The sequence below is a fragment of the Paenibacillus sp. EB106-06-01-XG199 genome, from assembly GCF_058791575.1.
Genome location: NZ_JBYTDQ010000019.1, coordinates 1 through 54,773, shown reverse-complemented (window position 1 = coordinate 54,773; position 54,773 = coordinate 1). Strand labels below are relative to the sequence as shown.

General features: G+C 48.3%; 71 protein-coding genes and 1 other annotated feature (1 of these 72 running past the window's edge). Of the genes, 68 read left to right on the top strand and 3 right to left on the bottom strand.

Annotated features, from left to right (window positions below; translation table 11 throughout):
* From mcsA to pssA, 6 genes are all read left to right on the top strand, one after another.
* Nucleotides 1–446 carry the 3' portion of a protein-arginine kinase activator protein McsA gene (gene mcsA, locus AC3WT9_RS33335; RefSeq protein WP_076112967.1) on the top strand. It extends 79 nt beyond the left edge of the window, so 446 of the gene's 525 nt are visible here — the last part of the coding sequence; its start codon lies off the left edge, out of view; its stop codon occupies nt 444–446.
* 28 nt (nt 447–474) lie between these two features.
* Nucleotides 475–1,539, top strand: coding sequence for a protein-arginine kinase McsB (gene mcsB / locus AC3WT9_RS33330; RefSeq protein ID WP_038597147.1), 1,065 nt, complete (start codon nt 475–477; stop codon nt 1,537–1,539).
* Nucleotides 1,540–1,575: 36 nt separating this feature from the next.
* The gene (gene clpC, locus AC3WT9_RS33325) at nt 1,576–4,044 is read left to right on the top strand and encodes an ATP-dependent protease ATP-binding subunit ClpC (protein WP_038597145.1); all 2,469 of its coding nucleotides are present in this window, start codon (nt 1,576–1,578) and stop codon (nt 4,042–4,044) included.
* A 227-nt stretch (nt 4,045–4,271) separates the two neighbouring features.
* Entirely contained in the window at nt 4,272–5,639 is a 1,368-nt protein-coding gene (gene radA / locus AC3WT9_RS33320; protein WP_038597143.1) for a DNA repair protein RadA, read from the top strand.
* A 13-nt stretch (nt 5,640–5,652) separates the two neighbouring features.
* Nucleotides 5,653–6,729 carry a DNA integrity scanning diadenylate cyclase DisA gene (gene disA, locus AC3WT9_RS33315; protein WP_341096634.1) on the top strand — a complete coding sequence of 359 codons (1,077 nt, stop codon included), beginning with the start codon at nt 5,653–5,655 and terminating at the stop codon, nt 6,727–6,729.
* A 63-nt stretch (nt 6,730–6,792) separates the two neighbouring features.
* The gene (pssA, locus tag AC3WT9_RS33310; RefSeq protein ID WP_038597137.1) at nt 6,793–7,530 is read left to right on the top strand and encodes a CDP-diacylglycerol--serine O-phosphatidyltransferase; all 738 of its coding nucleotides are present in this window, start codon (nt 6,793–6,795) and stop codon (nt 7,528–7,530) included.
* Between the two features lie 137 nt (nt 7,531–7,667).
* Here the strand turns inward: pssA and AC3WT9_RS33305 are convergent, their stop codons facing one another.
* Nucleotides 7,668–8,063, bottom strand: coding sequence for a nucleoside triphosphate pyrophosphohydrolase family protein (locus AC3WT9_RS33305; protein WP_038597135.1), 396 nt, complete (start codon nt 8,061–8,063; stop codon nt 7,668–7,670).
* Nucleotides 8,064–8,275: 212 nt separating this feature from the next.
* On the opposite strand from AC3WT9_RS33305, the gene AC3WT9_RS33300 reads away from it, so the two are divergent.
* The 25 genes from AC3WT9_RS33300 (at nt 8,276) to tuf (ending at nt 34,572) form a co-directional block, all read left to right on the top strand.
* Entirely contained in the window at nt 8,276–9,364 is a 1,089-nt protein-coding gene (locus AC3WT9_RS33300; RefSeq protein ID WP_341096633.1) for a PIN/TRAM domain-containing protein, read from the top strand.
* A 93-nt stretch (nt 9,365–9,457) separates the two neighbouring features.
* Nucleotides 9,458–10,150 (top strand): 2-C-methyl-D-erythritol 4-phosphate cytidylyltransferase, encoded by a 693-nt coding sequence (ispD, locus tag AC3WT9_RS33295; RefSeq protein ID WP_341379938.1) that lies wholly within the window; start codon nt 9,458–9,460, stop codon nt 10,148–10,150.
* A gap of 2 nt (nt 10,151–10,152) precedes the next feature.
* The gene (gene ispF / locus AC3WT9_RS33290; protein ID WP_341379937.1) at nt 10,153–10,641 is read left to right on the top strand and encodes a 2-C-methyl-D-erythritol 2,4-cyclodiphosphate synthase; all 489 of its coding nucleotides are present in this window, start codon (nt 10,153–10,155) and stop codon (nt 10,639–10,641) included.
* 50 nt (nt 10,642–10,691) lie between these two features.
* Nucleotides 10,692–12,155: a glutamate--tRNA ligase gene (gene gltX, locus AC3WT9_RS33285; protein ID WP_341096628.1), complete on the top strand. Its 1,464-nt coding sequence runs from the start codon at nt 10,692–10,694 to the stop codon at nt 12,153–12,155.
* A 533-nt stretch (nt 12,156–12,688) separates the two neighbouring features.
* Nucleotides 12,689–13,381 (top strand): serine O-acetyltransferase, encoded by a 693-nt coding sequence (cysE, locus tag AC3WT9_RS33280; protein ID WP_341096625.1) that lies wholly within the window; start codon nt 12,689–12,691, stop codon nt 13,379–13,381.
* A gap of 52 nt (nt 13,382–13,433) precedes the next feature.
* Nucleotides 13,434–14,840 carry a cysteine--tRNA ligase gene (gene cysS / locus AC3WT9_RS33275; RefSeq protein WP_341379936.1) on the top strand — a complete coding sequence of 469 codons (1,407 nt, stop codon included), beginning with the start codon at nt 13,434–13,436 and terminating at the stop codon, nt 14,838–14,840.
* On the top strand, nt 14,837–15,274 hold the full coding sequence (locus AC3WT9_RS33270; RefSeq protein ID WP_341096623.1) for a Mini-ribonuclease 3: 438 nt from the start codon (nt 14,837–14,839) through the stop codon (nt 15,272–15,274). Before cysS ends, AC3WT9_RS33270 begins: the two co-directional genes overlap by 4 nt.
* A gap of 33 nt (nt 15,275–15,307) precedes the next feature.
* Nucleotides 15,308–16,072 (top strand): 23S rRNA (guanosine(2251)-2'-O)-methyltransferase RlmB, encoded by a 765-nt coding sequence (gene rlmB / locus AC3WT9_RS33265; RefSeq protein WP_038597120.1) that lies wholly within the window; start codon nt 15,308–15,310, stop codon nt 16,070–16,072.
* A gap of 2 nt (nt 16,073–16,074) precedes the next feature.
* The gene (locus tag AC3WT9_RS33260; RefSeq protein ID WP_341096621.1) at nt 16,075–16,596 is read left to right on the top strand and encodes an NYN domain-containing protein; all 522 of its coding nucleotides are present in this window, start codon (nt 16,075–16,077) and stop codon (nt 16,594–16,596) included.
* A 161-nt stretch (nt 16,597–16,757) separates the two neighbouring features.
* Nucleotides 16,758–17,402: an RNA polymerase sporulation sigma factor SigH gene (gene sigH / locus AC3WT9_RS33255; protein WP_020427086.1), complete on the top strand. Its 645-nt coding sequence runs from the start codon at nt 16,758–16,760 to the stop codon at nt 17,400–17,402.
* Between the two features lie 424 nt (nt 17,403–17,826).
* Complete coding sequence (gene rpmG, locus AC3WT9_RS33250) at nt 17,827–17,976, top strand: 50S ribosomal protein L33 (protein ID WP_074086515.1); 150 nt, start codon at nt 17,827–17,829, stop codon at nt 17,974–17,976.
* A gap of 20 nt (nt 17,977–17,996) precedes the next feature.
* Nucleotides 17,997–18,188, top strand: a complete 192-nt coding sequence (secE, locus tag AC3WT9_RS33245) for a preprotein translocase subunit SecE (RefSeq protein WP_038597114.1) — start codon at nt 17,997–17,999, stop codon at nt 18,186–18,188.
* Nucleotides 18,189–18,208: 20 nt separating this feature from the next.
* Nucleotides 18,209–18,742, top strand: coding sequence for a transcription termination/antitermination protein NusG (nusG, locus tag AC3WT9_RS33240; protein WP_020427084.1), 534 nt, complete (start codon nt 18,209–18,211; stop codon nt 18,740–18,742).
* A 74-nt stretch (nt 18,743–18,816) separates the two neighbouring features.
* Nucleotides 18,817–19,242 (top strand): 50S ribosomal protein L11, encoded by a 426-nt coding sequence (gene rplK / locus AC3WT9_RS33235; protein ID WP_020427083.1) that lies wholly within the window; start codon nt 18,817–18,819, stop codon nt 19,240–19,242.
* Nucleotides 19,243–19,323: 81 nt separating this feature from the next.
* Nucleotides 19,324–20,016, top strand: coding sequence for a 50S ribosomal protein L1 (gene rplA, locus AC3WT9_RS33230; RefSeq protein ID WP_038597112.1), 693 nt, complete (start codon nt 19,324–19,326; stop codon nt 20,014–20,016).
* Nucleotides 20,017–20,083: 67 nt separating this feature from the next.
* Nucleotides 20,084–20,238, top strand: a sequence feature (ribosomal protein L10 leader region).
* A 64-nt stretch (nt 20,239–20,302) separates the two neighbouring features.
* On the top strand, nt 20,303–20,806 hold the full coding sequence (gene rplJ, locus AC3WT9_RS33225) for a 50S ribosomal protein L10 (RefSeq protein ID WP_038597109.1): 504 nt from the start codon (nt 20,303–20,305) through the stop codon (nt 20,804–20,806).
* A gap of 65 nt (nt 20,807–20,871) precedes the next feature.
* Nucleotides 20,872–21,231, top strand: a complete 360-nt coding sequence (gene rplL / locus AC3WT9_RS33220) for a 50S ribosomal protein L7/L12 (RefSeq protein ID WP_038597106.1) — start codon at nt 20,872–20,874, stop codon at nt 21,229–21,231.
* A gap of 121 nt (nt 21,232–21,352) precedes the next feature.
* Nucleotides 21,353–21,955, top strand: coding sequence for a class I SAM-dependent methyltransferase (locus AC3WT9_RS33215; RefSeq protein WP_341379935.1), 603 nt, complete (start codon nt 21,353–21,355; stop codon nt 21,953–21,955).
* A 418-nt stretch (nt 21,956–22,373) separates the two neighbouring features.
* Nucleotides 22,374–25,919: a DNA-directed RNA polymerase subunit beta gene (rpoB, locus tag AC3WT9_RS33210; protein WP_076112958.1), complete on the top strand. Its 3,546-nt coding sequence runs from the start codon at nt 22,374–22,376 to the stop codon at nt 25,917–25,919.
* Nucleotides 25,920–26,031: 112 nt separating this feature from the next.
* The gene (rpoC, locus tag AC3WT9_RS33205; RefSeq protein WP_038597098.1) at nt 26,032–29,643 is read left to right on the top strand and encodes a DNA-directed RNA polymerase subunit beta'; all 3,612 of its coding nucleotides are present in this window, start codon (nt 26,032–26,034) and stop codon (nt 29,641–29,643) included.
* Nucleotides 29,644–29,825: 182 nt separating this feature from the next.
* Entirely contained in the window at nt 29,826–30,077 is a 252-nt protein-coding gene (locus tag AC3WT9_RS33200) for a ribosomal L7Ae/L30e/S12e/Gadd45 family protein (RefSeq protein ID WP_340896375.1), read from the top strand.
* 133 nt (nt 30,078–30,210) lie between these two features.
* Nucleotides 30,211–30,630, top strand: a complete 420-nt coding sequence (gene rpsL, locus AC3WT9_RS33195; RefSeq protein ID WP_038597092.1) for a 30S ribosomal protein S12 — start codon at nt 30,211–30,213, stop codon at nt 30,628–30,630.
* Between the two features lie 44 nt (nt 30,631–30,674).
* The gene (rpsG, locus tag AC3WT9_RS33190; protein ID WP_036652908.1) at nt 30,675–31,145 is read left to right on the top strand and encodes a 30S ribosomal protein S7; all 471 of its coding nucleotides are present in this window, start codon (nt 30,675–30,677) and stop codon (nt 31,143–31,145) included.
* A 48-nt stretch (nt 31,146–31,193) separates the two neighbouring features.
* Complete coding sequence (gene fusA / locus AC3WT9_RS33185; protein WP_340896377.1) at nt 31,194–33,272, top strand: elongation factor G; 2,079 nt, start codon at nt 31,194–31,196, stop codon at nt 33,270–33,272.
* 109 nt (nt 33,273–33,381) lie between these two features.
* On the top strand, nt 33,382–34,572 hold the full coding sequence (gene tuf, locus AC3WT9_RS33180) for an elongation factor Tu (protein WP_038597087.1): 1,191 nt from the start codon (nt 33,382–33,384) through the stop codon (nt 34,570–34,572).
* A 136-nt stretch (nt 34,573–34,708) separates the two neighbouring features.
* On the opposite strand, the gene AC3WT9_RS33175 is transcribed toward tuf, so the two are convergent.
* On the bottom strand, nt 34,709–35,056 hold the full coding sequence (locus tag AC3WT9_RS33175) for a cupin domain-containing protein (protein WP_341379934.1): 348 nt from the start codon (nt 35,054–35,056) through the stop codon (nt 34,709–34,711).
* A gap of 28 nt (nt 35,057–35,084) precedes the next feature.
* Nucleotides 35,085–35,534 (bottom strand): V4R domain-containing protein, encoded by a 450-nt coding sequence (locus AC3WT9_RS33170; RefSeq protein WP_341096612.1) that lies wholly within the window; start codon nt 35,532–35,534, stop codon nt 35,085–35,087.
* Between the two features lie 165 nt (nt 35,535–35,699).
* On the opposite strand from AC3WT9_RS33170, the gene AC3WT9_RS33165 reads away from it, so the two are divergent.
* The 37 genes from AC3WT9_RS33165 to rpsI all read left to right on the top strand — a co-directional run bounded on the left by AC3WT9_RS33165 (nt 35,700) and on the right by rpsI (nt 54,644).
* The gene (locus AC3WT9_RS33165) at nt 35,700–36,413 is read left to right on the top strand and encodes a Crp/Fnr family transcriptional regulator (protein ID WP_341096610.1); all 714 of its coding nucleotides are present in this window, start codon (nt 35,700–35,702) and stop codon (nt 36,411–36,413) included.
* A gap of 65 nt (nt 36,414–36,478) precedes the next feature.
* Nucleotides 36,479–36,703, top strand: coding sequence for a hypothetical protein (locus AC3WT9_RS33160; protein WP_341096608.1), 225 nt, complete (start codon nt 36,479–36,481; stop codon nt 36,701–36,703).
* The gene (locus AC3WT9_RS33155; protein WP_341379932.1) at nt 36,700–37,032 is read left to right on the top strand and encodes a methyl-accepting chemotaxis protein; all 333 of its coding nucleotides are present in this window, start codon (nt 36,700–36,702) and stop codon (nt 37,030–37,032) included. Before AC3WT9_RS33160 ends, AC3WT9_RS33155 begins: the two co-directional genes overlap by 4 nt.
* 355 nt (nt 37,033–37,387) lie before the next feature.
* A complete protein-coding gene (rpsJ, locus tag AC3WT9_RS33150) occupies nt 37,388–37,696 on the top strand; it encodes a 30S ribosomal protein S10 (protein ID WP_017692074.1) in 309 nt (102 codons plus the stop codon).
* Nucleotides 37,697–37,740: 44 nt separating this feature from the next.
* Nucleotides 37,741–38,364 carry a 50S ribosomal protein L3 gene (gene rplC / locus AC3WT9_RS33145; RefSeq protein ID WP_076112955.1) on the top strand — a complete coding sequence of 208 codons (624 nt, stop codon included), beginning with the start codon at nt 37,741–37,743 and terminating at the stop codon, nt 38,362–38,364.
* Between the two features lie 25 nt (nt 38,365–38,389).
* Nucleotides 38,390–39,013 (top strand): 50S ribosomal protein L4, encoded by a 624-nt coding sequence (gene rplD, locus AC3WT9_RS33140; protein WP_038597074.1) that lies wholly within the window; start codon nt 38,390–38,392, stop codon nt 39,011–39,013.
* Nucleotides 39,013–39,306: a 50S ribosomal protein L23 gene (gene rplW, locus AC3WT9_RS33135; protein WP_019908225.1), complete on the top strand. Its 294-nt coding sequence runs from the start codon at nt 39,013–39,015 to the stop codon at nt 39,304–39,306. The genes rplD and rplW overlap by 1 nt, the downstream gene beginning before the upstream one ends.
* A gap of 27 nt (nt 39,307–39,333) precedes the next feature.
* Nucleotides 39,334–40,164, top strand: a complete 831-nt coding sequence (rplB, locus tag AC3WT9_RS33130; RefSeq protein ID WP_038597071.1) for a 50S ribosomal protein L2 — start codon at nt 39,334–39,336, stop codon at nt 40,162–40,164.
* A gap of 76 nt (nt 40,165–40,240) precedes the next feature.
* Complete coding sequence (rpsS, locus tag AC3WT9_RS33125) at nt 40,241–40,519, top strand: 30S ribosomal protein S19 (protein WP_019908227.1); 279 nt, start codon at nt 40,241–40,243, stop codon at nt 40,517–40,519.
* A 31-nt stretch (nt 40,520–40,550) separates the two neighbouring features.
* The gene (gene rplV, locus AC3WT9_RS33120; protein WP_019908228.1) at nt 40,551–40,883 is read left to right on the top strand and encodes a 50S ribosomal protein L22; all 333 of its coding nucleotides are present in this window, start codon (nt 40,551–40,553) and stop codon (nt 40,881–40,883) included.
* A gap of 13 nt (nt 40,884–40,896) precedes the next feature.
* Nucleotides 40,897–41,562 (top strand): 30S ribosomal protein S3, encoded by a 666-nt coding sequence (gene rpsC / locus AC3WT9_RS33115; protein ID WP_038597067.1) that lies wholly within the window; start codon nt 40,897–40,899, stop codon nt 41,560–41,562.
* 2 nt (nt 41,563–41,564) lie between these two features.
* Entirely contained in the window at nt 41,565–41,999 is a 435-nt protein-coding gene (rplP, locus tag AC3WT9_RS33110; protein WP_036652954.1) for a 50S ribosomal protein L16, read from the top strand.
* Nucleotides 41,989–42,186 carry a 50S ribosomal protein L29 gene (gene rpmC, locus AC3WT9_RS33105; RefSeq protein ID WP_019908232.1) on the top strand — a complete coding sequence of 66 codons (198 nt, stop codon included), beginning with the start codon at nt 41,989–41,991 and terminating at the stop codon, nt 42,184–42,186. Before rplP ends, rpmC begins: the two co-directional genes overlap by 11 nt.
* A 43-nt stretch (nt 42,187–42,229) precedes the next feature.
* Complete coding sequence (gene rpsQ, locus AC3WT9_RS33100) at nt 42,230–42,496, top strand: 30S ribosomal protein S17 (RefSeq protein WP_038597064.1); 267 nt, start codon at nt 42,230–42,232, stop codon at nt 42,494–42,496.
* A 39-nt stretch (nt 42,497–42,535) separates the two neighbouring features.
* Nucleotides 42,536–42,904 (top strand): 50S ribosomal protein L14, encoded by a 369-nt coding sequence (gene rplN, locus AC3WT9_RS33095; RefSeq protein WP_019908234.1) that lies wholly within the window; start codon nt 42,536–42,538, stop codon nt 42,902–42,904.
* Nucleotides 42,905–42,964: 60 nt separating this feature from the next.
* Nucleotides 42,965–43,318 carry a 50S ribosomal protein L24 gene (rplX, locus tag AC3WT9_RS33090; protein WP_019908235.1) on the top strand — a complete coding sequence of 118 codons (354 nt, stop codon included), beginning with the start codon at nt 42,965–42,967 and terminating at the stop codon, nt 43,316–43,318.
* Nucleotides 43,319–43,348: 30 nt separating this feature from the next.
* Nucleotides 43,349–43,891 carry a 50S ribosomal protein L5 gene (gene rplE, locus AC3WT9_RS33085; RefSeq protein WP_038597061.1) on the top strand — a complete coding sequence of 181 codons (543 nt, stop codon included), beginning with the start codon at nt 43,349–43,351 and terminating at the stop codon, nt 43,889–43,891.
* A 45-nt stretch (nt 43,892–43,936) separates the two neighbouring features.
* A complete protein-coding gene (locus tag AC3WT9_RS33080; RefSeq protein ID WP_036589425.1) occupies nt 43,937–44,122 on the top strand; it encodes a type Z 30S ribosomal protein S14 in 186 nt (61 codons plus the stop codon).
* Nucleotides 44,123–44,154: 32 nt separating this feature from the next.
* Nucleotides 44,155–44,553, top strand: coding sequence for a 30S ribosomal protein S8 (gene rpsH, locus AC3WT9_RS33075; RefSeq protein ID WP_019908239.1), 399 nt, complete (start codon nt 44,155–44,157; stop codon nt 44,551–44,553).
* Nucleotides 44,554–44,583: 30 nt separating this feature from the next.
* Nucleotides 44,584–45,126, top strand: a complete 543-nt coding sequence (gene rplF / locus AC3WT9_RS33070) for a 50S ribosomal protein L6 (protein ID WP_038597058.1) — start codon at nt 44,584–44,586, stop codon at nt 45,124–45,126.
* Nucleotides 45,127–45,210: 84 nt separating this feature from the next.
* The gene (gene rplR / locus AC3WT9_RS33065) at nt 45,211–45,579 is read left to right on the top strand and encodes a 50S ribosomal protein L18 (RefSeq protein ID WP_038597055.1); all 369 of its coding nucleotides are present in this window, start codon (nt 45,211–45,213) and stop codon (nt 45,577–45,579) included.
* Nucleotides 45,580–45,606: 27 nt separating this feature from the next.
* Nucleotides 45,607–46,104 carry a 30S ribosomal protein S5 gene (gene rpsE, locus AC3WT9_RS33060; RefSeq protein ID WP_036652980.1) on the top strand — a complete coding sequence of 166 codons (498 nt, stop codon included), beginning with the start codon at nt 45,607–45,609 and terminating at the stop codon, nt 46,102–46,104.
* Nucleotides 46,105–46,118: 14 nt separating this feature from the next.
* Entirely contained in the window at nt 46,119–46,304 is a 186-nt protein-coding gene (gene rpmD / locus AC3WT9_RS33055; RefSeq protein ID WP_019908243.1) for a 50S ribosomal protein L30, read from the top strand.
* Nucleotides 46,305–46,344: 40 nt separating this feature from the next.
* Nucleotides 46,345–46,785, top strand: coding sequence for a 50S ribosomal protein L15 (gene rplO, locus AC3WT9_RS33050; RefSeq protein ID WP_020427058.1), 441 nt, complete (start codon nt 46,345–46,347; stop codon nt 46,783–46,785).
* A complete protein-coding gene (gene secY, locus AC3WT9_RS33045) occupies nt 46,785–48,083 on the top strand; it encodes a preprotein translocase subunit SecY (RefSeq protein ID WP_341096602.1) in 1,299 nt (432 codons plus the stop codon). Before rplO ends, secY begins: the two co-directional genes overlap by 1 nt.
* Nucleotides 48,084–48,180: 97 nt before the next feature.
* On the top strand, nt 48,181–48,825 hold the full coding sequence (locus tag AC3WT9_RS33040) for an adenylate kinase (protein ID WP_038597049.1): 645 nt from the start codon (nt 48,181–48,183) through the stop codon (nt 48,823–48,825).
* A 4-nt stretch (nt 48,826–48,829) separates the two neighbouring features.
* Nucleotides 48,830–49,582, top strand: coding sequence for a type I methionyl aminopeptidase (gene map / locus AC3WT9_RS33035; RefSeq protein WP_341096601.1), 753 nt, complete (start codon nt 48,830–48,832; stop codon nt 49,580–49,582).
* A 9-nt stretch (nt 49,583–49,591) separates the two neighbouring features.
* The gene (locus AC3WT9_RS33030; protein ID WP_038597045.1) at nt 49,592–49,900 is read left to right on the top strand and encodes a KOW domain-containing RNA-binding protein; all 309 of its coding nucleotides are present in this window, start codon (nt 49,592–49,594) and stop codon (nt 49,898–49,900) included.
* Nucleotides 49,901–49,902: 2 nt separating this feature from the next.
* Nucleotides 49,903–50,118 (top strand): translation initiation factor IF-1, encoded by a 216-nt coding sequence (gene infA / locus AC3WT9_RS33025; protein ID WP_018753971.1) that lies wholly within the window; start codon nt 49,903–49,905, stop codon nt 50,116–50,118.
* A 53-nt stretch (nt 50,119–50,171) separates the two neighbouring features.
* Entirely contained in the window at nt 50,172–50,285 is a 114-nt protein-coding gene (gene rpmJ / locus AC3WT9_RS33020; RefSeq protein ID WP_003322638.1) for a 50S ribosomal protein L36, read from the top strand.
* Nucleotides 50,286–50,304: 19 nt separating this feature from the next.
* Nucleotides 50,305–50,673: a 30S ribosomal protein S13 gene (gene rpsM / locus AC3WT9_RS33015; RefSeq protein WP_020427053.1), complete on the top strand. Its 369-nt coding sequence runs from the start codon at nt 50,305–50,307 to the stop codon at nt 50,671–50,673.
* A 19-nt stretch (nt 50,674–50,692) separates the two neighbouring features.
* Nucleotides 50,693–51,088 (top strand): 30S ribosomal protein S11, encoded by a 396-nt coding sequence (rpsK, locus tag AC3WT9_RS33010; RefSeq protein WP_019908251.1) that lies wholly within the window; start codon nt 50,693–50,695, stop codon nt 51,086–51,088.
* 131 nt (nt 51,089–51,219) lie between these two features.
* A complete protein-coding gene (locus AC3WT9_RS33005) occupies nt 51,220–52,164 on the top strand; it encodes a DNA-directed RNA polymerase subunit alpha (protein WP_036680585.1) in 945 nt (314 codons plus the stop codon).
* 42 nt (nt 52,165–52,206) lie between these two features.
* A complete protein-coding gene (rplQ, locus tag AC3WT9_RS33000; RefSeq protein ID WP_019908254.1) occupies nt 52,207–52,572 on the top strand; it encodes a 50S ribosomal protein L17 in 366 nt (121 codons plus the stop codon).
* Between the two features lie 206 nt (nt 52,573–52,778).
* Nucleotides 52,779–53,558, top strand: coding sequence for a tRNA pseudouridine(38-40) synthase TruA (gene truA / locus AC3WT9_RS32995; RefSeq protein ID WP_076112950.1), 780 nt, complete (start codon nt 52,779–52,781; stop codon nt 53,556–53,558).
* 235 nt (nt 53,559–53,793) lie between these two features.
* Entirely contained in the window at nt 53,794–54,231 is a 438-nt protein-coding gene (gene rplM, locus AC3WT9_RS32990) for a 50S ribosomal protein L13 (protein WP_038597038.1), read from the top strand.
* 20 nt (nt 54,232–54,251) lie between these two features.
* Nucleotides 54,252–54,644: a 30S ribosomal protein S9 gene (gene rpsI / locus AC3WT9_RS32985; RefSeq protein ID WP_025706574.1), complete on the top strand. Its 393-nt coding sequence runs from the start codon at nt 54,252–54,254 to the stop codon at nt 54,642–54,644.
* Nucleotides 54,645–54,773 lie beyond the last annotated feature (129 nt).

The window sequence follows — 54,773 nt, the reverse complement described above, 5'->3', positions numbered from 1 at the left end:
ATATTTGTGAAAGCTGTGCGCGGGAGAAGGGGGAGTTAATTCCCGGAACCGCGGGCGGGTTCTCCATTCACAGCCTGCTCTCCGGTTTACTGGATCTGGAAGGTTCCGGCAAGGAGAAATCCGCGGCAACCCAAAATGCACAGGGACTGAAATGCGAGAATTGCGGCATGACGTATTCCCAGTTCAGCAAACTTGGACGGTTCGGCTGCAGCTCCTGCTATAAATATTTTGACAGCACGCTGGATCCGCTGTTCCGAAGAGTGCATGGCAGTACCGCTCATGTAGGCAAGCTGCCAAAACGTGCGGGGGCACAAATTATGTGCAAACGGCAAATTGATGAACTGAAGTTGGAATTGCAGCAAAGCATTATGCAAGAGGAGTTCGAAACTGCAGCCGAGCTGCGGGATCAGATCCGCCGACTTGAAAAAGAAATGGCACAAGAGTAAAGTCTTTCATATATAGGGGGGATGCGGCATGTCAAGTCTCCGGTTTACCGAACAAGCGCTTAGTGACTGGATGCGCTGCGGTGGCAGCCATTCTGAGATTGTAATCAGCAGCCGTATGCGTATCGCCCGCAATCTGGAGCACCTGCCTTTTCCTTTGCTGGCATCTGCCGAGCAGGCGGAAGAGGCGCTGGAGCAGCTGGCACCCGTGTTTCAGGGAGAAGCTGCAGCGGACTTTGGTACCTTTCAACTGCTGAAGCTGGATGAGCTGGATGAGCTGGATAAAAAAGTGCTGGTGGAGAAACATCTGATCAGTCCAAATCTAGCCAATGATTCACGGGGTGGAGCGGTCATTCTGAACGAGGATGAGTCGGTCAGCATCATGATCAATGAGGAAGACCACCTCCGGATTCAATGTCTGTTTCCCGGCCTGCAGGTTAAAGAGGCTTGGGTAAGGGCTACGGCCATCGACGATATTTTTGAGGCTTCTGTCAATTATGCCTTTGATGATAGAAGAGGGTACTTAACGAGTTGTCCCACCAATGTAGGAACCGGGCTAAGAGCCTCGGTGATGCTGCATTTGCCGGCACTGGTTATGACCCATCAGATCAACCGGATTCTATCCGCTGTAAATCAGGTGGGACTGACCGTAAGAGGAATTTATGGTGAGGGCAGCGAAGCAGTAGGGAACATCTTTCAGATATCCAACCAGATTACGCTGGGACAGACCGAAAGTGAAATCATTGAGAATCTTCACAGTGTGGTCACCCAGATTATAGAGCATGAACGGAATGCCCGTGAACGCCTGCTGGTTGATTCCGCACTGCGGATTACCGACCGGATTAAACGTTCTTACGGCATTTTGTCCTATGCGGCAGTAATGGAGCTTAAAGAGTCGGCCCAGCGGTTATCCGATTTGCGGCTTGGAGTCGATTTGGGGATACTGGAAGGGCCTTCGATTTCAGTGCTGAATGAGCTGAATGTCAAGACACAGCCCGGATTTTTGCAAAAGCTGTTCGGCGATGAGCTCACGGCTACTGAACGTGATATGTACCGGGCAAAGCTGCTCCGGGAAACACTGGGATCACAACATTAATTATAGATATTTATTATTCGTGGAGGTGCAGGAGATATGATGTTTGGAAGATTTACGGAACGCGCACAAAAAGTGCTGGCGCTGGCGCAAGAAGAAGCTGTTCGTTTGGGACACAACAACATTGGGACAGAACATATTTTGCTCGGACTGATTCGTGAAGGAGACGGCATAGCCGCGAAAGCTCTAATCGGACTTGGTCTGGGTCTTGAGAAAATTCAGGATGAAGTGGAAACACTGATCGGCAGAGGACAGGAGCAGCCAACAAACATCGCGTATACTCCTCGTGCCAAAAAAGTTATTGAGCTGTCGATGGACGAAGCCCGCAAGCTGGGACACACTTACGTCGGCACTGAGCATATCCTGCTCGGACTTATCCGTGAAGGCGAGGGTGTAGCTGCCCGTGTACTTAACAACCTGGGGATCAGCCTTAACAAGGCCCGCCAGCAAGTGCTGCAGCTGCTCGGCAGCAGCGAAGCTACTTCCAGCCACAGCGGTGCGCCTGCCAATGTCAGCACACCAACGCTGGATGGCCTGGCCCGTGACCTTACCGCCTATGCCAAGGATGGCAACCTGGATCCGGTTATTGGCCGCAGTAAGGAAATTGAACGTGTCATTCAGGTGCTGAGCCGCCGGACGAAGAACAATCCGGTGCTGATCGGTGAGCCTGGGGTTGGTAAAACAGCCATTGCCGAAGGTCTGGCCCAAAAGATCATCAATAATGAAATTCCGGAAACGCTGCGCGACAAACGCGTAATGACTCTGGATATGGGTTCTGTAGTAGCCGGAACCAAATACCGCGGTGAGTTTGAAGACCGCCTTAAGAAGATTATGGATGAGATTCGCCAGGCAGGAAACATCGTGCTCTTCATTGACGAGCTGCACACCCTGATCGGTGCAGGCGGTGCGGAAGGTGCCATTGACGCCTCCAACATCCTGAAGCCGGCTCTGGCCCGTGGAGAGCTGCAATGCATCGGTGCCACTACGCTGGATGAATACCGCAAATATATTGAGAAAGATGCAGCCTTGGAACGCCGCTTCCAGCCTATTACGGTGGATCAGCCTTCTCCTGAGGAAGCTGTACAGATTCTTTACGGACTACGTGACCGTTATGAAGCCCATCACCGTGTGAAGATCACGGATGAAGCCATCGTAGAGGCTGTAAAACTGTCCGACCGTTACATTCCTGACCGGTTCCTTCCGGACAAAGCAATTGACCTGATTGATGAAGCCGGTTCTAAGGTAAGATTGAATTCTTACACGATTCCGCCGAATCTGAAGGAACTGGAAATGCGTCTGGATGATATCCGCAAGGAGAAGGATTCAGCCGTACAGAGCCAGGAATTCGAGAAGGCTGCAGCACTGCGGGATACGGAGCAAAAGATCCGCGAGGAACTGGACACGACCAAGAACCAGTGGAAAGAGAAGCAAGGCCGCACCGACTCGCAGGTTACACCGGAGGATATCGCTCAAGTGGTAGCCAGTTGGACCGGCATACCGGTCAGCAAGCTGAAGGAAGAGGAAACCGACCGTCTGCTTAATATGGAGTCTATCCTGCATGAACGGGTAATCGGCCAGGACGAAGCCGTCAAGGCAGTCAGCCGGGCCCTCCGCCGGGCACGTGCAGGACTTAAGGATCCTAAACGCCCTATGGGTTCTTTCATCTTCCTGGGTCCAACCGGGGTTGGTAAAACCGAGCTGGCACGGGCGCTTGCTGAAGCAATGTTCGGTGATGAGAATGCGGTGGTCCGGATTGATATGTCGGAGTATATGGAGAAACACTCCACTTCCCGTTTGGTAGGAGCGCCTCCAGGTTATGTGGGTTATGAAGAAGGCGGACAATTGACCGAGAAGGTACGCCGTAAACCATATTCCGTAGTACTGCTGGACGAAATTGAGAAGGCTCATCCAGAAGTATTCAACATCCTGCTGCAGGTGCTGGAAGACGGCCGTCTGACCGATTCCAAAGGCCGCGTGGTCGATTTCCGCAACACTCTGATCATTCTTACCTCCAATGTAGGAGCGCAGGCGATCAAGAAGAATTCGACACTGGGCTTCACAGCGGTGCAGGATGCGGGAGCAGACTACACCAATATGAAGGGCAAGGTTATGGATGAGCTGAAGAAGAGCTTCCGTCCCGAGTTCCTGAACCGGATCGATGAGATCATTGTCTTCCACTCTCTGGAAGAAAAGCATATCGCAGAAATTGTTACGCTGATGTCCGATGAGCTGCGCAAGCGGCTGCGTGAGTACGATGTGGACTTTGAGCTGACAGAGGGAGGCAAAGCCTTCCTGGCCAAAGAGGGCTATGATCCAGCCTTCGGCGCACGTCCGCTTCGCCGGGCGATCCAGAAGCATATTGAGGACCGGCTGTCTGAAGAACTGCTGAAGGGCAACATCAAAAAAGGTGATTCCCTCAAGATTGATGAGGTGAACGGTGAGCTTGTCGTAACTACCGTTGAGCCGCCAGCAGCTTCCCTGGAAAAAGAAGTAGAAACTGAGAAATAATATCCATCTGTGAAACATAGCTCCCGTTCCTCCGTATAGAGGGGCGGGGGCTTTTTGTTGCTGTTCAGACCCTTTTGGTGATAATTCATCCGAATTTCAGGAAAGTTAATGAGATACTCCTCAAAAGTAGCTCTGAACTGACCTTCCGTTCAAGGTGCAGAAATGGTAAACTTTGAATAAGAGAAAATTATCCGCAATTTAAGCAGTTCAGACGGTAAGGAGTACACATGGCTAAACCAAAAACTAAATTTTTCTGCACCGAATGCGGCTACGAATCGCCGAAGTGGTTCGGCAAATGCCCGGGCTGCCAGGCATGGAACTCCATGGTTGAGGAGACCGAAAGCGTAGTCAAAACACAAGGAATGAATGCACCTATTTTTCAGAGTAAAGAAAAGGCGCAATCGATCATAAATATAGAAAGTGACAAAGAGCCCCGTATATTGACAGGCATCGGTGAGCTTAACCGGGTTCTCGGCGGAGGTATTGTGCCGGGTTCGCTGGTGCTGGTCGGAGGCGACCCCGGCATCGGGAAGTCAACCCTGCTGCTGCAGACCTCGCATGCATTGACTACTCAAGGTTTACGCGTATTGTACATCTCGGGAGAAGAATCTGTTCGGCAGACCAAACTCCGTGCCGATCGCCTCGGGGCGTTGTCGGCAGAGCTGTATGTACTGTGCGAGACGAATATGGAAAGCATCGAGGAAGCCATTGAACAGATCAAACCTCAGTTCCTCGTCATTGACTCCATCCAGACGGTATTCATGCCGGAAGTAACCAGTGCACCTGGCAGCGTGACACAGGTTCGGGAATGTACGACAAGATTTATGCGTATCGCCAAAATTCGCGGGATCGCAACCGTACTTGTTGGTCATGTCACCAAGGAAGGCGCGATTGCCGGGCCCCGAATGCTGGAGCATATGGTGGATTGCGTGCTCTATTTTGAAGGAGAGCGGCATCATACGTACCGGTTGCTGCGGGCAGTCAAAAACCGCTTCGGTTCAACCAACGAGATCGGTATCTTTGAGATGGGGGAGATCGGGCTTACAGAAGTGGAGAATCCCTCCGAGCTGTTCTTGTCCGAACGTCCGCTAGGTGTAGCGGGTTCAGCAGTAGTGGCGAGTATGGAAGGAACCAGACCGGTGCTTGTTGAGCTTCAGGCACTTGTCGCTGCAACTCATTTCCCTTCCCCCCGCCGGATGTGCACAGGTATGGACCACCAGCGGATGGCGCTTATTATTGCAGTGCTGGAGAAGCGGATGGGGATGTTCCTGCAAAACCAGGATGCTTATCTGAACGTTGCCGGTGGGGTAAAGCTGGATGAACCGGCAGTAGATTTGGCTGTAGCTATCAGCATTGCTTCCAGCTTCCGCGATATATCAACCAAGCCTTATGATGTCTTCTTTGGTGAAGTCGGTCTCACCGGTGAGGTCAGGGGGGTCTCACGCGCGGAAATGCGGGTGAAGGAAGCGTCTAAACTTGGCTTCCGGAGAGTGATTATGCCAGAGAAGAGCATGAAAGGCTGGAAACATCCGCAGGATATCCAGATTATTGGCGTCAGTACCGTAGCAGATGCACTATCGGTCGCGTTAGATTAGGGGGCATAGGAAGATGAAAGAATATAATCAATTAGATAATATGAATGATCTGCTGAGGATGGCGGCACCCGGAACTCCCTTCCGGGAAGGTCTGGAGAATGTGCTGCGTGCAAAGACAGGAGCTTTGATTGTTGTCGGATACAGCCCTGAGGTGATGGAAGTTGTCGATGGGGGCTTCTCCATTAACTGCGATTTTTCACCCAATTATTTATATGAATTAGCCAAAATGGACGGAGCCATTATTCTGAGCGAGGATTTGAAGCGGATACTGTACGCAAATACGCAGCTTATTCCCGATTCCTCCATCTCATCCATTGAGACAGGGATCCGCCACCGCACTGCAGAGCGTGTCGCCAAGCAGACGGGCAAGCTGGTGGTATCCATTTCCCAGCGGCGCAACATCATTACCCTATATCAAGGTTCCATCCGTTATGCGCTTAAGGAGATTGGGGCAATTCTGGCCAAGGCCAACCAGGCTATACAAACCCTTGAGAAGTACAAAGCAGTACTTACCCAGGGTTTAACGAACCTTTCCGCTTCTGAATATGAAGGCATCGTTACCGTGGTTGAAGTTGTCGGGGTGATCCAGCGGGTGGAGATGGTACTGCGCATTAAAATGGAAATCAAGCGCTATATCAACGAACTCGGCAACGAAGGGCGCTTGATCAGCATGCAGATGGAAGAACTGGTTGGAAATACAGAGGAAGAAGCATGGCTTCTGTACAGAGACTATGCAAGAGAGGAACAGGAGGACAAAATCCGCGAAATTATTGCCGGACTCAAACGTTCCAGCGACGATGAGCTGATGGATGACAATCATATTGCCCGTCTGCTTGGTTATTCCTCTACAGCGATTGCCTCCGAGGAAGTCGTTACTCCGCGCGGGTACCGGCTGCTTAATAAGATTCCACGCCTGCCGAATGTGATCATCCACAATCTGGTGGAGCGCTTCGAAATGCTGCCGAATCTGATGACCGCGAGCATCGCGGAACTCGATGAGGTCGATGGAATCGGAGAGGTTCGGGCACGAAATATCCAAGACGGACTTAAACGTCTGCAGAAACAAGTTCTTATTGACAGGCAAATGTAAATAACATACAATCACGTAATATTGAAGAAGTTAGGCTCAAAGTAATAAAATAGAGGTGAAGAAATGATACAAAAATCAATTCCGAGTCTTTTTACCATTGGTAACCTGATGCTTGGAATGTTTGGTATCATGATGGCGTTTGACGGCAAGCTTAGCATGGCCGCTATCATGGTGATTATCGCTATGCTGCTTGACGGACTAGATGGCCGTGTAGCGCGGGCGCTGGGCTGCGAGAGTGAATTTGGCAAAGAGCTGGATTCCCTATCCGATGTCGTATCCTTTGGTGTGGCACCTGCGCTAATTATGTATCTTACAAGCCTGCAGGATTTGAGTTCTGCGCTCGGCTGGACTGTAACAGCAATATTCCCGGTATTCGGGGCGCTGCGGTTGGCCCGTTTTAATGTCCGCCCGGGAATCCCCGGATATTTTGTCGGTTTGCCTATTCCTGCTGCAGGTGGCGTGCTCGCCACACTGGCTCTTTTTCATAAAGATGTTTCTGCTCCATTCATGATTGTTGCCACTTTGCTCTTATCTTATCTGATGGTCAGCACAGTCAAATACCCTAACTTCAAGAAGATCGGACTGCCCAAAAAAGCGGTCGTTGGTGCGCCGTTAGTGATTATTGTGGCGGTAGCAGTAGCAGTTGTGTTCCCGGAGCAGATTGCCAAGATGATCTTTGGACTGCTCGCGCTGTATGCTTTGTACGGATTTAAGCATAATATTGACCGGCTCACGGCACGTCGCCGTCACCGCCGCAGAAGACGTTCGGAAGACAAGATCTATCACTCCAAGAACGGGTAGTATGCAAGTTATTCCTCTGTATGATAGTTCCTTTATATATACCGAAAAAGGCTTTGCCCTCCCTGACCTCAGTGGACGGCAAAGCCTTTTTCGGTTGAACGAATGAAGAAAGCATACAAGAGCGTCTGCAGCCATGATTAGGATAGGTTGAACAAACCGAGCGTAGCGCATTTCTGCGATTCCTTCACTACAACCTCGTCCATATTAATGTCAAGCAGATTGCACAGTGCAGACATATAGAACAATTCCCGCCCCAGCTCGGAGGCGACAACTTCACGGCAGTTCTCACACAGCTGGCCCTCAAGATGAGTTCCTGCGAGTTCCTTAGCTTGTTCAAGTCCCAAAGCGGGCTCGAACACCTGTTTGGTGGCATGCAGCTGAATACAGCCGCATTCGGTAATGGCCTTGACAACGGCACGGTTGACGGATGCGCTGCTCTGCCCGTTCTTGGACATTACATCCAGAAGACTACGGTGACGGAGCAGCAGTTCGGAGACTTGATCCTGAAAGGCCTGTAAACTTGGTGCGCTCATTTTTCATTCACCCCTGGGTTCGTAATTGAGTTCATTATATGCCAGGGCCCCCCTGTTTTCAACGGGAATAGGAGTTCCTGGGAATCTTTACAGGAGCGGTAAGGTAAAAGTATGAGAAAAAATAAGCAACCCCCGATTACCGTCCTGAAAATTGGAACATACTGGTGAAGTATAGATCATTTTAGGATGAATAAAAGGAGGTGCTTAAGGTTATGTGGAAAAAAGTGATGTTGACGCTAGCCGGGTTATGCGGAGCCTGGTCCGGTTTTTCGCTATACCATACGGCAGAAAAAGGGTTCCCGGAGGGAATGGGAAAGCTGGGGGAAAACCTGCCTGTGGAAGGAAGCATTTTATTTACGGTGCTGGGTGCCATTATTTTTTTGTTTGCGGGGACTTTATGCGCGGAGTGGGCAGGTTCAAAGCTGCATGAGGCGGTGTTGTACTGCTCGCGAATTCCGATGAATGAATTGGCCGCAGGTGCCGCAGGACTTACTGGAGGGCTGCTGTTGTCCCTGCTGCTCCATCCGGCCATGGACTGGCTGGGGAAGGCAGGTGAGCTGGTGCAGGTGGCTGCCACGCTAGCTCTGGGTTATATGGGGCTGCGGATCGGTCTGGAGAAGAAAGAGGAGTTGGCCTCGCTTTGGACAACCGGGCGCTGGGGACAATCGGCTGAACCGGAGGGCCGCGGACTGGAGGAGCATAAAATTCTCGATACCAGCGTCATTATTGACGGGCGGATTGCCGATATCTGCAAAACGGGATTTATCGAGGGGACGATTGTCATCCCTGAGTTTGTTCTGGAAGAGCTTCAGCACATCGCCGATTCTTCCGATCTGCTGAAACGCAACCGTGGCCGGCGCGGTCTAGATATACTCAATAAGATCCAGAAAGAACTGGATGTGAAGGTGCTTATCTACGAAGGCGATTTCGAAGAGATCTCCGAGGTGGACAGCAAGCTGGTCAAGCTCGCCAAAGTGCTGCGCGGCAAGGTGGTAACCAATGATTTCAATCTCAATAAGGTCTGTGAGCTGCAGGGGGTTTCCGTACTTAATATCAACGATCTGGCAAATGCGGTAAAACCGGTTGTTCTGCCGGGAGAGGAGATTATCGTACAGGTCATTAAAGACGGCAAGGAGCATGGACAAGGGGTAGCCTATCTCGATGATGGAACAATGATTGTCGTTGAAGGCGGACGCGAGTACATCGGCACGACGATGGAGGTTTTGGTTACAAGTGTGCTGCAGACCTCAGCCGGCAGAATGATTTTTGCCAAACCGAAGCTGCTGGAAAAAGCGCAATAAGCAAGAAGCCATACCGCAAAATGTCTTTTGGGTTGGAAATGACCGCCAAACACGTTATGATGGGGATATACGTGAAAGACAGGAGCAAAAAGAATGTCAAACAGTGTGGGCGCCGTGATTGTGGCGGCAGGCAGAGGAACACGGATGGGGACCGCCGAGAGCAAGCAATATTTGCTGCTTCAAGGCAAACCCATTATCGTGCATACGCTGGAGGTGTTCCAGCAGCATGAGCTTATCTCTGGAATTGTACTGGTTGCTGGCCAGGAGGACATAGAACGCTGCCGGGAATGGGTAGAGGCCTATAAGCTGGACAAAGTGAAGGCTGTCGTTCCCGGAGGCTCCGAACGTCAGCACTCCGTACATTTGGGGCTAAAGCAGCTGGACACCAACTGGGTCATGGTGCATGACGGTGTACGTCCATTCGTGCAGGAGAGTGAGATTGATGCTTGCTACGAACGGGCCAGAGCGGTCGGCGCATCCGTACTTGCAGTGCCGGTAAAGGATACGATCAAGCAGGTAGACGGTGATGGTAAGGTGCTGTCTACGCCGGATCGGCGAAGTCTGTGGGCGATTCAGACCCCGCAGACTTTTCGTCTGTCTGATTTGCTTGCGGCGTATGCCGCGGCGGAGCGGGAAGGATTTATTGGCACCGATGACTCCAGCCTGGCCGAGCGCAGCGGGATTCCGGTATCTGTGGTGGAGGGAAGCTACAGGAACATAAAGATCACAACGCCGGAAGACCTCGATTTTGCCGAATTTACAGAAAGTAACAGGGGAGAGGGTTAAGCATGATAGCTGTAGGACAAGGTTTTGATGTACACCAGCTGGTAGAGGGAAGACCGTGTATTATTGGCGGAGTCACCATTCCTTATGAAAAAGGGCTGCTGGGGCACTCCGATGCGGATGTGCTGCTGCACGCGGTAAGTGATGCTATTCTGGGGGCGCTTGGGCTTGGTGATATCGGCAGGCATTTTCCCGACACCGATCCGGCCTTCAAGGATGCGGACAGCCTGAAGCTATTGGAGCAGGTATGGAGTCTTGCCCGCGAGCGTGGCTATAGGCTCGGCAATATCGACTCAACTATTATTGCCCAGAAGCCAAAGATGGCTCCGTACATCCCGCAGATGACTGAGATCATTGCCCGCGCGCTTGGAGCGGAAACCTCGAAAGTGAATGTAAAAGCGACCACTACCGAACAGCTCGGATTTGCCGGACGCGGCGAAGGAATTGCGGCACAATCTATTGTCTGCCTGCTCCAAGATGTGATATCATCTTGAGATGGCTGCAAGTGACCTAATTTTAACCATTATGAAGCGGAGGGAATACTATGGCGGATCAAGTCCGGGTGCGTTACGCACCGAGCCCTACGGGACATTTACATATCGGAAATGCCAGAACAGCACTGTTTAACTATTTATTTGCCCGTAATCTGGGCGGAAAATTCATTATCCGGATCGAAGATACAGATGTAAAGCGCAATGTCGCCGGCGGGGAAGAAAGCCAGCTGAAATACTTGAAGTGGCTGGGAGTAGACTGGGATGAGAGCGTCGATGTTGGCGGAGAATACGGCCCTTACCGCCAGACCGAACGCCTTGATTTGTATCGTATCTACTGGCAGGATTTGCTAGACCGCGGTCTGGCTTACCGCTGCTATTGCACCGAAGAGGAGCTGGAAGCGGAACGTGAGGAACAGACGGCCCGCGGCGAAACTCCGCGTTATTCCGGCAAGCACCGCGATTTGACAGAGGCACAACGCCTCGCGTTTGAAGCGGAAGGACGTATTGCCAGCATCCGCTTCCGGGTGCCGGAAGATCGCACATATACCTTTGAGGACATCGTAAAAGGCAGCATTTCTTTTACTACTAAAGAAATGGGCGATTTTGTAATCGTGAAGAAGGACGGAATTCCGACCTATAACTTTGCTGTAGCGATAGATGATCATCTGATGGAAATCTCCCACGTGCTGCGCGGGGAAGACCATATCTCCAATACGCCGCGCCAGCTGATGATTTATGAATCACTTGGCTGGGAACCGCCGCTATTTGGTCATATGACGCTGATTGTCGGCGATGACCACAAGAAGCTGAGCAAACGGAATGAATCCATTATTCAATTCATCGAGCAGTATGATCAGCTCGGCTATCTGCCGGAAGCGCTCTTTAACTTCATCTCCTTGCTTGGCTGGTCTCCGGAAGGTGAAGAGGAAATCTTTAATAAAGAAGAGCTGATCTCGATCTTTACCGCTGACCGCCTGTCCAAGAGTCCCGCTGTGTTCGACACGAACAAGCTGGCTCATTTGAACAATCACTACATTAAGCATGCGGATCCGAAGCGGATTGCAGCACTGGCCATTCCTCATCTGCAAAAGGCGGGAAGACTCCCGGCTCAGCTTAATGATGAACAGCAGACCTGGGCGGAAACACTTGTTGCACTGTACCAGGAGCAGCTGACGGCTGCATCGGATATTGTCGGGCTGTCCGAAATGTTCTTCCGCAGCCATGTGGAGCTCGAAACGGAAGCGGCTCAGATTCTGGCTGAGAGCCAGGTTTCTGAAGTTCTCTCCGCTTTTCTGGCCAAGGTGGAAGGTACTGAAGACTTCACTGCCAGCAATATGGCTGTTCTGATTAAAGAAGTGCAGAAAGAGACGGGCCACAAAGGAAAAGCGCTGTTTATGCCAATCCGTGTCGCTTTGACGGGTCAGACACATGGCCGTGACCTGAATGTGACGATTGCCCTGCTGGGCCGGAACCGAGTCATTGAACGTTTGAAATCACAAATCAAAGGGGCCTAAGCTTTGATGACCTGGGGGCAAACCTCTTGTCAGTCCCTTATCTTTTCGCTAAGATAGAAGAATATTGTAATAGCTGTGATCAGGAAAAGTAAGCGCATAAGGACAATTGCCAGAGAGAATAACCTCGTGAGGAACTTCCTTAAGAGGCTGGAAGTTATTCATTTGTCCGCCGCTGAACATGCGCCTGTGAGCTGCAGGGTTGAGCGTTCCCTTAAGGGACGTTAGACTGTGCCGGGAACGTTGCCGTTAATGACGCAAGAGGGATGCTGCATCCAGAGGCCGGAATGTTGGGCTGGGGAATATGCAATCATCCAAGCAGAGTGGAACCGCGGTTACACGCCTCTGCAGCTTTTAGCTGCAGAGGCGTTTTTTGTTGAAATAGGAGAGCAGATTCTTTGGACATAAAGATGGATTTCTGACCAAGCCTAAGCCCGCGGCAAACGTGTAGAGAGATAGATAGTGGGCTGCGCCAATACCTTCCTTATGCGTACCTGTAAACAGGAGGCGGGGAAGCCAAGAAGAGGGGAACCGTGATGTTTAAGCATATCAAGTCGGACATTCGGGCAGTATTCGACAACGATCCCGCAGCCCGCAGCAGATTCGAGGTTGTCTTCACTTATGCCGGACTTCACGCCATTTGGGGTCATCGGATGGCCCACTCTTTTTACAAACGGGGCTGGTTTACGCTGGCGCGCATCGTTTCACAGATCAGCAGGTTTATGACCGGTGTCGAAATTCATCCTGGCGCCCGTATCGGGGATCGGTTGTTTATCGACCATGGCATGGGGATAGTCATTGGCGAAACTTGTGAAATCGGTGATGATGTTATTATCTATCAAGGGGTTACGCTTGGGGGAACCGGTAAGGAAAAAGGGAAACGTCATCCTACTGTCGGCAATAATGTTGTAATTGGTTCCGGTGCGAAAGTACTGGGATCATTCCGGATCGGCGATAATTCCAATATCGGCTCCAACGCGGTTGTACTGCGTGAAGTGCCCAATAACAGCACTGTGGTAGGCAATCCCGGCCGAGTGGTCAAGCGCAACGGGGAACGGGTATCCGACCGTCTCGATCATACCAAGATGCCGGATCCGCTGGTAGATTCCCTGCGTTTCCTGCAGAAGGAGATTGAGGAAATCCGGGAACAGCTCGGGAACGAGGATAAGCAGAAAGCCGAGCAGCGGCGGCTGGAGAGCCAGCAATATATAGGTGACTATGAAATTTAAGCATCCCGGTATTCCAGTGAATGCCGGAACATCAGAAAGGATTGGGAACAGCATGGCTTTGCAAATCTACAACACAATGAGTCGCAGCAAGGAGCAGTTTGTGCCTCTGAAGTCAGGCGAGGTAAAAATGTACGTATGCGGACCAACCGTCTACGGCTATATGCATATCGGAAATGCCAGACCTGTTATCGTTTTTGATACGGTCCGCAATTATTTAGAGGCAATCGGCAATGAGGTGCGATATATTACCAATTTCACCGATGTCGATGATAAGCTGATCCGCAAAGCGGAGGAAATGAATACTACCGTAGCTGAAGTTGCTGAAATTTTTATCGCTGCCTACGGTGAAGATCTTGCCGGTCTGGGCGTAAAGCCGGCAACAATGAATCCGCGGGTTACACAAAGTATGGATCTGATCATTGAGCTCATTAAGGAGCTAGAAGCAAAAGGTTATGCTTATGAGAACGGCGGCGATGTATATTACCGCACGGGCAAATTTGCCGATTACGGCAAGCTGTCCCGCCAGAATCTCGGGGAGCTGCAATTCGGGATTCGTGTGGAAGTGGATTCGCGCAAGGAGAAACCCGAGGATTTTGTGCTATGGAAAGCGGCCAAACCGGGTGAAATCCATTGGCACAGCCCTTGGGGGAATGGACGTCCCGGCTGGCATATCGAGTGCTCGGCCATGGTCCGTGAATATTTGGGCGATACTATTGATATCCACGGCGGAGGGCAGGATCTACAGTTCCCGCATCATGAATGCGAATGTGCACAAACGGAAGTGCTGACCGGCAAGCCGCTGTCGAACTATTGGATGCACAACGGATTTCTCAACATCGGAGACGAGAAAATGTCGAAATCGCTCGGCAACGGGCTGCTAGTCAAGGATATCCGCCAGCGTTTCAAAGCTGGAACGATCCGTTATTTCATGCTCTCCACCCATTACCGCAATCCGCTGAACTTTTCGGAAGAAGCGCTGCTGTCTGCCGAGAAAAGCGCCGAGCGGATCGCGCTGGCAGAGAGTAATGTGAAGCATCGTCTGGAACTTGCTCCTGAAGGGGCTGTGGAAGCAGCGAGCGCAGAGACCGTGGATCGCCTGGCGAATATACTGGAGACCTTCCATGCTAAAATGCAGGATGATTTTAATACCCCGGATGCGATCACTGCTGTATTCGACTGGGTAAGCCTTGCGAATCTTACGCTTGCGAACAACGAGGCGAAATCCGCGGATTTTGCGGCGCTGCTGAAGGCTTTTTCGGAGATGAATGCGGTTCTGCGCCTTGCTCCCGAGCTTGAAGAAGAGGTCGCAAGTGAAGATGTGGAGCGGCTGATCGCAGAGCGGGCAGAAGCGCGCAAGAATAAGAACTGGGGACGGTCCGATGAAATCCGCGACGAGTTGAACCGTTTGGGCATCCTGCTTGAAGATACTCCACAAGGAATGCGGTGGCGTCGTAAATGAGCGGCGAGTTCAATGTGAACAACGCTTGGTTCCCGTATGAACCCTCCAAGCCGGTCCGGCAGCTCTCGCCAATCGTGCTCGCTTATGCGGGAGACGCGATTTATGAAGTGGCTGTCCGCCAATATCTGATCTCGCTGACGAATCTGCGTCCGAATCACTTGCACCGCACGGCAACCGGACTGGTCTCGGCTAAGGCGCAAAGCACCATTCTTGCCTTTCTTGACCCGATGCTCACGGATGAGGAGAAGGATGTCGCCCGGCAAGGACGGAACGCTAAGTCAGGGACGATCCCCAAAAATGCGGATGTGCTGGAATACCGCCATGCCACCGCTTTTGAATGCCTGATCGGGCACCTGTATTACACAGGGCAGCAGGAGAGAATACAAGAACTTGTCCACAGCAGTATAGAGTACATGATGAACCGGCCCAAGTGAGGCCATAAAACTTATAGAACAGGAGGCATGAACATGGAAGAAGAAATAAAGACAGAAGAAGAAATACTGGCCGGTAAGCATTCGGTGCTTGAAGCGCTTCGTGCCGGCCGTACACTGAACAAGATTTGGATCGCCGAAACGGCGCAAAAGCATTTAACCGCACCGATCGTTGCTGAAGCGCGCAAAGCGGGAATTGTGATCCAGCATGTAGATAAGCGGAAGCTGGACCAGCTTGCACCCGGAGTGCAGCATCAGGGAGTGGTGGCTCAGGCTGCGCCGTTCGCTTATGCGGAAGTTGCCGATATTCTGGCTGCGGCCGAGGCCAAAGGGGAACCGCCTTTTCTTATCCTGTTGGATGAGATTGAAGATCCGCATAATTTGGGCTCCATTCTACGGACAGCTGACTGCACTGGCGTACACGGGGTGATTGTGCCCAAACGGCGCTCTGCGCAAATTACGGCCACCGTGTCCAAAACCTCAGCTGGAGCTGTAGAATATGTTCCCGTAGCACGGGTCACCAATCTTGGCCAGACTATAGACCGGCTTAAGGAGCTGGGCGTCTGGGTGGTCGGAACAGATGTTGCTACGGATCAGAACCTGTATGAATCGGATATTTTCACCGGTCCGGTAGCTGTTGTTATTGGCAATGAGAACAAGGGAATGGGCCGCTTGATCCGTGAAAAATGCGATGTACTGCTGAAGCTGCCAATGGCCGGTAAGATCAACTCTTTGAATGCCTCAGTTGCGGCCGGCGTCATTATGTATGAGGTATTGCGGCGCCGGCAAGTACAGGGATAGCTATGGCAGACTGGCGCGATGTGCTGCTTGTGGATGGATACAACATGATCGGCGGCTGGCCGGAACTTTCGGCACTGTCGGAGACAGGCATGCAGGGAGCACGCGACCGGCTGCTGGATATGCTGGCCGATTATCAGGCATTCACCGGGCGGCGCGTCATTGCCGTATTCGATGCTTACCGTGTTCCGGGACTTGGCCGTTCCTTTGTGCAGGGGAAGGTGCAGGTCTTTTTCACTAAGGAAAAAGAAACCGCAGACGAATGCATTGAGCGGCTGGTTGGAGAATTCGCTCACCGCCGCCGGCAGATTTATGTGGCAACCAGCGATTTTGTGGAGCAGCATGTAATCTTTGCCCAAGGTGCGTTGCGGATTTCTGCCAGAGAGCTGCGGCTGGAGATCGAAGAAAATCAAAAGCAGGTTAAGAAAGCTATCGAGCCGCAGGGTACCAGCTCCCAGCGGCATTCCCTGGAAGAGAAACTTCCACCGGAGATGCGGAAACGCCTGGAGGATTGGCGGCGGCAATGAAGCATCCGGAAACCCGTAATCAATTGATTAAATTCCAAAAATTGTTATAGAAGATTGTTTTTGGACAAATACGGTTGACGGTGTAAGGTAACATAATATATACTGATCCTATATTTCGAGAAGTGACGATGTGTCTTGCGTTGCAGCCGGGGGGATTCTTGGTGAGTGTCGACCTCAAGGAATTAATGCTGTCTGAGTATGATTTCATAAGTGATGAAGAAATTGTCGAGATCTTCCGTGGTGGCGACAGTGGCGCATTGGAGCACTTGATTAACAAGTACCGTAATTTCGTACGTGCCAAGGCCCGTTCTTATTTTCTGATTGGAGCGGATCGTGAAGATATCGTACAGGAAGGCATGATAGGCCTTTATAAGGCAATTCGTGACTTCAAGGGCGATAAGCTGTCTTCGTTTAAGGCCTTTGCCGAACTCTGTATTACCCGTCAGATTATAACCGCCATTAAGACGGCTACCCGCCAGAAGCATATACCGCTTAATTCGTATGTCTCTTTGGACAAGCCTATATACGATGAAGATTCCGACCGGACGCTGATGGATGTCATTTGCGGGACTCAGGTGCTGGATCCGGAAGAACTGATTATTAACCAGGAGGAATTTATCGGCCTGGAGGATAAGATGGCGGAGATTCTCAGTGATCTCGAACGCAAAGTTCTGATGCTGTATCTGGACGGCAGGTCCTATCAGGAGATTGCGGAAGATTTGAAGCGGCATGTGAAGTCGATCGACAATGCTTTGCAGCGAGTGAAACGTAAATTGGAAAGATATCTGGAAGTGCGTGACAATTAATGATATAATGGACAGGAAAGACTCGGTCATCGAGTCTTTTTTTAGTGTTTATGCAAGTTTTGATGGATAAGACAGGATTTTAGTGGATTGCCGTTGCTAATAGGTTTATTCATAGTCGGATTGCTCCATAATGGTAAGAATAGTGCCTATCGATGTTCTATCGAGAAATTCCGTCCGTGAAGTCATTCATGACGACCTTGCACAAGGCAGCGAACAGCTGGGAAAGACAAGAACAAGACAATGAATGGAACACGGCTACATTACCCGAAATTACCCAGTGCGATGGGGAATTCTTTCGTTGACACAGAGCTTGACATTATGCTAAAGTGTTTTAGGTAGGCCTAAATTCGCGGGTTTTTTTTAGGATCAATATTTGCGTCTTCTAATTATAAGATTAGAAGTACGTCTTCGGGAGGTGCATATCATGCGGGTAATTATCACTTTGGCTTGTACAAGTTGCAAACAAAGAAACTATGCGACAACCAAAAACAAGCGAAATCACCCCGACCGCTTGGAGATGAAGAAATTTTGCAAGTTCTGTAACGAGCAAACTCCTCATCGCGAAACCAGATAGTCTTTGGAGGTGTAGTCGGCGTGAAACGTAGTTTCAAGTCATTGTTTTCCTTTTTCACTGAGAGCTGGAGCGAGCTCAAAAAAGTTCGCTGGCCTAGCCGTAAAGAGTTGAAAAACTATTCATTGATCGTTCTCGGTACAATTGTAGTTATGGCGCTTTACTTCTGGGTTCTGGACATCGGTATTTCCGCTCTGATCGAAACGATTATTTAGAGAGGTCCCAGGTGGCTTGTATGGAAAAAAGATGGTATGTTGTTCATACCTATTCCGGGTATGAGAATAAGGTTAAGGCCAATTTGGAAAAACGCGTTGAGTCCATGGGCATGGAAGACAAAATATTCCGTGTTCTTGTTCCTATGGAAGAAGAACTGGTAAACAAGGATGGCAAGAAAAAAACTGTCATGCGTAAAGTTTATCCTGGTTATGTTTTGGTCGAAATGGTTCAGACTGATGATTCTTGGTATGTTGTCCGCAATACGCCGGGCGTTACCGGATTTGTCGGTTCGACAGGTTCCGGATCTAAACCTACCGCTCTGCTTCCGGAAGAAGTTGAACAAATTCTGAAGCATATGGGCATGGTTGAACCTAAAGCGAAGATTGATTTCGAAATTAAGGAATCCGTACGTATTATGGTTGGTCCCTTTGCGAATTTTGTGGGCTCCGTGGAAGAGATTTTGGCTGACAAGAGCAAGATCAAAGTGCATGTTAACATGTTTGGACGGGAAACCCCGCTGGAGTTGGATTTCACTCAAGTGGAGAAAATATAACAGTGTCAAGGGTTTCTTGTGGGAGAACGCTTTAAGCGTTCGAATACCACTATTTACGCAAGGAGGTGTCACTCATGGCTAAAAAAGTTATTAAAATGGTGAAACTGCAGATTCCTGCAGGGAAAGCGAATCCAGCGCCTCCAGTAGGTCCGGCGTTAGGTCAAGCAGGTGTCAACATCATGGCATTCTGTAAGGAATTCAACGCTCGTACTGCCGACCAGGCTGGCCTGATCATCCCGGTTGAAATTACAGTATTTGAAGACCGTTCGTTTACCTTCATCACTAAAACTCCTCCGGCTGCCGTTCTGCTTCGCATCGCTGCTAAAGTAGAAAAAGGATCCGGTGAACCAAACAAGAAAAAAGTAGCGAAGCTCGGCCGCGCAGCGGTTCGTGAAATCGCTGAAACAAAAATGCCCGACCTGAACGCTGCATCTATCGAAGCTGCAATGCGTATGGTTGAAGGTACTGCCCGCAGTATGGGTATCACAATCGAAGACTAATATGTATTCGATGCACCGGTCATTCATGACCGCAATATGTGGGAGGAATTTCCGCTAACACCACAAAGGAGGAACATTTTCATGGCTAAACATGGTAAGAAATACATGGAATCTGCTAAGCTGATCGACAGCGAAGCAACATACGAGCCTTCAGAAGCTGTAGAGCTTGTGAAAAAGGCAGCGACTGCCAAATTCGACGAAACCGTTGAAGCAGCAGTTCGTCTGGGTGTAGACCCGCGTAAACAAGACCAAGCTGTTCGTGGTGTTGTTGTCCTGCCTCACGGCACAGGCAAAACGCAACGCGTACTTGTATTTGCAAAAGGTGAAAAAGCGAAAGAGGCAGAAGCTGCTGGCGCGGATTTTGTAGGCGATCAGGATATGATCAACAAGATCCAACAGGGCTGGTTTGAATTTGATGTCTGCGTAGCTACACCTGATATGATGAGTGAAGTTGGTAAACTGGGTCGTCTGCTCGGTGGTAAAGGCCTCATGCCTAACCCTAAAGCTGGCACAGTTACTTTCGACGTTACCAAGGCTGTGCAAGAAATCAAAGCCGGTAAGATCGAATACCGTCTTGATAAAGCCGGTCAAATTCACGCACCTATCGGCAAAGTGTCCTTTAATGCTGAACAATTGAACGAAAACCTTAAATCCCTCATCGACGCTCTTAACCGTGCGAAACCGGCTGCTGCTAAAGGTGTTTACCTGAAGAACATTGCTATTTCGTCAACTATGGGACCTAGTGCTCGTGTGAATACAACTTCTTACAGATAATAGGGGTTGACTCTTAGAGTCATCTTTGATAATCTATAACAGTTGTGAACTTTAAGGTGATCATTCTTCAACTTGAATATGCTTACCGTAGACAGTAGGTGCCGTAGGGCTTAATTTCCTACCGAGGTGTTGTGATAGAAACAAGAAGTGCCGGGTACATGCCTGTGTAACTTACGTTTTATCAAGCCTTCGTGAATCTGCGGAGGCTTTTCTAATGCCTGCGTAGGAACGACGAGAATTTTCCGGAAGAATCGTCGTCACATAAATTTTCAGGAGGTGTATACAAATGGCAAATGCAAAAGTAATCCAAGCTAAACAGGAAGCGGTTGATGTTGTAACAAGCAAACTGCAGAACAGTGTTTCCACTGTTGTTGCGGACTACCGTGGATTGAACGTTTCGCAAGTGACCGAACTGCGTAAGCAGCTTCGTGAAGCTGGCGTTGATTTTCAAGTCCTGAAAAACTCTTTGGTGCGTCGTGCAACTGCGGCGTCTGATTTGACTGAGTTGGACGCAGTTCTGACTGGTCCTACAGCAGTAGCATTCAGTGAAACTGATGCAGTAGTAGCAGCCAAGATTTTGAATGACTTCGCTAAGAAGAACGACGCTCTGAAACTGAAGGGCGGCGTTGTAGAAGGTAAAGTTATCGACGCTGACCAGCTGAAAGCACTGGCTGAGCTTCCATCCCGCGATGGTTTGCTGTCCATGCTGCTTAGCGTGCTTCAAGCTCCAGTGCGCAACTTCGCGCTTGCAGTTAAAGCAGTCGCTGAGAAAGAAGAACAAAGCGCGTAAGCCTTTGTCTCTAGCATCATAATCAATACCACAAATAAATTTAAATATAAAATGGAGGTTCAATCATGAGCAAAGAAACAATTTTAGAAGAAATTAAAGGCATGAGCGTATTGGAACTGAACGACCTGGTTAAAGCAATCGAAGAAGAATTCGGCGTAACTGCAGCAGCTCCAGTAGCAGCTGGCGGCGCAGTAGCAGCAGTAGCAGAAGAACAATCCGAATTTGACGTAATTTTGACAGGCGCTGGCGCTTCCAAAATCAACGTTATCAAAATCGTTCGCGAAATCACAGGTCTGGGCTTGAAAGAAGCTAAAGACCTCGTAGACAACGCTCCAAAACCAATCAAAGAAAAAGTAAGCAAAGAAGAAGCCGATGCTACCAAAGCAAAATTGGAAGAAGCAGGCGCAGCTGTAGAAGTGAAGTAATTCGCTTCAATAAGGTAATGCCCCGGGGAGGACTTCTCCTTCCGGTTCTTGCAACCCCCTTGAACTTGTTCAAGGGGGTTGCTGTATACAATAGGAAGAACAAAATGAAAGGGAGGATCTTATGTCGCAGCATTATTACTCGCAGCAGCCGGAAGCGCGTCATGACAGACGTACCCTAAGCACGGTTCTGAGAGGGAAAACCCTGCGGTTTACCAGCGACGCCGGTGTTTTTTCCAAAGGAGATATCGACCATGGAAGCCGTGTTCTAATTGAGACTATGGACATTCCGGATGGATCTGCAGTGCTTGACGTAGGCTGCGGGTACGGACCGATTGGCATTAGTGCAGCGTTTCTGACCCCGGGCGGCCATGTGACGATGATTGATATTAACAGCCGTGCGGTCGAGCTGGCTCGCGAGAATGCCCAGCATAATGGAATCCGCAATGTTACAGTTATGGAAAGCGATGTGTTGTCTGCAGTAAAGGGACAGAAGTATGATGTCATACTTACCAATCCTCCGATACGTGCCGGCAAAGCGGTAGTGCATCGTATTTTTGAAGAGGCGTATGAGCATTTAAATGAGGGTGGAAGTCTGTGGATTGTAATCCAGAAGAAACAGGGGGCACCTTCAGCGGCAGCAAAACTCGAAAGCTTGTTTACGGTTGTGGAAGAAGTGGGGAAAGACAAAGGCTATCGTATTATCAGGGCGCAAAAAAATAGTTGATTATTCATTGACTTGTGATATAGATAGTGGTATTATTATAAAATGTCAGTATTAAGCTAGGCTCCATGTCTTTAGTTTGCTGAAATGTCAAGTAATATATTGTCGCCCGGCAAGCGCATGCCGTACGGCAAGTTTGTGCGAATTCAGTTCTCTATGTTACTGCCACGGCGAAGGTCGCCGGGGAAATAGATAATAGCGCATAAACTGTTGCTTGGTGACGTATAATACGTACGTTTTGGGCAAATCTACTGGATAAGGAGTATTTTGGTCATGGATAGATGCGCTCTTTTTTCGAAAGATTTCGATAAGGGCTTTTCTCTATTTGTGGCTGAATCCTTGTGTTATGGTTCCATTATAATGGTCCAAACAAGGGTTCGCAATCAATTTTTAAGTGAGTAGACATGAGGGGTGAGTAAAGTTGGCAGGACATCTTGTTCAGTATGGTCGACGCACTCGGCGGAGCTATGCGAGAATTAACGAGGTACTCGAGGTCCCGAACCTGATCGAGATCCAACAAAAATCTTATGATTGGTTTTTGGAGGAAGGATTGCGGGAAATGTTCCAGGACATCTCGCCGATCCAGGATTTCACAGGGAATTTGGTGCTTGAGTTCATTGATTACAGCCTGGGTGAACCGAAATATACGGTTGACGACGCTAAAGAGCGGGACGTAACATATGCGGCTCCTCTGCGGGTGAAAGTACGGCTCATTAATAAGGAGACCGGTGAGGTCAAAGAGCAGGAAGTGTTCATGGGAGATTTCCCGCTGATGACGGAGACCGGCACTTTTATTATCAATGGTGCGGAACGGGTTATTGTCAGCCAGTTGGTTCGCTCTCCAAGCGTCTATTTCAGCACAAAAGTGGATAAGAACGGTAAAAAAACCTACACCGCCACAGTAATTCCTAACCGCGGAGCCTGGCTGGAGCTTGAGACCGACGCTAAGGACATTATGTATGTCCGTATCGACCGGACTCGTAAGATCCCGGTTACCGTGCTTCTGCGTGCTCTCGGGTTCGGCAGTGATGCTGAAATTCTGGAACTGCTTGGCAATGATGAATATATTCGCAATACGCTGGATAAAGACAACACGGACTCTACGGAAAAGGCGCTTATCGAAATCTACGAGCGTCTGCGTCCGGGCGAACCGCCGACACTTGATAATGCCAAGAGCCTTTTGGTCGCACGTTTCTTTGATCCGAAGCGCTATGATCTGGCCAATGTAGGCCGCTACAAGATCAACAAAAAGCTGCACATTAAGAATCGTCTGTTCAATCAGCGTTTGGCTCAACCTCTGGTTGATGAGTCCACAGGTGAAATCCTGGCGGAATCCGGCCAAATGGTTGACCGTCGTCTGCTTGATGAGCTGATTCCTTATTTCGAGAAGAATGTCGCTTCCAAAAACTACCGTGTAAGCGGTGGGGTTATGGACAGTATTGATATCCCACTGCAAACGATCGACGTGTTCTCGCCGATTGAAGAAGGACGGGTTATCAAGCTGATTGCCAATGGCAATATCGACAAATCAGTGAAGCATATTACTCAGGCTGATATTATCTCCTCAATCAGCTACTTTATTAATTTGTTGCACGGCATCGGCAACACCGATGATATCGACCACCTGGGTAACCGTCGTTTGCGTTCTGTAGGCGAACTGCTGCAGAACCAATTCCGTATCGGGTTGTCCCGTATGGAGCGCGTAGTGCGTGAGAGAATGTCGATACAGGATGCTAATGCGATTACGCCACAGGCTTTGATCAACATTCGTCCGGTTATCGCGTCGATTAAAGAGTTCTTCGGTAGTTCGCAGCTGTCCCAATTTATGGACCAGACGAACCCGCTGGCTGAACTGACGCACAAACGCCGTCTATCGGCACTCGGACCCGGCGGTCTGACTCGTGAACGCGCGGGCTTTGAGGTTCGTGACGTCCATCACAGTCACTACGGCCGTATGTGTCCAATTGAAACGCCGGAAGGTCCGAATATCGGGCTGATCAACTCCTTGTCCACCTTTGCCCGCATCAATGAATACGGCTTTATTGAAGCGCCGTACCGTTGGGTGGATCCGAAGACTGGCAAGGTGACCGAACAGATCGATTACCTGACTGCCGATGAAGAAGATAACTATGTAGTTGCTCAGGCTAACGTACTGATCGACGAAGAGGGCTCCTTCAAAGAAGACATGGTTATCGTTCGTTACAACAAAGATTCAGACAACATTACAACAATGCCAAGTAATCGCGTGGATTACATGGATGTATCGCCAAAACAGGTTGTATCGGTCGCTACGGCGCTCATTCCGTTCCTTGAGAACGATGACTCCAACCGCGCACTGATGGGATCGAACATGCAGCGTCAGGCCGTTCCGCTTCTAATTCCTAAAGCACCGCTTGTCGGCACAGGAATGGAACATAAATCCGCTAAGGATTCGGGCGTATGTATTGTTTCCAAGTATGACGGTATTATTGAACGCTCGTCGGCCAACGAAATTTGGCTGCGCCGCGTTGAAGCTGTCGAAGGCAAGGAAGTTAAAGGCGATATCGTTAAATATAAATTACACAAATTTATGCGTTCGAACCAGGGTACCTGCATTAATCAACGTCCGCTGGCTAAAAGAGGCGACATTGTTAAGAAAGGCGACATTCTGGCCGATGGACCATCCACGGAAATGGGCGAACTTGCTCTTGGCCGCAACGTAGTTGTTGCGTTCATGACTTGGGAAGGTTACAACTACGAGGATGCGATCCTGCTGAGTGAGAAACTGGTTAAGGAAGATGTATACACTTCGATTCATATCGAGGAGTACGAATCCGAGGCTCGTGACACCAAGCTGGGACCTGAAGAGATTACGCGTGATATTCCGAATGTCGGTGAAGAAGCGTTGCGCAATCTTGATGAGCGCGGCATCATCCGCATCGGTGCGGAAATCAACGCTGGTGACATTCTGGTAGGTAAAGTTACTCCTAAGGGTGTAACTGAACTGACTGCCGAAGAACGCCTGCTGCACGCTATCTTTGGTGAGAAAGCCCGCGAAGTGCGCGATACTTCGCTGCGCGTTCCTCATGGTAGTGACGGTATTATCGTTGACGTTAAGGTATTTACACGCGAGAACGGCGATGAGCTGCCTCCGGGTGTAAATCAGCTGGTTCGTGTCTACATCGCTCAGAAACGTAAGATTTCTGAAGGTGACAAGATGGCCGGACGTCACGGTAACAAGGGTGTCGTTGCCCGTATCCTGCCTGAAGAGGATATGCCATTCCTTCCTGACGGTACACCGGTGCAGGTTGTCCTGAACCCTCTGGGCGTTCCTTCCCGTATGAACATCGGCCAGGTGCTCGAAGTTCATATCGGTATGGCTGCCCTGCAGCTCGGTATTCACGTAGCTACTCCAGTATTTGATGGAGCGCGTGAGAACGACGTGTTTGATACGATGGAAGAAGCCGGCATGCAGCGTAATGGTAAGACAGTGCTTTATGACGGCCGTACAGGTGAACGCTTCGAGCGTGAAGTTACTGTCGGCGTTATGCACATGATCAAACTGGCGCACATGGTTGACGATAAGATTCATGCCCGTTCCACAGGGCCTTACTCTCTCGTTACACAGCAGCCACTCGGCGGTAAAGCCCAGTTCGGCGGACAGCGTTTCGGGGAGATGGAAGTTTGGGCGCTTGAAGCTTACGGTGCTGCATATACACTTCAAGAGATTTTAACTGTGAAGTCCGATGACGTGGTAGGCCGTGTCAAGACGTACGAATCCATTGTCAAAGGCGAGAATGTTCCAGAACCAGGTGTTCCGGAATCGTTCAAAGTACTCATCAAGGAACTGCAGTCGCTTGGTATGGATGTTAAGATCCTCAGCGGTGACGAGCAGGAAATTGAAATGAAGGAACTGGATGATGAGGATGAGACGTCAGGCGACAAGCTGAGCCTCAATTTGGAAGGCGCAGAAGTCGGAATAGAGTAATTCAACTGTAAGAATCAATTTCATTTAAAAAGGACCGTGCCCTCTTTTGATCTAACCGTCAAGGGAGGGCCTCCGGTACTAAATCAGGATATAGGTTAAGGAGGGTTGCTCCTTGTTGGACGTTAACAATTTTGAATTCATGAAAATCGGGCTTGCTTCTCCGGAGAAGATTCGTTCTTGGTCCCGCGGAGAAGTAAAAAAACCGGAAACCATTAACTATCGTACATTGAAGCCGGAAAAAGAAGGTCTATTCTGCGAACGTATCTTCGGACCGCAAAAAGACTGGGAATGTCACTGTGGTAAATACAAACGCGTCCGTTATAAGGGCGTAGTGTGCGACCGGTGCGGCGTGGAAGTTACCCGCGCTAAAGTTCGCCGCGAACGTATGGGCCACATTGAACTGGCGGCTCCTGTATCTCATATCTGGTATTTCAAAGGTATTCCAAGCCGTATGGGTCTGGCACTCGATATGTCCCCGAGATCGCTTGAAGAGATCATCTACTTTGCATCTTATGTTGTAACCGATCCAGGTGAAACACCACTGGAGAAGAAACAACTGCTGTCCGAGAAAGAATATCGCAGCTACCGTGAGAAATACGGCTACGGTTTCCAAGCCGGCATGGGTGCCGAAGCCGTGAAGAAGCTGCTTCAGGATATCGACATCGAGAAGGAATTGGAATTCCTCAAGGAAGAGCTGCGCACCGCCCAAGGCCAACGCCGCAACCGGGCGATTAAACGTCTGGAAGTTATTGAAGCGTTCCGCAACTCCGGCAACAAGCCTGATTGGATGATCATGGATGTGCTTCCGGTTATTCCTCCGGAGCTTCGCCCGATGGTTCAATTGGATGGTGGCCGTTTTGCTACGTCTGACCTTAACGATCTCTATCGTCGCGTAATCAACCGGAACAACCGTCTGAAAAGACTGCTTGATCTGGGTGCTCCTGATATTATCGTGCAGAATGAGAAACGGATGCTTCAGGAAGCTGTCGATGCACTTATCGACAACGGCCGTCGCGGCCGCCCTGTAACGGGTCCTGGTAACCGTCCGCTCAAATCGCTCAGCCATATGCTGAAAGGTAAACAAGGACGTTTCCGTCAGAACTTGCTCGGTAAACGGGTTGACTATTCCGGACGTTCCGTTATCGTTGTAGGACCGTATCTCAAAATGTACCAATGCGGACTTCCAAAGAAAATGGCGCTTGAACTCTTCAAGCCGTTTGTTATGAAAGAATTGGTAAACAAGGGCTTAGCCCATAACATCAAGAGCGCAAAACGTAAAGTTGAGCGTGTGAGCCCTGAAGTATGGGATGTGCTTGAAGAAGTAATCAGAGAGCATCCGGTTCTGCTGAACCGTGCCCCTACACTTCACCGTCTCGGTATTCAAGCGTTTGAACCGATTCTGGTAGAAGGCCATGCTATCCGTCTTCACCCGCTCGTATGTACGGCTTACAATGCCGACTTTGACGGTGACCAAATGGCGGTGCACGTTCCTCTATCTGCAGAAGCTCAAGCGGAAGCACGTCTGCTTATGCTGGCCTCCGGTAACATCCTGAACCCTAAGGACGGCAAGCCGGTTGTTACCCCTTCCCAGGATATGGTCCTCGGTACGTTCTACCTGACCATGGACAACAAGGAAGAAAAGGGTACGGGTATGATTCTGCGTACCGTGAACGAAGCTGTTTCAGCTTACCAGCGTGGAACCGCAGGTCTGCACGCCCGTGTAGCTATTCCTGTTAAGGCTCTGGGTAAAACCTGCTTTACAGAACAGCAACAAGGCGCAATGCTGATTACTACGGTCGGAAAGATCATCTTTAACGAGATCTATCCTAGCAGCTTCCCTTATATCAATGAAGCGACCAAAACAAACCTGCTGCAAGGCACACCAGAGAAATACTTTATCTATGAAAAAGGCGCGGACATCCGTGAGCTGATTATGAATGCTCCGGAAGCAAGTGCTGTAGGTAAGGAATACCTCGGTCTGATTATTGCCCGCTGCTTCGAAACCTATCACACGACCAAAACATCTGTGATTTTGGATAAAATCAAACAACTCGGCTTTACTTACTCCACACGTTCCGGTGTTACGGTTGCCGTATCGGACGTTATCGTGCCGGAGGAAAAAGCTACAATCCTGAAAGAGTCCGAGGCTAAGGTCGATGTGGTTGCCAATCAATATCGCCGTGGTCTGATCACCAATGACGAACGGTATGACCGTGTTATTGAGATATGGTCGAAGACGAAGGATGATCTTACCAACGTGCTGTTGAAATCGATGGACCGTTTCAATTCCATCATGCTCATGGTTGACTCCAAAGCGCGTGGTAACAAATCGCAGATTACCCAGCTGGGTGGTATGCGCGGACTGATGGCTACACCATCGGGACGGATTTTCGAATTGCCGATCAAGGCGAACTTCCGTGAAGGCCTGACCGTCCTCGAGTACTTTATCTCCACTCACGGAGCGCGTAAAGGTCTAGCCGATACAGCACTGCGTACAGCCGACTCCGGATACTTGACCCGTCGTCTCGTTGACGTTGCCCAAGACGTTATTGTCCGTGAAGAAGACTGTGGTACCGATAAAGGCTTCACTGTCAGCCGTATTCAAGATGGCAAGGAAGTTATCGAAGATCTGTATGACCGTATTGAAGGCCGCTACTCCTTTGAAACTGTACGTCATCCGGAAACGAAGGAAATCCTCGTTCACCGCAACGATCTGATTGACTCCGACAAAGCTGAGGCGATTGTTAACGCTGGTGTGACCAAACTGCAGATCCGTTCTGTGCTGAGCTGCCGTGCGCGTCACGGTGTCTGCAAGAAATGCTACGGACGTAACCTGGCAACAGGTAAATTCGTGGAAATCGGAGAAGCTGTCGGTATCATCGCGGCACAATCCATCGGTGAGCCGGGAACCCAGCTTACAATGCGTACGTTCCATACCGGGGGTGTTGCCGGTGATGACATCACGCAAGGTTTGCCGCGTATCCAGGAGTTGTTTGAAGCCCGTAACCCTAAAGGTCAGGCTACAATCAGTGAAATTGACGGGGTAATCAAGGAAATCCGCGAAACCAAGGACCGCCGCGAAATCGAGGTTCAAGGTGAAGCTGAATCCAAGACTTATTCCATCACCTACGGTTCGCGTCTGCGTGTCAGTGAAGGCCAGGAGATTGAAGCTGGCGATGAGCTGACGGACGGTTCGATCGACCCTAAAGAAATGCTGCGCATCAAAGGGATCCGCGGGGTACAAAACTACATTCTGCAAGAAGTACAGCGTGTATACCGTAACCAAGGCGTTGAGATCAATGATAAGCACATTGAAGTTATGATTAAGCAGATGCTGCGCAAAATCCGTATTATCGATGCTGGTGATACGAATCTCTTGCCAGGTGCATTTGCGGACATTCATGAATATGAAGCTGCGAATAAGGAAGCCATTCTTTCTGGTAATGAGCCTGCAGTTGCCAAACCGGTACTGCTCGGTATTACTAAGGCATCTCTGGAGACAGATTCCTTCCTGTCTGCGGCCTCCTTCCAAGAAACTACCCGCGTCTTGACTGATGCTGCAATTAAGGGTAAAGTAGATAAGTTGCTTGGACTCAAAGAAAATGTTATTATCGGTAAGTTGATTCCTGCAGGTACTGGCATGAATCGTTACCGTAATGTGAAGCTGAGTGATCCGAATGTCGAAAGCTCGCAAGAAGCTTTAGAAACGGTTCCTGCTGAATAGTTAAATAATCATGGCGGGCAGTTGATTATGCCACGGCTATTTATAGACGTGGCGCTGCTGCCTGCTGTGAATATTAATAAATTTATTGCCGATTCTCTTGACATCATCTACTGATAATGCTAATATGTCTAAGGTGCGTGAGTAGCCTGGTTATTCTTGTTCATTGGAGGTAATGATTTATCATGACTGATGATAGAGGACTGCAGGATGCTCAGGTCAAGATCGGTACCAAACAAACCGTTAAGGCGGTGGAGTTGGGCCAAGCCGCAGAAGTCTATGTGGCAGAGGACGGAGATCAACGGCTTACTTCCAGAATTGTTATGCTTTGTAACAAACAAGGTGTGAAGGTCACTTATGTAGACACGATGCTGAATTTGGGCAAGGCTTGCGGTATAGAAGTTGGTGCTGCTATGGCAGCCGTCTTAAAACAATAGCACGAGAAGCGTTTTTGTACCGGGGTACACTTCGGCAACAAAGACTTTTCATTTGTCTTTTTATGAACCGCCTGGGTCTGTGGACTTAATGTTCGTAAATAGATTACTATTTCAGGAAGGGGGTGGCACAACAATGCCAACTATTAATCAACTGGTTCGTAAAGGCCGTCAAGCCAAAATCGAAAAATCCAAATCTCCCGCTCTTCAAAAAGGGTTCAACGCCCTCAAACGTGAGACTACAAATTTGAGCGCCCCGCAAAAACGCGGTGTGTGCACTCGTGTAGGCACAATGACTCCACGTAAACCAAACTCTGCGCTTCGTAAGTATGCCCGTGTTCGTTTGACGAACCGTCTTGAGGTGACTGCTTACATTCCGGGTATTGGACATAACCTTCAAGAGCACAGTGTTGTATTGCTGCGCGGAGGTAAAGTTAAAGACCTTGCAGGAGTTCGTTATCACATCGTTCGTGGCGCTTTGGATACAGCAGGCGTTGCTAACCGTATGCAAGCTCGTTCCAAGTATGGTGCTAAACGTCCTAAAGCAAAGAAATAAGTTAAGAATATCTGAATAACAAACATTGAGAAAGGGGGATATCCATGCCACGCAAAGGTCCAGTTACTAAGAGAGATGTATTGCCAGATCCATTGTATAATAGCAAGTTGGTTACTCGTTTGATCAACCGTATTATGCTGGGTGGTAAAAGAGGTGTCGCTCAAAGCATTCTGTACAATTCGTTCAAGTTGATTCAAGAACGCACAGGCAAAGATCCGATGGAAGTTTTCGAAGCTGCCATCAAGAATATTATGCCGGTATTGGAAGTTAAAGCTCGTCGTGTCGGCGGTGCTAACTACCAAGTGCCTATCGAGGTTAAACCTGAAAGACGTACTGCTTTGGGATTACGTTGGCTCGTAAACTACTCACGCAACCGCGGTGAGAAGACGATGGAAGAGCGTTTGGCGGCTGAGATCATCGACGCTTCCAACAACACAGGCGCTTCCGTTAAGAAACGTGAAGACACGCACAAAATGGCTGAAGCAAACAAAGCGTTTGCTCACTACCGCTGGTAGGATTTAAGGCCGTTCAAATAACTTATATTTTGAAGGGAGACCCAATTCATGGCAAGAGAGTTCTCCTTAAAAAATACACGTAACATCGGGATCATGGCGCATATTGATGCTGGTAAGACTACTACCACTGAGCGGATTCTATTCTATACAGGCCGTACGCACAAAATCGGTGAAGTTCACGAGGGTGCTGCTACAATGGACTGGATGGAGCAAGAACAGGAGCGCGGAATTACTATTACTTCCGCCGCTACAACTGCTGCATGGAAAGGTCACCGCATCAATATCATTGATACCCCTGGACACGTTGACTTCACAGTTGAAGTTGAACGTTCCCTTCGTGTATTGGATGGGGCAGTAGGCGTTTTCAGTGCGAAAGAGGGCGTTGAGCCTCAGTCTGAAACCGTATGGAGACAGGCTGACCGTTATGGCGTTCCCCGGATCGCATATGTAAATAAAATGGATATTATCGGTGCGGATTTCCTAAACGTTATCGACAGCATGCGTGATCGCTTGCAAGCCAATGCAGTTGCTATTCAACTGCCAATTGGTGCCGAAAACGACTTCATTGGTATTATTGACCTGGTTGAGCAAAAAGCTCATATGTTTAAAGACGATCTGGGTCAAAATATTGAAGTAACGGACATTCCGGCTGAATATCTGGAACAAGTTGAGGGGCTGCGTCTTGAGTTGATCGAGAAAGTAGCAGAACTTGACGAAGATCTGACTATGAAGTACCTGGAAGGCGAAGAGATTTCAGTTGATGAGATCAAAGCTGCTCTGCGCAAAGGCGTTGTAGAAGTTAAGATCTTCCCTGTAATTGTCGGATCCTCCTACCGTAACAAGGGTGTCCAACTTATGATGGATGCTGTCGTTGATTACCTGCCATCCCCACTGGATGTACCGGCTATTCAAGGTCATCTGGATGACGGAACTGAAGCGGTTCGCCACTCTTCGGACGAAGAACCATTCTCAGCACTGGCATTTAAAATCATGACAGACCCTTATGTGGGTAAACTCACGTTCTTCCGCGTGTATTCCGGTGTTCTGGAATCCGGTTCTTATGTAGTTAACGCTACTAAGAACAAACGCGAGCGTATCGGCCGTATCCTGCAAATGCATGCGAACAGCCGCCAAGAAATCTCCATCGTTTACGCTGGTGATATCGCGGCAGCCGTTGGTCTGAAGGACACAAGTACTGGCGATACACTTTGTGATGAGAAACATCCGGTTATTCTGGAGTCCATGAACTTCCCTGATCCGGTTATCGAAATCGCAGTTGAACCAAAAACCAAAGCTGACCAAGATAAACTGGGTGTTGCTCTCGGTAAGTTGACTGAAGAGGATCCAACTCTTCGTGCTCACACTGATGAAGAAACAGGCCAAACGATCCTGGCAGGTATGGGTGAGCTTCACCTTGATATTATCATTGACCGTATGCGCCGCGAATTCAAAGTAGAAACCAATGTGGGTAAACCACAGGTTGCTTACCGCGAAACATTCAAAGCACCAGCTCGTGTCGAAGGTAAATTCGTTCGCCAATCCGGCGGTCGCGGTCAGTACGGTCACGTATGGGTTGAATTTGAACCTCTCGAGCCAGGTACTGGCAGCAAGTTCGAAAGTAAAGTAGTCGGTGGCTCTGTTCCTAGAGAGTATATCGCTCCTGCACTTGCCGGTATTGAAGAGCAAATGAAAAACGGCGTTATCGCAGGCTTCCCGCTTGTTGACGTTAAGGCTACCATCGTTGATGGTTCTTATCATGATGTTGACTCCAACGAAATGGCGTTCAAAATTGCCGGATCGATGGCACTCAAAGCAGCTAAAGACAAGTGTAAGCCTGTCCTGCTTGAGCCAATCATGAAAGTGGAAGTAACTGTTCCTGAGGAATATATGGGTGATGTAATGGGTATGCTGAACTCCCGTCGCGGTCGGATCGAAGGTATGGATTCCCGTGGTGGAGCGCAAATTATCCGTGCGAAGGTGCCTCTTTCCGAAATGTTCGGATACTCCACAACACTCCGTTCTGGTACTCAAGGACGCGGCGTATTCTCCATGGAGCTTTCTCACTATGAAGAAGTTCCTAAATCCATTGCGGAAGAGATCGTTGCTAAGAACAAAGGCGGAGAATAATTAATTGTTTTAACTTGCTGTCCGGGTACAACCGATCAGTCATCCTAGATAAGCAACTAGCCCGGCGGCTCAAATATAAGGAACCCCACAATAAGGAGGAACTGTTCAAATGGCAAAGGCAAAGTTTGAACGTAACAAACCACACGTTAACATCGGTACTATTGGTCACGTCGACCATGGTAAAACAACTCTGACTGCTGCAATCACTACTGTATTGTCCAAAAAATACGGTGGCGCTGCTGTAGCATTCGACCAAATCGACAAGGCTCCTGAAGAACGCGAACGTGGTATCACTATCTCCACAGCTCACGTTGAATATGAAACTCCTAACCGTCACTACGCACACGTAGACTGCCCTGGTCACGCCGACTATGTTAAAAACATGATCACTGGCGCAGCGCAAATGGACGGAGCTATCCTGGTTGTATCCGCAGCTGACGGCCCTATGCCACAAACTCGCGAACACATCCTGCTGTCCCGTCAAGTAGGCGTTCCTTACATCGTTGTATTCTTGAACAAATGCGACATGGTTGAAGACGAAGAGTTGCTTGAACTGGTTGAAATGGAAGTTCGCGACTTGCTGAGCGAATATGATTTCCCAGGCGATGATACTCCAATCATCCGTGGATCTGCTCGTGAAGCTCTTCAAAACCCTGATGGCGATTATGCACAGAAAATCGTTGAGATGTTTGAAACGATTGATACGTACATTCCGCTTCCAGAACGCCAAACTGACAAGCCTTTCTTGATGCCTGTCGAAGATGTATTCTCCATTACTGGCCGCGGTACTGTGGCAACTGGTCGCGTAGAACGCGGAACAGTTAAAGTCGGAGAAGAAATCGAAATCGTTGGTATTCATGAAGAAACTAAGAAATCCGTAGTTACGGGCGTTGAAATGTTCCGTAAATTGCTGGATTCCGCTCAAGCAGGCGACAACATCGGCGCACTTCTGCGTGGTGTTGACCGTAACATGATCGAGCGCGGCCAAGTAATTGCTAAGCCGAACTCCGTTAAACCACACACTGAGTTCACTGCTCAGATCTACGTTCTGACTAAAGAAGAAGGCGGACGTCACAAACCATTCTTCACTGGTTACCGTCCACAGTTCTACTTCCGTACAACTGACGTAACTGGCATCATCAACCTGCCAGAAGGTACTGAAATGGTTATGCCTGGTGACAACATCACAGTAACTGTTTCCCTGATCTCCCCAATCGCTATTGAAGAAGGTACTAAATTCTCCATTCGCGAAGGCGGACGTACAGTTGGAGCAGGTAGCGTAGCTTCCATCCAAAAATAATTCGGTTCTATCCGTTAGGATAGTGCTGAACCATAAAGGCAGGGATTCTTCTCCGGAAGACTCCCTGTTTTTTTGCATACAAAAAACTCTATTTCCTTATAAAGACCGGAAATAGAGTTGAATTCAAATGAAATGATTAGGATATTTCTTGGGTGTACGCTGGGCCTGGAACTTTGGATATTACCACATGCAAACTTGCGGGTTGATGACCATTGTTACGGTAGGAAAAGGATTCATCACCGGTGAGATGGATAACATCACCTTCAGCTAGATCCTGCTCTACATCGTTAACATTAATGATTCCGTTTCCCTTCAGAGCAAGGATGAATACATCTGCTCCGGGATGTTTATGCGCTGGAAGTTGTTGGCCTGGCATGAAATTAAGCATAAACATTACACTATCGCCTTTTTGAAACAGGATCTTCTTCGTAAACCGTTCCTCCTGATACTGAATTGCTTCTACTAATGTCTTTTTCTCCATCATCAATCCCTGCCTTCATTTTTATTATGTCTTAAAGCTTAACTTCATACTCACAATGCTCATGACCTGCAGCATTGCATTTTACTTCTCTGACAGATATCCGTCTTCCCATGATTTTGGATAAAGCCCCTTCCAGAATAGCTCCTTCCAAATCACAAATCAGTTTCTCTTCCTCCAGTGTAGGGAGACCTTTGCAAAAGCAGTCCTCCACCGCGATGCTGATCTTGCGGTCATCCTCATGCAGGATGCGTGGAATCCCTATTTTCAAATCCTCGAATAATTGTAGTAACTCTTCGAGTGTGTTCACTGGTAGACTCTCACCGATTTTTCGGCCAACAGTAAGTGTAGTTCCTTTACCGCCAAGGGGGAGACCCTGGTTCATTCCGATAAGGCGGATGGTGCGGAATAGTTCAAGCGGGACCATGTTGCCGAGCACAGATCTGTCCATACTTTTCATATCTTCGAAGGTATATTGCAGCATAGATACTCCATCTCCTTTAGATCTCTCTATAGGACCCATTATGACGGATATTGATAAGATATTCCTTGATGCAGATCAATTTTTTTGAAAAAAGTTGTGAGGGCAGTCACTGGGCAGCATTAAAATCCTTGTTATGGTGAGAATAGCAGAAAGGAGGGTGAGTGAATGGAATGCACAGTATGCAATTCACATTCTTGTGTTTCTCAGGTGCCCGTATTCAAAAATCTATCAGATGAAGAATTGATAATGGTAGAAGCGATAGTAGAATCAAGCCATTATGCTAAAGGAAATCTCGTGTTCAGAGAGGGAGAAGAGTCAGATTCGCTTTTTGTAGTAAAGAGTGGTCTCATTAAGCTCACGCAGAGTAATAAAGAAGGCAAGCAGCATATCCTCCGATTCTTGTTCCCCGGCGACTATTTCGGACAGTTTGCTTTGCTGCACCACAAACAAAATTATGTAACAGCCGAAGTTGTAGAGAGTGGAAGTGTATGCCGGATGCACCGCAAACAATTTGTTCCTTTATTGGAGAACAACGCGGCGCTTGCATTCAGCTTTTTAATGTCAATGAGCGAACAGTTGCATCAAGCTGAAGAGCTGGCTGGTGCAATGCATATATATGATGTAGAAAAACGCCTCGCCCGGTTGCTGCTTTATCTGCATAACAGAAATCAATCGGATGATTCTTCCCGTGAACAAGGTAACAGCATTGATTTGCCAGCTGCCAAAAAAGAGTTCGCCGCTATGATAGGTGCTACTGCCGAAACCCTTAGCCGCAAGCTGAATTATCTGGAAAGTATGGGGATTATCACGGTCCGTAAAAGAAGGGTAAACATTTTAGATCTAAAAGCACTGAATCAAATGGCAGAAATGAAAAAATAGATTCTATCAAAAGACAATCAACGACCAAAATTGCGGAATTCAGCGGAGAGTTAATAGATCTCAGCATGGATACTAACGCTGCTGTAGAGCAGCTGGTGGCAAGCAGTGACGAAGTGAGTAGTACGTTCCAACGGAACTGCAATTCGGCTAAGGAGTCTCAGGGGATGGCTAGGGACAGGCATGAGCACTTGGACAGCCTTACCGGTCAAATCCATCTGATTTATGAAAGCACCAATGAAATGGAACGGTCGGTGAATGAACTAAGAGCTCATCACAGCAAATCCAGATGATTGTTGCAGCTGTTCAGGAAATTGCCGATCAGACCAAAATTCTTTCACTCAATGCTACTATAAAAGTTGCGAGGGCTGGAGAGTATGGCAGAGGCTTCAGCGTAGTTGCGCAGGAGGTCAACCGACTGGCCGAGGATACCAAGAATATCGTTGTACGCATCGGCGAGCTAACCCATCTATCAGGGATGCTGACATCTCAGGTTGTTAAAGAGATCCGCAAGGTACAGGAACTGACTAAGAGCGGTAGACATCAATCTGTTGAGACCGCCGGCTGTTTAGTGAAATCTTGGATTCCATGCAGACCAGCACCCAGGAAATTGTCAACATAGAAGAAGAGATAAGAGTGTTGATTCAAACTATCGAAAGAGTCGGCTCTACAACGGCAACATTCTGCCGCCTCAGCTGAGTATTTCCGTTCAGCTACAGAGGGTCTTTAATTAGAAACGACCACATATGTGTCATATATATAGAAAGAAAACAACTTATGAAAAAAATCATGAGTTGTTTTGTGTTTTTGCTTGCAAAGTGTCCGCCTATTATATATAATAATAAATGTTGTTCTGAGACGTTGCGATGATGTGAGAGGTTACTGACACACCCGGCCCCTTTGCCATGAGGTCGACGTCAGAAAATTTTCACGGAGTATGTCCGATAATAAATTGGGCGATAGAAGGAGGGACTAAAATGGCAAAGCAAAAAATTCGTATCCGCTTGAAAGCATACGACCACAGAATTCTTGATCAATCCGCAGAGAAAATCGTTGAAACAGCAAAACGTTCGGGTGCTGGTGTATCCGGGCCGATCCCGCTGCCAACTGAGAAGCAAATCATTACTATTCTCCGTGCGGTACACAAGTACAAGGATTCCCGTGAACAGTTTGAACAACGGACTCACAAACGTTTGATCGATATTGTGAACCCAACACCACAAACTGTGGATGCCTTGATGCGCTTGGATCTACCGTCCGGTGTAGATATCGAAATCAAATTGTAATACTATCTATTAAAGTAACTAGGAAAAGAAAAGAGGTGTCAACATTGAAAGGTATCTTAGGAAAAAAACTCGGTATGACTCAAGTGTTTACTCCAGAAGGTAACGTAATCGCGGTTACGGTTATCGAAGCTGGTCCTTGTGTGGTACTGCAAAAGAAAGACCTGAATATCGACGGATATGAAGCAGTGCAGTTGGGCTTTTCCGATAAGAAGGAAAGTCGCTCCAACAAGCCTGAACAGGGTCACGCCAAAAAGGCAAATGCAACACCTAAGCGCTACGTTCGCGAAATTCGCGGTGTTGACCTCGGGGCACTCGAGGTTGGACAAGAGCTGAAGGCTGATATCTTCGCTGAAGGCGAATTTGTTGACGTAACAGGTACATCTAAGGGTAAAGGTTTCCAAGGTGTTATCAAACGCTGGGGACAAAGCCGCGGACCAATGGCACACGGATCGCGTTACCACAGAAGACCAGGTTCCATGGGTTCCATCCAAGCTAACCGTGTTCCAAAGGGCAAACGCCTGCCAGGACATATGGGTCATACGACCGTAACGGTTCAAAAGCTTGAAATCATCAGAGTAGACGTTGAACGTAACGTATTGCTGGTTAAAGGCGCTATTCCAGGTCCTAAAAACAGCTTTGTGAAAGTTAAACAAACCGTTAAGAAATAATTACTGAAGAAAGGAGGAACATGAAATGCCAAAAGTAACACTTTTTAATATTAGTGGTAACGAAGTTGGCGAAGTTGAATTGAGCGATACAGTGTTCGGTATTGAACCGAATGTGCATGTTCTGCACGAAGCTGCGCTTATGCAAAGAGCTTCCCTTCGTCGTGGTACACATAAAGTAAAAGGACGTTCTGAAGTGCGTGGCGGCGGACGTAAGCCTTGGAAACAAAAAGGTACAGGTCGTGCTCGTCAAGGCTCCATTCGTTCTCCACAATGGAAAGGCGGCGGCGTAGTCTTCGGACCAACACCACGCAGCTATTCCTGGAAACTGCCTAAGAAAGTTCGCCGTTTGGCCATCAAATCTGCGTTGTCCTCGAAAGTGCTCGGGAATGACATTATCGTATTGGATAGCTTGACAATGAATGCTCCGAAAACGAAAGAATTCGCAGCGATTCTGAACAATCTTAAAGTAGGCAGCAAAGCCCTGATCGTAGCTCCTAGCTATGATGACAATGTGGCACTTTCCGCTCGTAACATCCCTGGGGTGAAATTCGTAGCGGCTGACGGCATCAATGTTCTTGACGTACTGACGTACGACAAACTGATCATCACTAAAGAAGCAGTTCTGAAGGTAGAGGAGGTGTTCGCGTAATGAAAGATCCTCGTGATATTATCAAACGTCCGGTGATTACGGAACGCACATCCGAATACATGAGCGAATTGAAATACGCTTTTGAAGTGGATATCCGTGCTAACAAGACCGAAATCAAAAAAGCTGTCGAGGCTATTTTCAAAGTTAAAGTAGTTAGTGTGAACACAATGCGCGTACCTGGTAAACTGAAACGTTACGGCAAATACTCCGGATATACTCCAGAGTGGAAAAAAGCCATCGTGAAACTCAGCCCGGACAGCAAACCGCTCGAATTCTTTGAAGCGGTAGAATAATACTCTGTAAAGTAAGGAGGGAATACAGTGCCAATCAAAAAGTACAAACCGACATCTCCGGCCAGACGTAACATGTCCGTGTCTACGTTTGAAGAAATCACAACAAATGAGCCAGAGAAATCTTTGCTTGCGCCGCTGTTCAAACATGCGGGCCGTAACAACCAAGGTAAAATTACAGTTCGTCACCATGGCGGCGGACACAAACGTAAATACCGTATCATCGACTTCAAACGGACTAAAGACGGCATACCAGGTAGCGTTGCTACGATCGAGTATGACCCGAACCGTACATCCAATATTGCTTTGATCCACTATGCTGATGGAGAGAAACGTTACATCCTCGCTCCTCAAGGCCTTAAAGTTGGGGATAAGATTGAGTCCGGCCCTGCGGCTGACATCAAAATTGGTAACAGCCTTCCGCTGGCGAACATTCCAGTTGGTACAGTTATCCACAACATTGAACTTAAACCAGGCAAAGGCGGCCAGTTGGTACGCGCTGCCGGTACAGAAGCTCAATTGCTGGGCAAAGAAGAAAAATACGTTTCTGTTCGTTTGACTTCCGGTGAAGTTCGCAGAATCCTCAGCGTATGCCGTGCAACGATCGGATCCGTAGGTAACGGTGATCATGAACTGATCAAGATTGGTAAAGCCGGACGCAGTCGCTGGCTGGGCAAACGTCCTGAAGTACGCGGTGTTGTAATGAACCCTAACGATCACCCACACGGTGGTGGTGAAGGCCGCGCTCCAATCGGACGGAAATCGCCTATGTCACCTTGGGGTAAACCAACCCTCGGCTACAAAACGCGTAAGAAAAACAAAGCATCTGATAAATATATCGTTCGCCGCCGCACGAAATAAGACGCTTCTGGCAAGTTAGCTTAACGCGAAGCGTCGATTCGCGGTTTGAAGAACCGGATGAAGGGAGGATTCACACATGGGTCGCAGTTTAAAGAAGGGGCCGTTCATCGATGGCTACCTGCTGAAAAAAGTTGAGGAATTGAACGCGGCAGATAAGAAAGTCGTTGTTAAAACCTGGTCCCGTCGCTCAACCATTTTCCCTCAGTTTATCGGACATACGTTTGGTGTATATGACGGCCGTAAACACGTGCCAGTATACGTAACGGAAGATATGGTAGGTCACAAGTTGGGCGAGTTCGCGCCAACACGTACTTACAAAGGCCACGCGGGTGACGATAAGAAAACAAGAAGATAATTAAGGTCTTCGTTTGAGAGGAGGGAAAACAATGGAAGCAAAAGCACATGCAAGATCGGTGCGGATTTCCGCTCGCAAAGCGAAACTGGTTGTTGACTTGATTCGCGGCAAGCAAGTGGGGGAAGCAATTGCAATTCTTCGCCACACTCCAAAATCCGCTTCTCCAGTAGTTGAGAAGTTGCTTAACTCGGCGATCGCCAATGCTGAGCATAACTACTCTATGGACGTGAACAGTTTGTTCGTTAGCGAAGTTTTCGTTAACCAGGGTCCTACGATGAAGCGTTTCCGTCCACGCGCCATGGGCCGTGCAAGTCGGATCAATAAACGTACCAGCCACATTACTTTGGTGGTATCTGAGAAATAAGGAGGGATAACACGTGGGTCAAAAGGTAAATCCAGTCGGACTCCGAGTCGGAATTATTCGCGATTGGGAATCTAAATGGTATGCAGGCAAAGATTTCGGTACTCTTTTAATGGAAGACGTCAAAATCCGGGAATACCTTAAAGGTAAGTTGAAGGATTCCGCTGTTTCCCGCATCGAGATCGAAAGAGCGGCAAGCCGCGTGAACGTTACAATTCATACTGCTAAACCAGGTATGGTAATTGGTAAAGGCGGAGCAGAAGTAGAAGTACTTCGCAGCGCAGTTACAACTATCGCTGGTGGCAAAAAGGTTCACATCAACATCAACGAAATTAAGCACCCTGAACTGGATGCAATTCTTGTTGCTGAAAGCATTGCACAACAATTGGAACGTCGTGTATCGTTCCGTCGTGCTCTGAAACAAGCAATTCAAAGAACTATGCGTTCCGGTGCAAAGGGAATTAAAACTCAAGTTGGCGGACGTCTTGGCGGCGCTGAGATTGCCCGTTCAGAAGGTTATAGCGAAGGAACAGTTCCACTTCATACGCTTCGTGCCGATATCGATTACGGAACGGCTGAAGCACATACTACTTACGGCCGTATCGGTGTAAAAGTATGGATCTACCGTGGAGAAGTTCTTCCCCCAGCTAAGAAACAAGCTGCTCAGGAAGGAGGCAACTAATCATGTTGGTACCAAAACGCGTTAAACACCGCAAGCAACAACGCGGTCACATGAAGGGTATGGCAAAAGGCGGTACCGAATTGAACTTCGGCGAATTCGGCTTGCAAGCTTTGGAGCCGTCTTGGATCACTAACCGTCAGATCGAAGCTGCCCGTATCGCAATGACACGTTACATCAAACGTGGCGGTCAAGTTTGGATCAAGATTTTCCCAGATAAGCCTATTACTCAAAAACCTCTTGAGGTTCGTATGGGTAGTGGTAAAGGTAACGTTGAGAAATGGGTAGCCGTAGTTAAACCGGGCAAGATTATGTTCGAACTCGGAGGCGTGTCGGAAGAAATCGCTCGTGAAGCGATGCGTCTTGCCGCTCACAAGCTGCCTATCAAGACTAAGTTTGTGAAACGTGAAGAATTGGGTGGTGAAGCAAATGAAAGCTAATGAACTTCGCAACTTAACCACTGCCGAGATTGAACAAAAGATCGCAGGATTCAAAGAAGAACTTTTCAATCTCCGTTTTCAATTGGCAACTGGCCAATTGGATAACCCGACTCGGATTCGTGATGTGCGTAAGGAAATAGCTCGTGCTAAAACCGTTATCCATCAAAGAGTACTCGGGATCAGCTAAGTGAGGGCGGATTAATGATCCGTAATCAGGAAGGAGGCTAACTATGAGCGAAGAACGTAATGCACGTAAAGTGCTGATCGGTAAAGTAGTCAGCGACAAAATGGATAAAACCATCGTAATTGCTGTTGAAACCTATAAGAAACACAACTTGTATCACAAACGCATCAAGTCTACGAATAAATTCAAAGCACATGATGAGGAAAACGTTGCTAAAATCGGTGATACTGTAAAAATCATGGAAACTCGTCCTTTGTCTAAAGACAAACGTTGGAGACTTGTTGAAGTGGTTGAAAAAGCGGTTATCATCTAAGATAATGAGCAGAGCCTTTCCGGAAGGAGGAAATTAATAATGATTCAACCATTTACACGTTTGCATGTGGCTGATAACTCTGGTGCGAAGGAACTGATGTGTATCCGCGTACTGGGTGGTACTGGACGCCGTACAGCAGCAATCGGTGATCTGATCGTTTGTTCCGTTAAACAAGCAACACCAGGCGGCGTTGTCAAAAAGGGTGATGTTGTTAAAGCGGTGGTTGTTCGTACTAAACGTTCTGTGCGCCGTAAAGACGGTTCTTACATCGCATTCGACGAAAATGCAGCTGTTGTTGTTAAAGACGACAGAAGCCCGCGCGGAACACGTATCTTCGGACCAGTTGCTCGCGAACTTCGCGATAAAGACTACATGAAGATCGTTTCCTTGGCACCGGAAGTAATCTAATAAAGTTACCCATAAAGTAACGTGAAGTTCTGAGAAGGTTAGTCATAGGAGGTGTAATAAATGCCTAGAGTGAAAAAAGTTCTGGAATCCCATAACAATAAACTGCATGTGAAGAAAGATGATGTGGTACTTGTGATCAGCGGGAAAGACAAAGGTAAAAAAGGCCGTGTCATCGCTGCTTATCCTCGTGAAAACCGCGTCCTGGTAGAAGGCGTGAACATGGTGAAAAAACACCAGAAGCCTAACCAGTTGAATCCGCAAGGCGGAATCATCGAACAAGAAGCTTCGATTCATGTGTCCAACGTAATGCACATTGATCCGAAGAGCGGTAAAGTTACTCGTATCGGTTACAAAGTACTCGATAACGGTAAGAAGGTTCGGGTAGCAAAGAGATCCGGAGAGATTATCGACTAATACAGTCCTAAAGAAAGGAGGTAAATCTTCATGGCAGCAAGAATGAAAGAACGTTATTTGAATGAAATAACACCTGCTCTGATGCAGAAGTTTAACTATACAACTGTTATGCAAGTACCTAAAATCGAGAAGGTTGTCATCAACATGGGTGTGGGTGACGCTGTTCAGAACTCCAAAGTACTTGATGCTGCAGTTAATGACTTGCAACTGATCGCTGGTCAAAAGCCAGTAATCACTAAAGCTAAAAAATCCATCGCCGGTTTCAAACTGCGCGAAAACATGCCGATTGGGGTTAAAGTAACACTGCGCGGCGAGCGTATGTATTACTTCCTGGACAAATTGTTCAACGTAACGCTTCCACGCGTACGTGACTTCCGCGGTGTTTCCACTAAAGCCTTTGACGGCCGTGGTAACTACACGCTTGGTCTTAAAGAACAACTGATCTTCCCAGAAATCGAGTATGACAAAGTGGATAAGGTCCGCGGTATGGACATCGTTATCGTAACGACTGCAAAGACGGATGAGGAATCCCGTGAGCTGCTGAATCAGCTGGGAATGCCTTTCGCTAAGTAAGAATCATCCATTTCTCCGAAACTGTTTAGGAGGTGTCAGGCTAAAGTGGCAAAAACTTCGATGAAAGTTAAACAACAACGCGAGCCTAAGTTCAAAGTACGTGCATATACACGTTGTGAGCGTTGCGGTCGTCCACATTCGGTACTGCAAAAGTTCAAAATTTGCAGAATTTGTTTCCGTGAGTTAGCTTATAAAGGCCAGATCCCTGGCGTGAAAAAAGCAAGTTGGTAAGAAGTTTATAAACGGGAAGGAGGTTTACACACATGACTATGTCTGATCCTATTGCAGATATGCTTACTCGTATTCGTAACGCCAACACTGTGCGTCACGAGACAGTAGAAATGCCTGCTTCTACTATGAAAAAACAAATCGCGGACATCTTGAAGCGTGAAGGTTTCATCCGTGATGCGGAATTCGTTGAAGATAGCAAACAAGGGATTATCCGTATCTTCTTGAAATACGGCCCTAACCAAGAGCGCGTTATCTCTGGTCTGAAAAGAATCAGTAAACCAGGCCTTCGCGTTTACACGAAGAGCAATGAAGTGCCTCGTGTACTCGGCGGCCTAGGAATCGCGATTATCTCCACATCTAAGGGAGTTATGACCGACAAAGAAGCTCGTCAATCAAAATCGGGCGGAGAAGTTGTCTGCTACATTTGGTAATAAACGTCACAAGATAAGGAGGTGCAACACATGTCTCGTATTGGTCGCAAACCAATCGCAGTACCTAGCGGTGTAGATGTCACTTTGGACAACGCCGTTATTACAGTAAAAGGTCCTAAGGGCACTTTGACTCGTGAGCTTCATAAAGACATGAAGGTTACAGTTGAAAATAACGAAATCACCGTTGTCCGCCCGTCGGACAACAAATTGCATCGTTCACTTCACGGCACAACCCGCTCCGTTGTCAACAACATGGTGAGTGGTGTGACTGAAGGTTTCTCGAAATCTCTGGAGCTGGTTGGGGTCGGATATCGTGCAAGCAAATCCGGAGATAAAATCGTTCTGAACGTTGGCTACTCCCACCCGGTTGAAATTACACCGGAAGCGGGCATCGAGTTCGAAGTTCCTGCGAACACGAAGATCATCGTTAAAGGTATCGATAAAGAACGCGTTGGCGCTTATGCTGCCAAAATCCGTTCCGTACGTGAACCAGAACCGTATAAAGGTAAAGGTATCAAATATGAAGGCGAGCGTATCATCCGCAAGGAAGGTAAAGCCGGTAAGAAGAAATAATCGGCTTACTCTTCATTGTAAGATACCCCGTGCATCTTAAAGTGAAGCTGTTTACGGCAAACTGAAGGGAGTGAAAGGGAAGTCATGATTACAAAAGAGGATAAAAACAAGGCTCGTCTCAAAAGACACCTGCGTGTTCGTAAAAAAATCCAGGGAACTACTGAGCGTCCACGTTTGAACGTGTTCCGTTCTTCGAAACACATCTACGCTCAATTGATCGATGACGTGACAGGCGTTACAATCGTATCCGCCTCGACACTTGATAAAGATCTGAGCGCTACAATCGGCAATGGCGGCAGCGTTGAAGCTGCAAGCAAAGTAGGTCAACTGATCGCTGAGCGTGCTAAAGCTAAAGGTTATGCAGTGGTTGTATTTGACCGCGGTGGATACTTGTACCATGGACGAATTCAGGCTTTGGCTGATGCAGCTCGCGAAGCTGGTCTTGAATTCTAGAATATTTCTTAAAAGGAGGTTAACGACTTGCGTGTAGATCCGAACAGTTTAGAGCTGACAGAAAGAGTTGTACACATTAACCGTGTAGCAAAAGTTGTAAAAGGCGGACGCCGTTTCAGCTTTAGTGCACTTGTTGTTGTGGGCGATGGCAACGGCTACGTTGGTGCTGGTATCGGTAAAGCCGGCGAAGTTCCGGATGCCATCCGTAAAGGCATTGAAGACGCCAAGAAAAACCTGATTCACATTCCAATCGTAGGAACTTCGATTCCCCATCTGGTTACTGGACATTTCGGCGCAGGACGCGTGCTGCTGAAACCAGCATCAGAAGGTACTGGCGTTATTGCCGGCGGTCCAGTTCGTGCGGTATTGGAATTGGCAGGCGTTGGCGACATCTTGACAAAATCTTTGGGTTCTTCGAATTCCATGAACATGGTCAATGCAACTTTAGAGGGTCTTTCCCGTCTGAAACGCATTGAAGAGGTCGCGAAACTTCGCGGCAAATCTGTCGAAGAATTGCGCGGTTAAGGAGGGGAACGTCAATGGCAAAATTGCAAATTACCCTCGTACGCAGCGTAATTGGACGTCCAGAAACACAACGTGTTACTGTTAAGACGCTCGGCCTGCGTAAGACTAACTCGTCCGTGGTTCACAATGACACTCCTGCAATTCGCGGAATGATCAACAAAGTGAGCCACTTGCTGTCCGTTACAGAAATCGAAGGCTAAACGCCTCGTATAAATTAACAAACATAAGGAGGTGCAAACGATGAAGTTACATGAACTTGCTCCAGCTCCGGGTTCCCGCAAAGAACGCAATCGCGTTGGTCGCGGACCTAGTAGCGGTAACGGAAAAACTTCCGGTCGCGGTCATAAGGGTCAAAACTCCCGTTCCGGCGGTGGTGTTCGTCCCGGCTTCGAGGGTGGACAAAACCCACTCTATCGTCGTCTGCCTAAACGTGGTTTCATCAATCCTACCCGTAAAGAGTATGCGATTGTGAACCTGGAAGATCTGAATAGCTTTGCTGAAGGAACTGAAGTGACTCCACAGTTGCTGATTGAAACTGGTGTTGTCAAGAATTCCAAAAGCGGCATTAAGATTCTCGGTAACGGCGAACTAGCCGTTAAATTGACTGTACAAGCAAATAAGTTCTCTCAATCTGCGGTAGAGAAAATCGAGGCTGCCGGCGGTAAAACCGAGGTGATCTAATGTTCAAGACGCTTAAGAATATATGGCATATTGAAGATTTGCGCAAAAAGATCCTGTTTACCCTGCTCGTTCTGATCATCTACCGACTCGGTTCGTTTGTACCGGTTCCTGGTGTGAACAAAGAAGTACTGGAAACAACAAATCAAAGCGGCGACGCTTTGATGGGTCTTCTGAACACCTTCTCGGGCGGAGCGCTCAAAAACTTCTCGATTTTTGCGATTAGTATTTACCCGTACATTACCGCATCGATCATCGTGCAATTGCTGTCGATGGATGTTATCCCTAAGTTTGCCGAATGGGCTAAACAAGGGGAACACGGGAAAAAGCAGCTAGCGCAAGTGACCCGTTACGGCACAGTAGTGCTCGGTTTGATTCAAGCTTTTGCGACTTCAATCGGATTCAACCGGATCTACAGCACTGAGATGATTCCGAATGCAACCTTTGCGGATTACCTGCTTATCGCGATCATTCTGACTGCAGGTACATCGTTCCTGATGTGGCTGGGTGAGCAGATCACGGAAAAGGGAATAGGAAACGGGATTTCGATCCTGATTTTTGCGGGAATCGTCGCTGCCATACCGGGACATATCACGGCCACGGCTCAGTCCAGCTTTATACAGCCGGATCAGATGTTCCTGAATATTCTTAAAGTCGTTATCGTGTTGATCTTGGTTGCGGCGATTATTGTTGGAGTAATCTTCGTACAGCAAGGGATTCGTAAGATTCCTGTGCAATATGCCAAACGCGTAGTCGGCAACAAGATGTATGGTGGACAGAATACGCATATTCCGCTGAAGATTAACGCAGCAGGCGTTATTCCTGTCATTTTCGCTGTTTCTCTACTGCAATTCCCGGTGGTACTCTCCAGCTTCTGGTCAACACATGAGTGGGCGAAATGGGTTGCTGGCAACCTGAAGTTTAATGAGCCTCTCGGTATGGTTCTGTATGTGCTTATGATTATTGGATTTACGTTCTTCTATACGTTTGTTCAGATGAATCCACAGCAGATGGCCGATAACATGAAGAAGAATGGCGGTTATATCCCGGGCATCCGTCCTGGTAAAGCAACGGAGAAATATCTCACCAAGGTAATGTCCCGTCTGACTATGTCCGGCGCGCTGTTCTTGGCGTTTATATCCGTACTTCCTGTATTCTTCGGGAAGCTCTCCGGTCTACCAGATTCGGTTCAGATTGGTGGTACATCCATCCTGATCGTAATTGGTGTAGCACTGGATACCATGAAGCAGATCGAGAGCCAATTGATCAAACGCCATTACAAAGGCTTCATCAATAAATAGTGGATAGGTTCCGGCGAAGCATGAGATTTACAGACTTCCCGGCACCTATTGTGCTGTTTCTTGCTTGGTGGCGAACTTTTGGGGGGAGAGAGAAATCGTGAACATTCTATTCATGGGCCCTCCTGGGGCAGGCAAGGGGACACAAGCAGCAGTTATCGTTAAAGAGCTTGGCATTCCGCATATTTCGACAGGTGACGCCTTCCGCTTGGCAATCAAGCAGGGTACTCCGGTCGGACTGAAGGCCAAATCTTACACCGAGCAAGGCTTGCTTGTACCTGATGATGTGACTATTGGGATCGTTGAAGAACGGCTTCAGCAGTCCGATTGCGAAAAAGGTTTCTTATTGGATGGCTTTCCAAGAACCCTTTCGCAAGCGGAAGCGCTGGAAGATATCTTAAGCCGCCTCAATATTTCATTGGATCATGTAATCAACTTGAATGTAGACCGTGGACTGCTGATGGCGCGTCTTACGGGACGTAGAATCTGCAGAGTTTGCGGAGCATCCTACCATTTAATTTTCAACCCGCCGAAGCAAGAAGGCATTTGCGACATTGATGGCGGTGAGTTGTATCAACGTCCGGATGACAACGAAGAGAGCGTAGGCAAGCGTCTGGATGAGTATGATAACAAGACAGCACCGCTGCTTGCGTTTTATGAGAATAAAGGTCTTTTGCGTCAGGTAAACGGAGAAAACGAAATCAATGTCGTTACTTCCGAAATCGTATCTTTGTTGCGAGGTTAATGTAATGATCATTTGTAAATCCGAACAGGAACTTGCCTTTATGAGGGAAGCTGGTCGAATTGTTGCCGAGAGTCACCGGTTGATTGCAGAGGCTATCCAGCCTGGTATCACAACCGGAGAGCTCGACAGAATCGCCGATCAATACATTCGCAGTCAAGGTGCTGTGCCGTCTTTCAAAGGTTACAACGGTTTTCCTGCCAGCATTTGCGCTTCAGTCAACGAACAATTGGTGCATGGATTTCCGGGTAAACGCAAATTGATGGAAGGCGATATAATAACGCTTGATATCGGTGCAGAGTACCGCGGTTATCACGGTGATTCCGCTTGGACCTACGGAGTGGGCAGCATTTCTGATGAAGCTCAGCGCTTGCTGGACGTCACGGAAGGCTCCTTGTACGCAGGACTGGCGTTAGTCAAACCGGATGTGCGCTTGTTTACAATCTCCCATGCGATCCAGCAAACTATTGAAGACGCCGGATTCTCCGTCGTACGAGAGTATGTGGGTCACGGCATCGGGGCAAAACTGCATGAAGAACCGCAAATTCCGAACTATGGCATAGCGGACCGCGGACCACGTCTGAAACCGGGTATGGTACTCGCGATTGAGCCGATGGTGAACGTAGGGGACAGATATGTCAGAACGCTGGAAGATAACTGGACGGTCGTTACGGTAGACGGCTCATTGTGTGCTCACTTCGAACATACAGTAGCAGTTACACCGGACGGCATGGAAATTTTCACTAAACTGAATGCGTAGGTGATCTTGATGAATACTCAGAGCAGCCCGCAGATTGGTCAATTGGTGAGAATTCTCAAAGGCAAAGATGCCGGAGAGGCTGCCGTTGTTATCGCAGTTGTGGATAGCAGATTTGTATATATTGCCGATGGGGACAAACGGAAGTTTGATGGGCCGAAGAAGAAGAACATTCAACATCTGGAGCTCATACCCTTTATCAGCAGTGAGGTTGTGAACAGTTTGGAAGAAACCGGCCGGGTTACCAACGGAAAGCTGCGTTTTGCAGTGATGAAGTATGGCGGACCTGCTGGAATAAGTGCAGATGAGAAAGGAGACTAACTGTGGCTAAAGAAGATGTCATTGAAGTCGAAGGTACGGTCATTGAGCCGTTGCCGAATGCAACGTTTAAGGTTGAGCTTGAGAACGGTCATCAAATACTTGCCCATGTGTCCGGGAAATTGCGGATGCACTTTATCCGTATCCTAACCGGAGACAAAGTGGTCGTGCAGTTATCGCCTTACGATTTATCTAAAGGTCGTATAACTTACCGTAAATAGATGGGAACTACAACAAAAGTTTTGCTTCGCAAAACTTTGAGGAGGTAATTAACATGAAGGTAAGACCTTCTGTGAAGCCCATTTGCGAGAAATGCAAAGTCATCCGCCGCAAAGGGACTGTTATGGTAATTTGCGAAAATCCGAAACACAAACAAAAACAAGGTTAAGAAGGGGGTGTAGCGTAAAATGGCTCGTATAGCTGGAGTGGATTTGCCACGTGATAAACGCGTTGAGATCGCCTTGACTTATATTTTCGGAATCGGTAAAACGACTTCCCAGAAAATTCTTAATGAAACAGGCATTGACGTTAACACACGTGTCCGTGATTTGACGGAAGATGAAGTCAGCAAACTGCGTGAAATGATCGACAAGTCAGTTAAGGTTGAAGGTGACCTTCGTCGTGAAATTTCCTTGAATATTAAGCGTCTTACTGAGATCGGCTGTTACCGCGGTGTTCGCCACCGTCGTGGATTGCCTGTTCGCGGTCAACGCACCAAAACGAATGCCCGTACCCGGAAAGGCCCGCGTCGTACGGTAGCAAACAAAAAGAAATAATAAGGGGGGATAAGAGACAATGGCTAAACCGAAAAAAGTCGTACGTACCAAACGTCGCGACCGGAAGAATATCGAGAGCGGCGTGGCACATATTCGTTCCACGTTCAACAACACTATCGTTACGATCACGGATCCTCACGGAAATGCAATTTCCTGGGCTAGCTCCGGCGGTCAAGGATTCAAAGGTTCCCGTAAATCGACTCCATTTGCAGCGCAAATGGCAGCCGAAAGTGCTGCTAAAGCAGCGATGGAACACGGCATGAAGTCCGTTGAAGTTATGGTTAAAGGACCGGGCGCGGGCCGCGAAGCAGCCATCCGTTCCCTTCAAGCCGCAGGGCTTGAAGTAAACCTCATTAAAGACGTAACTCCGGTTCCTCATAATGGATGCCGTCCGCCGAAACGTCGTCGCGTATAGTGAAATCAGAATTGTGATTGTGGTATAATTCTGACGCATCTGCTAATAATAGGTGTTTAGGCATACTACATGATGCACCTGATGGGGTGACAGTTTCATATAGGAGCGACGTTTGAAGGAGGGGTACACTCGTGATAGAAATCGAAAAGCCGAAGATTGAGACCGTAGAAGCCAATGATGAAGGAACCTATGGGAAATTCGTAGTTGAACCGCTGGAACGTGGATATGGCACGACTCTGGGGAACTCGCTTCGCCGGATTCTGCTTTCCTCCCTTCCGGGAGCCGCAGTAACATCGGTCCAAATTGACGGCGTTTTGCATGAGTTCTCGACCGTTCCTGGCGTAATGGAAGATGTGACGGAAATCATTCTGAACCTTAAAGCTCTTTCTCTGAAGATCCATTCAGATGAAGAGAAAGTGTTCGAGATTGATGCTGAGGGTGAAGGCATCGTTACCGCAGGTGATATCCGTGCGGACAGCGATGTTGAGATCCTCAATCCGGATCTTCATATTGCAACGCTGGGACCTGGCGCGAGACTTCACATGCGTATTTTTGCAGGCCGTGGTCGCGGCTATGTCCAAGCAGACCGGAACAAACGCGACGACCAGCCAATCGGTGTTATTCCAGTTGACTCTATCTACACTCCTATTTCCCGCGTGAATTACGGCATTGATAACACTCGTGTCGGTCAAGTGACGAACTATGACAAGTTGACGCTGGAAATTTGGACAGATGGCAGTATCAGACCGGAAGAGGCTGTAAGCCTCGGAGCCAAAATTTTGAACGAGCACCTCGTATTGTTCGTAGGACTTACGGACGAAGCGAAAGACGCCGAAATTATGGTTGAAAAAGAAGAAGACAAAAAAGAAAAAGTACTTGAGATGACAATCGAAGAACTTGATCTTTCTGTCCGTTCCTACAACTGCCTCAAACGTGCCGGTATTAATACCGTACAAGAGCTGACTACGAAAACTGAAGAAGATATGATGAAGGTTCGTAACTTGGGCCGCAAATCTTTGGAAGAAGTTCAAGAGAAGCTAGAGGAACTTGGTTTGGGTCTCCGCACAGAAGAATAGTTAACAGATTGCTTGAGTACTTGAGTGAAGGAGGGAAAACAAATGGCATACCAAAAATTGGGCCGTGATTCCAGTGCGCGTAAAGCATTGTTCCGCGACATGGTTACGGATCTGTTCCTTTACGAGCGCATCCAGACAACGGAAGCCAAAGCGAAGGAAGTTCGTTCCATCGCTGAGAAACTGATCACTAAAGCGAAAAAGGGCGATCTTCATGCTCGTCGTCAAGTAGCTGCATTTGTTCGTCGTGAAACTGTTGACGGTGAACAAGATGCAATCCAAAAACTGTTCTCTGATATTGCTCCTCGTTACACAGAGCGTCCAGGCGGATACACTCGTATCCTGAAGCTGGGACCTCGCCGTGGCGATGCTGCGCCTATGGTTTATCTTGAACTGGTAGACCGCGCGTAGTAACGCAAGTAATGATTTCCGGAATTATCCCTTTCCCCCATGATCCTCGGAGCATGGGTAGGAAAGTATTAACCGTTATTGTGCTGCAGGGGCGCTAAGGCCCTGCTGTACAACTAACCGCGGGAATCACCTTGTATAGAGTAGAAGGAGCTCCCGCCGGGGCTCTTTTTTTTTGAAAACCAAGTATGGACTGACGGGAGAACGGAATGCGCAATCTATTGATGAAAGTCAATTATGACGGGACCCATTATGATGGCTTTCAGACCCAGCCTCAGGGCAATACGATTCAAGACCGGCTGGAACAGGCCATACTCCATCTGACGGGCGAGGCGCTCAAGATAACCGCCTCTGGACGGACAGACGCGGGTGTGCATGCTTATGGACAGCCATTTAACTTCATGACCTCCTCTCAGATCCCGCTTGAACGCTGGTGTCTAGCCCTGAATGCTAGGTTGCCGCAAGATATCGTGGTTACCGAGGCGAGGGAGGTTCCGCTATCGTTCCACTCTCGTAGAGGAGCAAAGCGCAAAACCTATCGGTACACCATTAATGGCAACCGGTTTCCGGATCCGTTTCAGCGGCGCTGGCAGCATCACCACCCGGTGAAACTCGATATACCGGCAATGCAGAAAGGTCTTACACATTTACTGGGTACCCATGACTTCACCTCGTTCGCATCACGGAAGTCCACGAAGACTTCCCATGTCCGAACGATCTTTGAGGCTCATATGGAGATTGACCGCAGTATGTGTCGACCTGACTCTGTAGACCAGGGTGTCATTCACACTTATATTACGGGCAGCGGATTTCTGCAGCATATGGTTCGCATTATTATGGGAACGCTGATTCACGTGGGAGAAGGCAAATACCATGCGGATAAGGTTGCGGATATTCTAGCCGCATGCGATCGGGCAGCAGCAGGGCCAACTGCCGTATCCAAGGGCTTGGCGCTGTGGAGTGTTGAATATGACGAGGATGGAATTTAGGCGAGAGCGTTCTATACTTTTTTTAGAAAAATTATAGTCAATAAGCTTAAAATCACTTGCACTTGTCATGTTTATGCTGTAATATAAAAGTTGTGTTTTCTTGATGGCTATCCCACAGCCCCGATCAAGAAGATGCCGACAAATAAGCTTTTTTTAACTCACATAATTGTAATCCAATGAGAAACAAGATATACGAAACAGATGATTTTCGTACGAGAACAAGGAGGAAACATTCATGCGTACCACCTATATGGCGAAACCAAACGAAGTTGAACGCACTTGGCACATCATTGATGCCGAAGGCAAGACACTTGGTCGTTTGGCCAGCGAAGCCGCTGCATTGATCCGTGGCAAACACAAACCGCAATTTACTCCACATGTTGATACTGGAGATTTCGTAATTGTTATCAACGCTGAGAAGATTCACCTGACAGGTAAGAAAATGCAAAATAAGAAATACTACCGTCACTCGATGCACCCAGGTGGCTTGAAAGTCACTGTTGCAGAAGACCTGATCAAGACTAAACCTGAACGCATGATTGAATTTGCAGTTCACGGTATGATTCCTAAGACTCGTCAAGGGGATCACATGAAGCTGAGATTGAAAGTCTATGCAGGCGCCGAGCATCCACATGCAGCACAAAAACCTGAAGTTTACGAACTTCGCGGATAAGAATAGAGGAGGACAGTTTCATGGCACAAGTACAATACTATGGGACAGGTCGTCGTAAACATTCGGTAGCACGTGTTCGCCTTGTACCGGGTGAAGGACGCATTGTCATTAACAAACGCGAGATGGACGAATATTTCGGTGTGGAAACATTGAAAATGATCGTGAAACAACCTTTGAACCTGACTGAAACACTGGGCAACTACGATGTAATCGTTCTTGCACATGGTGGCGGCATTTCTGGTCAAGCCGGAGCAATCCGTCACGGGATCTCCCGTGCATTGCTCAAAGTGGACCCTGAATATCGCGGTGCGCTGAAGAAAGCCGGATTCCTGACTCGTGACCCTCGTATGAAGGAACGTAAGAAATACGGCCTCAAAGCAGCTCGTCGTGCTCCACAGTTCTCGAAACGTTAATATCCCTTGTTTTTCAAGGATATCAAGCCTCTGGCCTTTATGGCCAGGGGCTTTTTGTTATGGCTTTAGCCAGTTGAGTGCGTGAAACGCGCGAAACAAAAAACCACCCGCTATGCGGGTGGAGGGAAC

What these genes read in the sequence shown, in the direction of transcription:
- mcsB (WP_038597147.1), top strand. Translation starts at nt 475, where the DNA reads ATGTCAAGTCTCCGGTTTACCGAACAAGCGCTTAGTGACTGGATGCGC.
- clpC (WP_038597145.1), top strand. Translation starts at nt 1,576, where the DNA reads ATGATGTTTGGAAGATTTACGGAACGCGCACAAAAAGTGCTGGCGCTG.
- radA (WP_038597143.1), top strand. Translation starts at nt 4,272, where the DNA reads ATGGCTAAACCAAAAACTAAATTTTTCTGCACCGAATGCGGCTACGAA.
- disA (WP_341096634.1), top strand. Translation starts at nt 5,653, where the DNA reads ATGAAAGAATATAATCAATTAGATAATATGAATGATCTGCTGAGGATG.
- pssA (WP_038597137.1), top strand. Translation starts at nt 6,793, where the DNA reads ATGATACAAAAATCAATTCCGAGTCTTTTTACCATTGGTAACCTGATG.
- AC3WT9_RS33305 (WP_038597135.1), bottom strand. Translation starts at nt 8,063, where the DNA reads ATGAGCGCACCAAGTTTACAGGCCTTTCAGGATCAAGTCTCCGAACTG.
- AC3WT9_RS33300 (WP_341096633.1), top strand. Translation starts at nt 8,276, where the DNA reads ATGTGGAAAAAAGTGATGTTGACGCTAGCCGGGTTATGCGGAGCCTGG.
- ispD (WP_341379938.1), top strand. Translation starts at nt 9,458, where the DNA reads ATGTCAAACAGTGTGGGCGCCGTGATTGTGGCGGCAGGCAGAGGAACA.
- ispF (WP_341379937.1), top strand. Translation starts at nt 10,153, where the DNA reads ATGATAGCTGTAGGACAAGGTTTTGATGTACACCAGCTGGTAGAGGGA.
- gltX (WP_341096628.1), top strand. Translation starts at nt 10,692, where the DNA reads ATGGCGGATCAAGTCCGGGTGCGTTACGCACCGAGCCCTACGGGACAT.
- cysE (WP_341096625.1), top strand. Translation starts at nt 12,689, where the DNA reads ATGTTTAAGCATATCAAGTCGGACATTCGGGCAGTATTCGACAACGAT.
- cysS (WP_341379936.1), top strand. Translation starts at nt 13,434, where the DNA reads ATGGCTTTGCAAATCTACAACACAATGAGTCGCAGCAAGGAGCAGTTT.
- AC3WT9_RS33270 (WP_341096623.1), top strand. Translation starts at nt 14,837, where the DNA reads ATGAGCGGCGAGTTCAATGTGAACAACGCTTGGTTCCCGTATGAACCC.
- rlmB (WP_038597120.1), top strand. Translation starts at nt 15,308, where the DNA reads ATGGAAGAAGAAATAAAGACAGAAGAAGAAATACTGGCCGGTAAGCAT.
- AC3WT9_RS33260 (WP_341096621.1), top strand. Translation starts at nt 16,075, where the DNA reads ATGGCAGACTGGCGCGATGTGCTGCTTGTGGATGGATACAACATGATC.
- rpmG (WP_074086515.1), top strand. Translation starts at nt 17,827, where the DNA reads ATGCGGGTAATTATCACTTTGGCTTGTACAAGTTGCAAACAAAGAAAC.
- nusG (WP_020427084.1), top strand. Translation starts at nt 18,209, where the DNA reads ATGGAAAAAAGATGGTATGTTGTTCATACCTATTCCGGGTATGAGAAT.
- rplK (WP_020427083.1), top strand. Translation starts at nt 18,817, where the DNA reads ATGGCTAAAAAAGTTATTAAAATGGTGAAACTGCAGATTCCTGCAGGG.
- rplA (WP_038597112.1), top strand. Translation starts at nt 19,324, where the DNA reads ATGGCTAAACATGGTAAGAAATACATGGAATCTGCTAAGCTGATCGAC.
- rplJ (WP_038597109.1), top strand. Translation starts at nt 20,303, where the DNA reads ATGGCAAATGCAAAAGTAATCCAAGCTAAACAGGAAGCGGTTGATGTT.
- rplL (WP_038597106.1), top strand. Translation starts at nt 20,872, where the DNA reads ATGAGCAAAGAAACAATTTTAGAAGAAATTAAAGGCATGAGCGTATTG.
- AC3WT9_RS33215 (WP_341379935.1), top strand. Translation starts at nt 21,353, where the DNA reads ATGTCGCAGCATTATTACTCGCAGCAGCCGGAAGCGCGTCATGACAGA.
- AC3WT9_RS33200 (WP_340896375.1), top strand. Translation starts at nt 29,826, where the DNA reads ATGACTGATGATAGAGGACTGCAGGATGCTCAGGTCAAGATCGGTACC.
- rpsL (WP_038597092.1), top strand. Translation starts at nt 30,211, where the DNA reads ATGCCAACTATTAATCAACTGGTTCGTAAAGGCCGTCAAGCCAAAATC.
- rpsG (WP_036652908.1), top strand. Translation starts at nt 30,675, where the DNA reads ATGCCACGCAAAGGTCCAGTTACTAAGAGAGATGTATTGCCAGATCCA.
- fusA (WP_340896377.1), top strand. Translation starts at nt 31,194, where the DNA reads ATGGCAAGAGAGTTCTCCTTAAAAAATACACGTAACATCGGGATCATG.
- tuf (WP_038597087.1), top strand. Translation starts at nt 33,382, where the DNA reads ATGGCAAAGGCAAAGTTTGAACGTAACAAACCACACGTTAACATCGGT.
- AC3WT9_RS33175 (WP_341379934.1), bottom strand. Translation starts at nt 35,056, where the DNA reads ATGATGGAGAAAAAGACATTAGTAGAAGCAATTCAGTATCAGGAGGAA.
- AC3WT9_RS33170 (WP_341096612.1), bottom strand. Translation starts at nt 35,534, where the DNA reads ATGCTGCAATATACCTTCGAAGATATGAAAAGTATGGACAGATCTGTG.
- AC3WT9_RS33165 (WP_341096610.1), top strand. Translation starts at nt 35,700, where the DNA reads ATGGAATGCACAGTATGCAATTCACATTCTTGTGTTTCTCAGGTGCCC.
- AC3WT9_RS33160 (WP_341096608.1), top strand. Translation starts at nt 36,479, where the DNA reads ATGGATACTAACGCTGCTGTAGAGCAGCTGGTGGCAAGCAGTGACGAA.
- AC3WT9_RS33155 (WP_341379932.1), top strand. Translation starts at nt 36,700, where the DNA reads ATGATTGTTGCAGCTGTTCAGGAAATTGCCGATCAGACCAAAATTCTT.
- rpsJ (WP_017692074.1), top strand. Translation starts at nt 37,388, where the DNA reads ATGGCAAAGCAAAAAATTCGTATCCGCTTGAAAGCATACGACCACAGA.
- rplD (WP_038597074.1), top strand. Translation starts at nt 38,390, where the DNA reads ATGCCAAAAGTAACACTTTTTAATATTAGTGGTAACGAAGTTGGCGAA.
- rplW (WP_019908225.1), top strand. Translation starts at nt 39,013, where the DNA reads ATGAAAGATCCTCGTGATATTATCAAACGTCCGGTGATTACGGAACGC.
- rpsS (WP_019908227.1), top strand. Translation starts at nt 40,241, where the DNA reads ATGGGTCGCAGTTTAAAGAAGGGGCCGTTCATCGATGGCTACCTGCTG.
- rplV (WP_019908228.1), top strand. Translation starts at nt 40,551, where the DNA reads ATGGAAGCAAAAGCACATGCAAGATCGGTGCGGATTTCCGCTCGCAAA.
- rplP (WP_036652954.1), top strand. Translation starts at nt 41,565, where the DNA reads ATGTTGGTACCAAAACGCGTTAAACACCGCAAGCAACAACGCGGTCAC.
- rpmC (WP_019908232.1), top strand. Translation starts at nt 41,989, where the DNA reads ATGAAAGCTAATGAACTTCGCAACTTAACCACTGCCGAGATTGAACAA.
- rpsQ (WP_038597064.1), top strand. Translation starts at nt 42,230, where the DNA reads ATGAGCGAAGAACGTAATGCACGTAAAGTGCTGATCGGTAAAGTAGTC.
- rplN (WP_019908234.1), top strand. Translation starts at nt 42,536, where the DNA reads ATGATTCAACCATTTACACGTTTGCATGTGGCTGATAACTCTGGTGCG.
- rplX (WP_019908235.1), top strand. Translation starts at nt 42,965, where the DNA reads ATGCCTAGAGTGAAAAAAGTTCTGGAATCCCATAACAATAAACTGCAT.
- rplE (WP_038597061.1), top strand. Translation starts at nt 43,349, where the DNA reads ATGGCAGCAAGAATGAAAGAACGTTATTTGAATGAAATAACACCTGCT.
- rpsH (WP_019908239.1), top strand. Translation starts at nt 44,155, where the DNA reads ATGACTATGTCTGATCCTATTGCAGATATGCTTACTCGTATTCGTAAC.
- rplF (WP_038597058.1), top strand. Translation starts at nt 44,584, where the DNA reads ATGTCTCGTATTGGTCGCAAACCAATCGCAGTACCTAGCGGTGTAGAT.
- rplR (WP_038597055.1), top strand. Translation starts at nt 45,211, where the DNA reads ATGATTACAAAAGAGGATAAAAACAAGGCTCGTCTCAAAAGACACCTG.
- rpmD (WP_019908243.1), top strand. Translation starts at nt 46,119, where the DNA reads ATGGCAAAATTGCAAATTACCCTCGTACGCAGCGTAATTGGACGTCCA.
- rplO (WP_020427058.1), top strand. Translation starts at nt 46,345, where the DNA reads ATGAAGTTACATGAACTTGCTCCAGCTCCGGGTTCCCGCAAAGAACGC.
- secY (WP_341096602.1), top strand. Translation starts at nt 46,785, where the DNA reads ATGTTCAAGACGCTTAAGAATATATGGCATATTGAAGATTTGCGCAAA.
- map (WP_341096601.1), top strand. Translation starts at nt 48,830, where the DNA reads ATGATCATTTGTAAATCCGAACAGGAACTTGCCTTTATGAGGGAAGCT.
- AC3WT9_RS33030 (WP_038597045.1), top strand. Translation starts at nt 49,592, where the DNA reads ATGAATACTCAGAGCAGCCCGCAGATTGGTCAATTGGTGAGAATTCTC.
- rpmJ (WP_003322638.1), top strand. Translation starts at nt 50,172, where the DNA reads ATGAAGGTAAGACCTTCTGTGAAGCCCATTTGCGAGAAATGCAAAGTC.
- rpsM (WP_020427053.1), top strand. Translation starts at nt 50,305, where the DNA reads ATGGCTCGTATAGCTGGAGTGGATTTGCCACGTGATAAACGCGTTGAG.
- rpsK (WP_019908251.1), top strand. Translation starts at nt 50,693, where the DNA reads ATGGCTAAACCGAAAAAAGTCGTACGTACCAAACGTCGCGACCGGAAG.
- rplQ (WP_019908254.1), top strand. Translation starts at nt 52,207, where the DNA reads ATGGCATACCAAAAATTGGGCCGTGATTCCAGTGCGCGTAAAGCATTG.
- truA (WP_076112950.1), top strand. Translation starts at nt 52,779, where the DNA reads ATGCGCAATCTATTGATGAAAGTCAATTATGACGGGACCCATTATGAT.
- rplM (WP_038597038.1), top strand. Translation starts at nt 53,794, where the DNA reads ATGCGTACCACCTATATGGCGAAACCAAACGAAGTTGAACGCACTTGG.
- rpsI (WP_025706574.1), top strand. Translation starts at nt 54,252, where the DNA reads ATGGCACAAGTACAATACTATGGGACAGGTCGTCGTAAACATTCGGTA.